Below are 55,357 nucleotides of genomic sequence, written 5' to 3' on the forward strand. Positions count from 1 at the left end.
GATCTCGTCGCGCCCGCCCGCCGCCAGCTGGCCGGACAGGTCACCCTCGCCGACGCGGCCGACGAAGGCCATGACCGTCTCGAGCGGCCGCACCACCGCGCGGCTGATCAGCCACGTGATCAGGACCGCCAGCAGCACCGCGGCGGCCAGGGTCAGGTAGATCGAGAGGCGCGAGCGCTCGTAGACCTCCTGCGCGGCGCGCTGGCCCAGCGCCATGCCGCCGTCGAGCTGCGCGCGGAGGTTCTTGATCCCCTCGAGGAAGGGTGCCTGCAGCCGCGCGATCTCCGCGTTGCGGGCCTCGACCGCCGCGACGTCCTGCTGGGCGATGGCGGCGAACTGCGCCTCGCCCTGCGCCCTGACCTCGCGGAACGAGCCCTGGACCGCGGTCGCCGCCGCGGCGATGCGGTCCCAGGCTGCGACGCGCTCGGCGGATACGACCTGCGTCCGGTACTGGGTGGCGAGCTGGATCGTCGTGGCGAGCCGGTTCTCGACCTGGGCAGCGGTCTGGCGCCAGGCCGCAAGGGTGTCGCCGGCCTGGGTCGCGCGCCCCTGGGCCTGCATCAGCATCGTGATCACGGCCGTGCGGCGCAGGAGACCGAGGTCGCGCGCGTCGTTCCCGAGATCGTCGAGCTGGCGCAGGATCGTCATGTCCCGCCGGACGATCGCGTCGGTCGTGTCGCGCACCGCGCCGATCTGCTCCAGGGCGTAGAGGCCGAGCGCCACCACCACCACCGTGATGGCGAAGAAGCCGAGGAGGATGCGTTTTCCGATCGAGAGCGACACGGGCGGGGATGGCTCCGGTTGGGGCAGGCGGCCCGGTCAGGGCAGCGCGCGGCGCAGGAGGCGGGGGAGGTCGATGACGACGAAGTCGGGACGGCCGTCGCCCGCCGCCCCGGAGGCCGGGGCATAGACCGAGGCGGCCTCGTTGCCCAAGCGATCGGGATCGGCCGCCCCGGCGCCGGCCGCGGCGACCGCACCAGGGGCCCGGGCGATGCCCAGGACCCGGTCCACCGCGAGGGCGAGGGGCTGGGAGTGGACGCCGCGCAGCACGATCATGTGGCCCGCCGCGTCGGCGTCGGACGCGGGATCCGGCCGGCCGAGGGCCCGGGCGAGGCTGAGCACGCCGACGATCCGCCCGGACAGGGCGACCAGACCGTCCAGCGCCGGCACCGCCCCGGGCATCGGCGTGGCGGGGCGCGACGGCAGGACCTGGGCGACGGCCGCCAGCGGCACGCCGTAGCGCTCGCCGCCGCAGGCGCAGACGAGGTGATCGACGCCCGAATCGGTCGCGGCCGCCGCGGCACCGCGCCGGGCGAGGGCGGCGGCGCGCTCGGCGCGCAGGTCCCGCTCCGGCCGCGGACGGCCGCCCTGTGCACTCGGGCCTGCGCCCATCAGGACCTCCTGCTGCCGGCGCCGCCGAGCGCGGCGCGGGCCGCGGCCGCGCTGGCCGCGATCTCGCCCGCGGAGGCGCCGTCGCCCTCGGGCAGCGCCGTGTCCGGCCCGAGGGCTTGACTCAAGGCGACGGCGTTGTCGAGGGCGCGGAGCGCCTCGTGCGGCCGTCGCAGCGCGATCAGCAGCAGGCCGAGGTGGTAGTGGGCCATCACGAAACCGCGGTCGAGGTAGAGCGCGGCCCGCAGCGCCCGCTCGGCCTCGGCGTCGCGTCCGAGGGTGCGGGCCAGGAGACCCTCGTAGAAGCGCAGGGCGGTGTCGGTCGGATCGCGGTCGAGGGCGCCCCGCAGCGCCCGCCAGGCCGCTCCGGTCTCGCCGGAATCGGCCAGCGCGCGGATCCGGTCGAGGTCGACGGCGTCATCCTCTTCCGGCCGGTCCCCCCGGGTCTCGGGCGCTGCGGGAGCCGGACCGGTGCCGGGTGCGGCGACCGGGTCCGGGGCGGGAACGGCCGCGGCGTCGGCCTCTGCGGCCCCGGACCGGCCCGGGCCAGGATCCGCCGGGGGCGGCTGCGTCGCCTGTCGCGCCGGAGGGACGGGCTCCGGCGCGGGCGCACCGGACAGGTCGACCGGTAACGCGACCGGCGGCGCCTCGGCGCGCGGTCGGTAGGCCACGGTCCCGGGCAGGCTGACGGCGTCGAGGAAGCTCGCGAAGGCGGGACTCGGCTCGGCGTGGCCGAGGAGCAGCCAGCCCTCCGGCCGCAACCTTCGGCCCAGCCCGCGCACCACCGCGGCGACCGTCCGGGCATCGAAGTAGATCAGCACGTTCCGGCAGAGGATCAGGTCGAAGGGCTCGCCCTGCGGCGGCCCCGGCTCGACGAGGCTCAGCAGGTTGCCGCGCTCGAACCGGACCGGACCGCGGTATTCGGGCCGGAGGGCGTAGCCGCCCTCGCGCCGGATGCCCGGCGCGGGCGGCAGCCGGGTGAAGTAGCGGAGCCGGTCCTCCGGCGGCATGGTCCGGAGCGCCCAGCGGCCGTACTCGGCGGCGCGGGCCGTGGCGAGCGCCTCGACGCTGATGTCGGTGCCGAGGATCGCCACCCGCCACTCGGGCAGGGCGTCGCCGAGCAGCTCGTGTACCAGGATCGCCACGGAATAGGCCTCGGCCCCGGTGGAGCAGCCCGCGCTCCAGATCCGGAGGACGCGCTCGGACGCCCGTGCCGCGATCAGCGCCGGCAGGATCGTCGCGCGCAGCGCGCTGAACTGCTCGGCGTAGCGGAAGAAGAACGTCTCGCCGACGGTGATCTCAGCTTCCAGCCGGGCCCATTCCGCCTCGCCTTCCGCGCCGCTCGACAGGATGGCCGCGTAGGCGGCGCAATCGGCCACGGCGGCGGCGCGGAACCGGCGGTGCAGCCGCTCGATCAGCAGCTCGTCCTTGTCGGTGTAGTAGTGGTGGCCGGTGCGCGCGATGATCCGCGCCTTGAGCGGCGCGTAGGCGGGATCGGCACTCAGGTCGGGACGGGGATTCCCCGGTCGGGCCATCGCGCGGTCAGACGGCGTGCGGCAGCGCGGCGAGACGTTCGGCGGCCGCCCGGGCCAGGGCGTCGACGCGGGCCCGTTCCTGCACGGTCAGGAGGCGCTCCGGCGCCAGAGCGTGGACGAGGCGCTCGCCGAGGACGAGCTCGGCCGCGACGCAGCCGTTGAGCGTGTCGGCCGCCTCGGCCGGCCGGATCGCGGAAGCCGGGACGGTCGCGAGGTCCGCCACGCGATCGACGAGGTACGCGACGGCCTCGCCCTGCATCAGCGCGAGATGGGCGTAGAGACCGGGCGTCGCGCCGGCCGGGCGCAGGCCGAGCAGCGCCGCGAGGTCGACGACCGGGACCGGCGTGCCGCCGAGATTGAGGAATCCGGTGAGCCAGCTGCCGGAAGCGGGCGGCGCGTGCAGATCCGGCAGCGGCAGGATCTCGGCGACCGCGCCGCGGGGCAGGGCGCAGGCCGTGCCTGCGAGATCCAGCAGGAGATAGGCCGAACCGCTGCTGGCCACCGCCACCCGCTCCCCTGTTGCTCGGTCGCGGCCGGGCCGGGACGGGTCGCGACATAGGCCGAGTTAACGCTGCCGGCAATTGTGCGCCGCACGGGCGCGATGACGCGGAACCAAGTCTCGCCTGAGCCGCTTATTTTCCGACGCAGCGGCAACGCGCCTGACGAGGCGCGGCGCTTTGCCTGCGCCGGTCTACGCCAGGGATTGACGATGAGGAAACTTCTGTTGGCCGCCGCGTCGCTGACGCTCCTCGCGGGCTCCGCCTACGCCCAGGGCAACTCGCCCTACAACGCCTCGGGCGCGCAGGCCGGCGGCCCGCGCGGCGGCCTGGAGCGCGCCGGCGAGGCGGCCGCGATGGAGCAGGGAGCCGCTCCGGCCGCGCGTCCGATGATGCGCAAGCGCATGAAGCACAAGCGGATGAAGCATCATCGCCGGATGCGCCACCACATGTGAGTGGCGAACACCGGGACGCGCCGCAGGCGTCGTCCGGGTGGCTCGGCCTGTCGCACCCGCGGCAGGCCTTTTTTATGCCCGGTCGCAGGCGAAGTGCCGGTCGTGCGGGCCTGAAGCATAATGCAGTCCGGTCGACGCGTGCCGTCCGACGGTTGCCGGCCGGCGCGGCGCGGTCCAGAGTTGTGCGAAAGCCGCGACGCCCGAACATGTTCGCAAACGAACATCGTCCGGCAATCAGTACAGCGGTGCGACGGCCTCACGAAGGCGAGGGAGTATAGATGTCACGACCGCTCGACCGGAGATCCGACGACAGGATCGAGGCGACCGGTGTCGAGGGGCGGCGCAGCGCGATCGTCGCCTCGGTCCGCCAGCGCGGCTTCGTGACGATCGAGGCCCTGGCGGCGCAGTTCGGCGTCACCGTCCAGACGATCCGGCGCGACCTCAACGAGCTGAGCGCCGAGGGGCGGCTGGAGCGCTACCGCGGCGGCGGCGGCCTGCCCTCCAGCGTCGAGAACATCGATTACGCCGACCGGCGGGTGACCCTGCTGCCGGAGAAGAGCCGGATCGGCCGCCTCGCGGCGAGCCGTATCCCGTCGCACTGCTCGGTCTTCATCAACATCGGCACGACACCGGAGGCCGTCGCCCGCGAGCTGACCCGACACGACGATCTCAGCATCATCACCAACAACCTCAACGTGGCGATCTCGCTCGCCGAGACGACCGAGTTCCGCATCGTCGTGGCGGGCGGCACCGTGCGGAACCGCGACGGTGCGGTGCTGGGTCAGCTCACCTGCGACACGCTCAGCCAGTTCCGGGTCGACGTGGCGGTGATCGGCATCAGCGGCATCGACGGCGACGGGGCGCTCCTCGACTACGATTACGAGGAGGTGCGGGCGACCCAGACCATCCTGGCCCATGCCCGGAAAACCTTCCTGGTGGCCGACCACACCAAGTTCACGCGGCGGCCCATGGTCCAGGTCGGGCGCCTGGAGCAGGTCGACACCTTCTTCACCGATCGGGCGCCACCGGCCGAGATCGTCGCGCTCATGGAGCGCCTGGGCGTCAACTTGGCGGTCGCCGACAGCGCGGACGAACCGTAACGAACATCGATTTTTCGCTTGCGAAAGCCGACCGCCGCGTCAATATAGTGCCGAAACGCCACCAAGGCGGCCCAGGAGGAATCATGGCGGCTGCACCGCGACAGCGCGAGCCGTCCGACGCCTACGATCTCCTGATCATCGGCGGCGGCATCAACGGCACGGGCATCGCCCGGGACGCGGCCGGCCGGGGTCTGTCGGTCCTGCTGGCCGAGCGCGGCGACCTGGCCGGCTTCACCTCCTCGTCGTCGACGAAGCTGATCCACGGCGGCCTGCGCTACCTCGAATACTACGAGTTCCGCCTCGTGCGTGAGGCGCTCGCCGAGCGCGAGCGGCTGCTGCGGCTCGCCCCGCACGTGATCTGGCCCCTGCGCTTCGTCCTGCCCCACGACGAGGGCCTGCGCCCGGCCTGGATGCTGCGGCTCGGCCTGTTCCTCTACGATCACCTCGCGCGGCTGCGCACGCTCCCGGGCTCGCACGGGGTCGACCTGCGCAGCTCCGCCTACGGGGCGCCGCTGCAGCGGCGCCTGACGCGCGGCTTCGTCTATTCCGACTGCTGGGTCGAGGACAGCCGCCTCGTGGTGCTCAACGCCATGGACGCCCGCGAGCGCGGCGCCACGGTGATGACCCGCACCGGCGTCGTCTCGGCCCGGCGCGAGGGTGACGGCTGGGTCGCGACGCTGCGCGACGAGCGCGGCGGCACCGAGCGGACGGTCCACGCGAAGGCCGTCGTCAACGCCGCCGGCCCGTGGGTCAGCGAGACGCTCGGCGGCACGCTCGGCATCAACAGCCGCGCGGCGGTGCGGCTGATCAAGGGCAGCCACATCGTGGTCAAGCGCCTGTTCGCGGGCGATCAGGCCTACATCCTGCAGCAGCCCGACAAGCGCATCATCTTCGCGATCCCCTACGAGCGCGACTTCACGCTCATCGGCACCACCGACGTCCCCTACGAGGGCGAGCCCGGCCCGGTCTCGATCTCCGAGAGCGAGACCGACTACCTCTGCGGCTGCATCAACCGCTCCTTCGACACGACGATCACCCCGGCCGACGTGGTCTGGAGCTACTCGGGCGTGCGCCCGCTCTACGACGACGCGGCCGAGAACGCGTCGGCCGTGACCCGCGACTACGTCCTCGACGTGGAGGACCAGGGCGGGGCGGCTGCGGTGCTGTCAGTCTTCGGCGGCAAGATCACGACCTACCGGCGGCTCGCCGAGCACGCGCTCGAGAAGCTGAAGCCCTACTTCCCGCACCTCGGGAAGTCCTGGACCGGTGACGCGGTCCTGCCGGGCGGCGCCATGAAGGACGCCGACTTCGACCAGTTCCTCGCCAAGCTGCGGGCCGAGACGCCGTTCCTGCCGGAGGAGACCGCCCGCCGCCTCGCCCGCGCCTACGGCACCCGGGCCCGGGACATCGTCGGGACGGCGCAGTCCATGGCGGATCTCGGCGAGGCCTTCGACGGCGGCCTCACGGCGGCCGAGGTCGACTACCTGCGGACCGAGGAGTGGGCGGTCACCGCCGACGACATCCTGTGGCGGCGCTCCAAGCTCGGCCTGCGCACCGGCGCGGAGAGCGCCGCGCGCCTCGCCGCCTACCTCGACCGCAGGGCCGAGGCCGCCTGACGCTTTCGAACCCGATCCGGCGACAGACCGGTCGGGCCATCTAGGGGAGGGAACGATGAGCCGTTACGTCGGGGCCATCGACCAGGGCACAACCAGCAGCCGCTTCATCGTGTTCGACCGGGAGGGCAGCGTGATCGCGCTCGCCCAGGCCGAGCACGCGCAGATCTACCCGGCTCCCGGCCACGTCGAGCACGACGCCACGGAGATCTGGACGAAGACCCAGAGCGTGATGCGCGAGGCCCTGGAGAAGGGCGGGCTCCAGCCCTCCGACCTCGCGGCAGTCGGTATCACCAACCAGCGCGAGACCACGCTGATCTGGGACCGGACGACCGGCAAGCCCCTGCACAACGCCCTGGTCTGGCAGGACACCCGCAACGACCGGCTGGTGGGCGAGTTCGCCCGCGACGGCGGCCGCGACCGGTTCCGCGACCTCACCGGCCTGCCGCTGGCGAGCTACTTCTCCGGCCTCAAGCTGCGCTGGCTGCTCGACCACGTCGAGGGCGCCCGGCAGAAGGCCGAGGCCGGGGACGTGCTGTTCGGCAACATCGACACGTGGCTCGTCTGGAACCTGACCGGCGGCACCGAGGGCGGCCTCCACGTCACCGACGTGACCAACGCCAGCCGCACGCAGCTCATGTCGCTGAAGACCCTCGACTGGGACGAGGGCATGCTGTCGACCTTCGGCATCCCGCGGGCGATGCTGCCGAAGATCGTCTCGTCGAGCGAGGTCTACGGCGAGACCAGGGCGCCGTTCGCGGGCGTTCCGATCGCCGGCATCCTGGGCGACCAGCAGGCGGCCCTGTTCGGCCAGACCTGCTTCGCGCCGGGCGAGGCCAAGAACACCTACGGCACCGGCTGCTTCGCGCTGATGAACACCGGCGAGGAGCCGGTCCCGTCGAAGGCCGGCCTCGTCACCACGCTGGCCTACCGCCTCGACGGCCAGAAGCCGGCCTACGCGCTGGAGGGCTCGATCGCCATCACGGGCGCCCTGGTGCAGTGGCTGCGCGACAACCTGCACATGATCAAGGATTCCGCCGAGGTCGAGACGCTCGCCACGACGGTCGAGGACAACGGCGGCGTCTACTTCGTGCCGGCCTTCTCGGGCCTCTACGCGCCGCACTGGAACGAGGGCGCCCGCGGCCTGATCATCGGCCTGACCCGCTACGTCAACCGCGGCCACATCGCCCGCTCGGTGCTGGAGGCGACCGCCTTCCAGACCCGCGAGGTGCTGCAGGCCATGGCCAAGGATTCCGGCATCCCCGTCAAGGAGTTGCGGGCCGACGGCGGCATGGTCGCCAACAACACCCTGATGCAGTTCCAGTCCGACCTGCTCGACGTGCCGGTGGTGCGCCCGAAGGTGGCCGAGACCACGGCGCTCGGCGCCGCCTACGCGGCGGGTCTCGCGGTCGGCTACTGGAAGGGCCTCGACGACCTCAAGCGCAACTGGGGCGTCGACAAGCGCTGGACGCCGAAGATGGATGCCGGCCAGCGCGAGAAGATCGCCGCCGCCTGGAGCCGGGCTGTGCAGCGCTCCTTCGACTGGAAGACCGACGAGGATTGAGACGGGCTCGGGGCGCACACGCCCCGCGCAGTCCCACTCGCGCCCGCATCCGGAGCCGCTGCGCGGCGGCCTCGAAGAAGGGCTCCAGATCGCCGCGGGATCCCCGGAGGCCTTCGAAGAGGCCTCCGGGGCGCTCCGGTACCGCAGGAGAGGGCGCCGGCCCGGACCTGCGTGACCATTCGGTGACCGCCACCGGCATTCACGCGCTCGCCAAAGCTTTGAACTTTCACAAAAAGCAGCGAACGGGGGAGACGAGACGATGACATCACCCTTCCTGGGCGAATTCCTGGGCACGATGACCCTGATCGTGCTCGGCGACGGCGTCGTGGCCGGCGCCCTGCTCAAGCATTCCAAGGGCGAGAATGCCGGCTGGATCGCCATCACGGCGGGCTGGGCCTTCGCGGTCCTCGCGGGCGTCTTCGTGGCCAACGCCACCGGCAGCGCCGACGCCCATATCAACCCGGCCGTCACCGTGGCGGGCGCGGTCAGTTCCGGCGATTTCAGCAAGATCCCCGTCTACATCCCGGCCCAGATGCTCGGTGCCTTCGTGGGCGCCGTGCTCGTCTGGCTCCACTACCTGCCGCACTGGGGCGCGACCCAGGATCCCGGCCTCAAGCTCGCCTGCTTCTGCACCGGCCCGGCGATCCGCGACGCGAAGGCCAACTGGATCTCCGAGATCATCGCGACCTTCTTCCTGATCCTGACGATCTCCGCCCTCGTGACCACCACCCTGGGCTCGGCCGGCGCGATCCCGCGGGCCGTCGCGCCCTACATGGTCGGCATGCTGGTCTGGGGCATCGGCCTGTCGCTCGGCGGCACCACCGGCTACGCCATCAATCCGGCCCGCGACCTCGGGCCGCGCGTCGCCCACGCGGTGCTGCCGATCGCCGGCAAGGGCAGCTCCGACTGGGGCTACGCGCTGATCCCGGTGGCCGCGCCCCTGGTCGGGGCGGTGCTGGCCGGGCTCTTCGTCCGGGCGCTGGGGATCTGACGGAACGGCCGCACCCTCAACCACCGCGGGGCGGCCCGGCGTCGCGGCGGTTTGCGGCGCGCGGCCTTGGGCCTTAAGTCAGGACGATCCCGACCGCGCCCCTGGGGCGCTTCCCCGCGGTGTGCCCCCGACCCATGGCCGTCGTCCTCGACACCCTGAAGAACGATCCGCGGCCGGTCCGCCTGCGCCACCCCGAGAAGGCGCACCGGCCCGACCAGCCCGTCCAGGCCAAGAAGCCGGACTGGATCCGCGTGAAGGCGCCCGGCTCCAGGGCCTGGTCCGAGACGCAGAAGATCGTGCGCGAGCACGGTCTGGTCACCGTCTGCGAGGAAGCGGGCTGCCCGAATATCGGCGAGTGCTGGGAGAAGCGGCACGCCACCTTCATGATCATGGGCGACACCTGCACGCGGGCCTGCGCCTTCTGCAACGTGCGCACCGGCCTGCCCGACGCCCTCGACCTGGGCGAGCCGGACAAGATCGCCGATTCGGTGGCCAAGCTCGGCCTGCACCACGTGGTCATCACCTCGGTGGACCGGGACGACCTGAAGGACGGCGGCGCCGAGCACTTCGCCCGGACCATCGCGGCGATCCGGCGGGCGAGCCCCGGCACGACCGTCGAGATCCTGACGCCCGACTTCCTGCGCAAGGACGGGGCGCTGGAGGTCGTGGTCGCCGCCAAGCCCGACGTGTTCAATCACAACCTGGAGACGGTGCCGGCCAAGTACCTCACGGTGCGGCCGGGTGCCCGCTACTTCCACTCGGTGCGCCTGCTGCAGCGGGTGAAGGAGCTCGACCCGACGATCTTCACCAAGTCCGGCATCATGGTCGGGCTCGGCGAGGAGCGGAACGAGGTGCTCCAGCTTATGGACGACCTGCGCTCGGCCGACGTCGACTTCCTCACCGTCGGACAGTACCTGCAGCCGTCGAAGAAGCACCACGAGGTCGTGCGCTTCGTCCCCCCGGACGAGTTCAAGGCCTACGAGACCACCGCCTACGCCAAGGGTTTCCTGCTGGTCTCGGCCACGCCGCTCACGCGCTCGTCGCACCATGCCGGCGAGGATTTCGCGCGTTTGCAGGCGGCGCGTCTGGCCAAACTGTCGCCCGCGCTCTCGGCCTGAGGATATCCGAAGACCATGCCGTCCTTCCGGGTCACCCGCGCGGTGAAGCACACGCCGCAGCAGATGTACGACCTCGTCGCCGACGTGGAGCGCTACCCCGAGTTCCTGCCGCTCTGCGAATCCCTGCGGGTGATCCGCCGGCAGGACATGCCTGAGGGCGGGCAGGTGCTGATCGCCGAGATGGGCGTCGGCTACAAGGCGATCCGCGAGCGCTTCACCACCCGGGTCACCCTCGATCCGGCGAGTCTCAAGATCGTCGCCGAGTACATCGACGGCCCGTTCCGGCACTTGGAGAACCGCTGGCTGTTCAAGGACGGCCCCGACGGCGGCTGCAACGTCGACTTCTTCATCACCTACGAGTTCAAGAGCCGCACCCTGGGGCTCCTCATGGGCACGATGTTCGACCGCGCCTTCCGCAAGTTCACCGACGCCTTCGAGGGGCGGGCGAACCGGATGTACGGGGCGCGGGCTTAGCCGCCGTCCTCGCGCGCACAGTGAAACGACCCGGGGAAATGGGACGCCTCCGAATGTGGCGTTGCCCTGGATTGCTTCGCTGCACTCGCGAAGACGGTGCGCAGGGATGGCGTCAGGCCCGCAGCGACACGCGCACGTGCTCGAGCCCCACATCCATCCCGATCCTCCGCGCCGGCAGGACCTGAAGCCGCGGCAGGGCGTCGAGGAGGCGCAGGGCGAGCGGCGCCCGGAGCGGCACGTCGGCCGCCAGCGACGCGGCGATCACGCGGGACTGCATGGGGGAGGGCGCGGAAGCGCTCGGTGAAGCCCGGCTCGTCCATCGGCCGGAGGGGTGGATGGTCTCGTCGCGGAAGTCGCGCAGGAAGTCCGCGTGCGTCTCCAGAACGGTGACGTCGAGGCTCGCGCGGACGAAGAGCAGGCCGGCCATCGTCCGGGCGGGGACCCCGCCGACGAGGCAGAGGCGGGTCGTCACCGTCCCCGTGGGCCGTCCTTCCCGTGCCGCGATCAGTCGCCGAGGGCGTCCTCCAACAGACCGAGCGCGTCGGCCACGGCGGCGCGGCGGATGCCCGCGCGCCCGAGATCGCCGTAGCGCCGCTCCAGGTGGCGCGTGTCGCCATCTCGCCGACTGAGGCCGAAATGCACCAGCCCCACCGGCTTCTCGGCGCTCCCGCCCCCCGGGCCGGCGATGCCGGTGATCGCCACCGCGACGGAGGCCCGCGACGCGGCCAGCGCCCCGGCGGCCATCGCCCGCGCCACGGGCTCGCTGACCGCGCCGTGCCGGCGGATCAGGTCGATGGGCACACCGATCGCCTCGGCCTTCGCGTCGTTCGAGTAGGTGACGAAGCCGCGCTCCAGGACGGCCGACGAGCCCGGCACCGCGGTGAGCAGCCCGGCCACGAGGCCGCCCGTGCAGGACTCGGCGGTGGCGACGGTGCGCCCGTCCGCCGCGTAGGCGGTCACCAGCGCCTCGGCCCGGGCGAGAAGCTCTGCGTCGTCGACCATCGCGAACGGGCTCCCCTCGGGCGCCGCCGCCCTATCTCCTGTTGTGACCCATGGCCGAGCCCGGCTCAAGGACCGGCGGCCGCCGACTGGAGACAGCCCTTCCATGATCTTCCCCGCGACCACGGCCTTCTACGCCGGGCTGCTCGCCCTCGTGTATCTCGGCCTCTCGGGATGGGTGATCGGGGCCCGCGTCTCCGGGAACGTGCTGCTCGGCGACGGCGGCGACGACACGGTCCTCAGGCGCGTGCGCTCGCACGCCAATTTCGCGGAATACGTGCCGCTGGCCCTGATCGTCGTCGGCCTGCTGGAGGCGAGCGGCGGCAGCCACGGGCTCGTCCGGGCGCTGCTGGTCGCCCTGCTGGTCGCCCGGATCCTGCACCCGATCGGGATGTTCGCGCCCCCGAACTCGCCGCGCCAGTTCGCCTGCCGGGGCGGCGGCATCCTGCTGACGATGGCGGTCCTGGGCGTCGCGGCGATCGCGCTGCTGGTGCGGGTGGCCTGAGGCGGAGTGCGACGCCCCCTCCCGTGCGAGAGAGGGGCCCGCGCCCGACCTCTGGCCGCTCAGCCCTGCCGCATCGCGGTCTCGGCCTGCGCGTCGAGGGCGGGGCCGTCCTCCTCGGGCAGCCGGACCGTCGCGGCCGCCTGGGCGGCGAGCCCCTCCGCCCGGCCGACGAAGCCGAGCTTCTCGGTGGTCGTCGCCTTGATGGAGACCGCCGAGAGCGGGACGCCCGCGATGGCGGCGATGCGCGCGCGGATCTCCTCGCGGTGCTGGCCGATGCGGGGAGCCTCGGCGAGCACGGTGATGTCGAGGTGGTCGATGCGGCCGCCGCGGGCACGGACGAGGTCGCAGGCATGGGCCAGGAACTGGTCCGAGGAAGCCCCGCGCCAGCGCTCGTCGGAGGGCGGGAAGTGGGTGCCGATATCGCCGTCCGCGATGGCCCCGAGCAGGGCGTCGGTCAGGGCGTGCAGCGCGACGTCGCCGTCCGAGTGGGCGAGCACGCCGCGGTCGGCGGGGATCTTCACCCCGCCCAGCCAGACATGGTCGCCGGTGGTGAAGGCGTGCACGTCGAAGCCGGTGCCGAGGCGGGTCACGTAGGTGGTCATGGCGCGGGCTCCCGGCGCTGGCAATGCGGTGGTCTCGGTCGCGAAGGCGCGGTCCGCCTCGATCAGGTCGGCGGGCTGGGTGATCTTGCGGTTGGCGACGTCGCCCGCGAACACCACCACCGGCAGGCCGGCCCATTCGGCGAGGGCGCCGTCGTCGGTGAAACCGTCGAGGCCCTGCGCGGCGGCGTCCCGGTGGGCACCGAGCAGCGGGCCGAACACGAAGGCCTGGGGTGTCTGGACCGCGCGCAGGTGCTCCCGCGGCGGGGTCTCGTGCACCCGGCCGATGCCGGGCGCGATGTCGACGACGCGCTTGACCGTGTCGGTGACCGGCACGCCCGGAACGGCCGCCCCGTGGTCGCGGCCGGCCGCGATCGCCCGGGCGATCAAAGCGGAATCCACGTAGGGGCGGGCGGCATCGTGGACGAGCACGATCTCGGGCGCGTCGCCGGCGGCCAGGGCCTCGAGACCGGCGCGCACGGAGAGCTGGCGCGTCGCGCCGCCCTCGACCGGCGGCGCGACCTTGGCGCGGATCGCGGGCGCGAGTTCCTCCAGGCAGTCGCGGAAGAACTCCGCCGCGTCGGCGGCGATCACAGGCTGGATCCGCGCGATCGCGTCGTCCGCCGCGAGTGCCGCCAGGGTGCGGGTGAGGACCGCCTGGCCGCCGACTCGGCGGTACTGCTTGGGGGTGCCGCCGCCGATGCGGATGCCGCGTCCGGCCGCCACCACCACCGCGGCGACGCCGGCTCCCGCGCTGGCGGGTCCGGTGGCTGGCGTGCCGGTGGCGGGCATGGGCAACGAGCTCGTGACGTCCTGAGGGGCGGAATGGCGGCCAGCGCGCGGGCCAGGCGTGCCGCCGTGACCCTGCCGCGGAGGGTGCCCGTCGTTTAAGCGGGGGAGGGCCCGAAATCAACGCGCGGTCCCGCTTGCCAGCGGACCGGCTTTGCCTCATTGTTGTGCAGAATGACGACTGACCAATATTTGAGCGCGCTGCGCCGTGCGGGAGCGACCGCGGAGGGGGCAAACGGGACCGATCCCGCCCCGCTCTGCCTGCTCGCGCCGCTCTCGGGCGTCACCGACCTGCACATGCGCCGCATCGCCCGCCGCTGCGGCGCCGACGCGGTCGTCTCCGAGATGGTGGCGGCCCGGGAACTCGCGCGCGGGTCCGGCGAGGCCGCGATGCGCGCCGAGGGCTCCGGGGTCGACCTGCACGTGGTCCAGCTCGCGGGCTGCGAGGCGGGCCCGATGGCGGAGGCCGCCCGGATCGCGGAGGCCGGGGGCGCCGACGTGATCGACGTGAACATGGGCTGCCCGGCCAAGATCGTGACGGGGATCGCCTCGGGCTCGGCCCTGATGCGCGACCTCGACCACGCCGAGCGCCTGCTCGCCGCGGTCCGGGGCGCGGTGTCGGTCCCGGTGACGGTGAAGATGCGCCTCGGCTGGGACGACGCGAGCCGCAACGCCGCGGATCTCGCCGCCCGGGCCGAGCGGCTGGGCCTGAACGCCGTGACGGTCCACGGGCGCACCCGGCAGCAATTCTACAAAGGCAGCGCCGACTGGTCGGCGATCGGGGCCGTCGTCGCGGCGGTGTCGATCCCGGTGATCGCCAACGGCGACGTGACCGACCTCGCCAGCGCCCGCGCCTGCCTGGACGCCTCCGGCGCCGCGGGCGTCATGATCGGCCGTGCGGCGACCGGCCGCCCCTGGCTGGTCGGCCAAGTCGCCGCGGCGCTCGCGGGCCGGCCGGCCGCGGAACCGTCCCGGGCCGCGCAGGCCGTCCTGGCCGCCGAGCATTACGCGGGGCTGCTGTCGCTTTACGGCCGCGACATGGGCGTGCGCCACGCCCGCAAGCACCTCGCCGCCTATGCCGAGACCGGCGGCGCGCTGGGTCCCGCGGAACGCGCGACCCTCCTCACCACCACCGACCCGGAGATCGCGCTCAACCTGCTGGCCCGGGCCTTCGCGGGTGCGGCGAACCGCGTGCAGGAGGCCGCGTGAGCGACGAGCCCCTCCCGCGCGAGCCCGGCACCCGGCGCGACACGGCCGCCGAGGCCGTCCTGAACGCGCTGCCGCTGCCGGTCCTGACCATCGGCGCCGACGAGCAGATCCTCCACTGCAACCACGCCGCGGAGGCGTTCTTCGACTACTCGGCGCGGCTGATGCAGCGCCGGCGGCTGCGCGACATCATCCCGTTCGCCTCGCCGATCATCGCCCTGGTGGCCGAGGTCCGACGGCGCCGCGCCAGCGTCAGCGAGTACCGGGTGGAGCTGACCCAGCCGCGCCTCGGCCTGGAGCGCAGCGTCGACGTGTTCGCGACGCCGCTCGGCGACGACGGCGAGGCCGTGGTGATGATGCTCCAGGAGCGCACCATCGCCGACAAGATGAACCGCCAGCTCACCCATCGCGGCGCGGCGCGCTCGATGGTGGCGCTCGGCGCGATGCTGGCCCACGAGATCAAGAACCCGCTCGCCGGCATCCGCGGCGCGGCGCAGCTCCTCGAGAGCACCGGCGCCGAGGAGGACCGGCTCCTCACCCGCCTGATCTGCGACGAGTCCGACCGGATCGTCCGCATCGTCGAGAGGATGGAGCTGTTCGGCGACGAGCGCCCCTCGGATCGCGGCGCCGTCAACGTCCACGGGGTGCTCGACCAGGTGAAGCGCTCGGCGCAGTCGGGCTTCGCGCGGCACATCCGGTTCATCGAGACCTACGACCCGTCGCTGCCGCCGGTGCTCGGCAACCGCGACCAGCTGATCCAGGTGATCCTGAACCTCGTGAAGAACGCCGCCGAGGCGATCGGCCCGGACGCGGTCGAGGGCGAGATCACCCTGTCGACCGCCTTCCGCACCGGCCTACGCCTGCAGGTTCCGGGCTCCCGCGAGCGGGTCAGCCTGCCGATCGAGGTGGCGGTGCGCGACAACGGCCCGGGCATCTCGGCCGACCTGCTGCCCGACCTGTTCGACCCGTTCGTCACCACCAAGGCGCAGGGCTCCGGCCTGGGTCTTGCTTTGGTGGCCAAGATCGTCGGCGATCACGGCGGGATCGTCGAGTGCGATCCCGCCCCGCGCCGCACGGCGTTCCGCATCCTTCTGCCGATGTCGAGTGCCCGGGACGGGCGCGAATCGGCGGTCGATCCGTGATGTCGATCCCCGAATCCGGCCCCCCGTCGGAGGTCTGAGTAGAGAGTCATGCCGAACGGCCACATCATCGTCGCCGACGACGACGCCGCCATCCGCACCGTGCTGAACCAAGCGCTGTCCCGGGCGGGCTACGAGGTCCGCTCGACGGGCAACTGCGCCACTCTCTGGCGCTGGGTCGCGCAGGGGGAGGGCGACCTCGTCATCACCGACGTGGTCATGCCCGACGAGAACGTGTTCGACCTGCTGCCGCGCATCAAGCGGGTGCGGCCGGAGCTGCCGATCATCGTGATGAGCGCGCAGAACACCTTCATGACGGCGATCCGCGCCTCGGAGCGGGGCGCCTACGAGTACCTGCCCAAGCCCTTCGACCTGAAGGAGCTGATCGCCATCGTGGGCCGGGCGCTCTCGCGCCCCCGCGGCGCGGCGCCGGCCGGGGCGCCCCCCGAGAACGAGGACATCCCGCTGGTCGGCCGCTCGCCGGCCATGCAGGAGATCTACCGGGCGCTCGCCCGGCTGATGCCGACCGACCTCACCGTGATGATCACCGGCGAGTCGGGCACCGGCAAGGAGCTGGTCGCCCGCGCGCTGCACGATTACGGCCGCCGCCGCACCGGCCCGTTCGTGCCGGTCAACATGGCGGCGATCCCGCGCGACCTGATCGAGTCCGAGTTGTTCGGCCACGAGAAGGGCGCGTTCACGGGGGCGCTCCAGCGCTCCGCCGGCCGGTTCGAGCAGGCCGAGGGCGGCACGCTGTTCCTCGACGAGATCGGCGACATGCCCATGGAGGCGCAGACCCGGCTGCTGCGCGTGCTCCAGCAGGGCGAGTACACGACGGTGGGCGGGCGCGTCCCGATCCGCACCAACGTCCGGATCATCGCGGCCACCAACAAGGACCTGCGAGTCTCGATCCAGCAGGGCATCTTCCGCGAGGACCTGTTCTTCCGCCTCAACGTCGTGCCGCTGCGGCTTCCGGCCCTGCGCGAGCGCTCCGAGGACGTGCCGGACCTCGTCCGCCACTTCTTCGTGCTGGTCGAGCGCGAGGGCCTGACCCGGAAGACCCTCGACGGCGACGCCATGGAGCGGCTGAAGCGCTACCGCTGGCCCGGCAACGTCCGCGAGCTCGAGAACCTCGTCCGGCGGCTCGCCGCCCTCTACCCGCAGGAGACGATCACCGGCCCGGTGATCGAGGCCGAGCTCGACACGCTGCCGCTGGCGACACCCGCGGCGCCGGCCGCCAACGGCGCCGCCCGCAAGGCCAACGGCGAGTCGGAGACCCTGTCCAGCGCGGTGGAGCGCCACCTCTCGGACTACTTCTCCGGCTATCGCGACACGCTGCCGCCCCCCGGGCTGTATCACCGGATCCTGCGGGAGATCGAAGGCCCGCTGATCGGCGCGGCGCTCGCCGCCACCCGCGGCAACCAGATCCGGGCCGCGGAGCTGCTCGGCGTCAACCGCAACACCCTGCGCAAGAAGGTCCGCGACCTCGACCTGCAGGTCTTCCGGACGGCGCGGTAGGGCGATCCCAGGCCGATCCCAACAAATCCCAGGTCCCGAGGTGCGCGCGGCGCGCCCCGGGATCACGCGGAGGGTGGGATGAGCGCGCTCCGGCCCGCTCTCAGCGGCCCGGCAGGATCGGGTCGCCGCGCATCAGCGCGTGCAGCCGCTCCGTGTCGAACCCGTTGGGGATGCTGGGCACGGCCGGCTTCGGCGCCGGTGCGGCCTTCGCCGGAAGCGGGATCGACCCCGTCGCCGACGGCTCGGCCTGGGCGGCACGGACCACCGGCGCCGGCGCCAGATGGGCGAGCCGGTCGGCGCTGACGAGGGCGACGGTCGCCGTCGAGACGAGGACGAGGACGGCGCCGAGGAGGGAACGCAGGATACGCAAGCGACCACCCGGGACGCGACTTGAGACGGCAACAGATTTACGGCGCGGCCGTTAACGAAGCCCCACTCCAAGTCTTCGGGAGGCGATATTGACCAACGTCCAGGCCACCGCGAGCGACAGCCCGTTCATCCAGGGCCGCAACGCGCGCCTCTACGGGAAGCCCGTGAGCGAATGCCCCTATCCGGAGGGCTCCCAGGAGCGCGCCGCGTGGATGGAGGCCTACGAGGAGGCCGTGGTCTCGGATCCGCCCGAGAAGCCGTGACGGCGGAAAACGCGGCGGCCCGACACTGCGAGCCCGCGCGTCCGGCTTGACCTCGCCGGGCGCGGCGCGCTTCGTGCGGTGCACCGCAACGCGATCTCCGAGCCTCGATGTCCCTGAAGCCCTCGCCCGACGCCACGCAGACCTTCGCGCCCGCGACGCGCCTCGTCCACGCGGGCCGCGACCCGGGCGAGCAGCACGGCTTCGTGAACACGCCGATCTACCGCGGCTCTACGGTCCTCTACCCGACCTACGACGCGATCAAGAACCGGCGCGGGCGCTACAATTACGGCACCTCGGCGACGCCCACCATGGACGCGCTGACGGGGGCCTGGACGGAACTCGCCGGCGCCGCCGGCACCGTCGTGACGCCCTCGGGCCTCGCGGCGCTCACCGTCGCGCTGATGGCCGCGGTGTCGGCGGGCGACCACCTCCTCGTCACCGATTCCGCCTACCGGCCGACCCGCCAGTTCTGCGACGGCGTGCTGGCGCGCTACGGCGTCGACGTGACTTACTACGACCCGGTCATCGGGGCCGGCATCGCGGCGCTGATGCGCCCGAACACCCGGGCCGTGCTGGTCGAGGCGCCCGGATCTCAGAGCTTCGAGATGCAGGACATCCCGGCCATCGCCGAGGTGGCGCACGCCCACGATGCCTGCGTGATCATGGACAACACCTGGGCGACGCCGCTGCTGTTCCCGCCGCACGCGCGCGGCGTCGACATCGCGGTCGAGGCCGGCACCAAGTACCTGAGCGGCGGCTCGGACCTGCTGATCGGCCTGACCTCCGCGAATGCCCGGTACTACCCGGCCGTGCGCCGCACCTTCGACCATTTCGCCATGTGCGCCGGCGCGGAGGACATCTTCCTGGCGCTGCGCGGCCTGCGGACGATGAATCTGCGGCTGCGCGAGCACGGCCGCGCCGGGCTGGAGATGGCCCAGTGGTTCCAGGCGCGGCCCGAGGTGCTGCGGGTGCTCCATCCCGGCCTGCCGGAGGATCCGGGCCACGCGATCTGGAAGCGAGACTTCGCGGGCGCCTCGGGTCTGTTCGGGGTGATCCTCAAGCCGGTGCCCGAGGCCGCGGTGGCGGCCATGCTCGACGGGCTGCAGCTCTTCGGGATGGGCTTCTCCTGGGGCGGCTTCGAGAGCCTCGTGATCCCGTTCGACTGCGCGGGCTACCGGACCGCGACCCGGTGGGCCCCCGGCGGACCGGCGCTCCGCTTCCACATCGGCCTCGAGGACACCGCCGATCTCAAGGCCGACCTCGACGCCGGCTTCGCGCGCCTCCGGGCGGCGTCGTAGGGCGGTCCCGTCCACGACAGGCGGGGACCGGCGAACCTCAGGGCCGGGACCCGCGGCGGGAGCGGCGCCACATCCGCGCATCGTGATGTGCGCGCGCGCCGTCGCGACCGGCGACGGCACCGCCGTATTTGACCTCGCGCCGTGTTCCTGATTGACCGGCCCGGCATGACCACGAGCCTCTCCGCCGGCGGCGCGCCGCGCCTTGCCCCCGTCGACCGGATCGGCCGCGGGCTCGACGCGCTGAGCCTCACCCACGGCAGGGCCGCCGCCGCTCTGCTGGCGCTGTGCCTGCTCCTGTTCCTGCCGGGCCAGATCTCGCTGCAGCCGATGGACCGGGACGAGCCCCGGTTCGCCCAGGCCTCGAAGCAGATGCTGGAGAGCGGCGACCTCGTGGATATCCGCTTCCAGGGCGAGGCGCGGCACAAGAAGCCGGTGGGGATCTACTGGGCGCAGGCCGCCGCCGTGGCGGCCGGCGAGGCGCTGGGCGTGCCCGGCGCCCGCACCCAGATCGCCCTGTACCGCATCCCGTCGCTGATCGGCGCCGTCGCCTCGGTCCTGCTCGCCTATTGGGGGGCGCTCGCCTTCCTGCCCCGACGGTCGGCGCTGCTCGCCGCCGCCCTCTACGGCGCCTGCCTGATGCTCTCGGCCGAGGCCCACCTCGCCAAGACGGACGCGCTGCTCGCCGCCTGCGCCACCGCGAGCCTCGCCGCGCTCGCCCGCACGTGGCTGGCGCCGCGGGACGGCAGGCCGGTCTCGGGGCCGACCTTCGCGGCGTTCTGGCTCGGCATGGCGGTCGGGATCCTGGTGAAGGGGCCGATGGTGCCGCTCTTCGTCGCGCTGCCGGCGCTCGGCCTGTCGCTCGTCGCGCGGTCCGGCCGCTGGCTGCTGCCCCTGCGGCCGGGGCCGGGCCTCGCCCTGACGCTCCTGCTGGTGGCTCCCTGGTTCGCGGCGATCGCCTGGAAGAGCGGCGGCGCCTTCTACGCCGAGGCGGTCGGGCACGACATGCTCGGCAAGGTCGGCGGGGTGGCCGAGCGGCACTGGGGACCGCCCGGAGCCTACGCGCTCGTGTTCTTCGCGACCTTCTGGCCCGGGGCGGCCTTCGCCGCCATGAGCCTGCCCTTCGCGTGGCGGGCGCGGCGGGAGCCCGCCGTGATCTTCCTGATCGCCGCGGTGCTGCCGGCCTGGCTGATCTTCGAGGCGGTGCCCACCAAGCTGCCCCACTACGTGCTGCCGCTGATGCCCTGGCTCGCGATCCTGACCGTGCTGGCGCTGAACCGGGGCGCGCTGGACCCGCGCCTGCGGGGCGCCCGCCTGACGGCCCTGCTGCTGCCGGCGATCCCGGTCGCCCTGACCCTCGGCCTCTGCCTCACCGGCTGGCGCCTCGACGCCCACACCATCCCGTGGCCGGCCCTCCCGCTGCTCGCCGCCGCCTGCGCGGTCGCATTCCTGGCCTGGCTCGCCTTCGCGCAGGGATCCGCCGAGCGCGCGCTCGTCCTCGGCGTGCTGGCCTCCGCCCTGCTCGGGCCCGCGGTGCTCGGCGTGGCGCAGCGCTCGCTGCCGGCCCTGAAGGTCTCGCCGCGGCTCGCGGCCCTGCGCGACCGGATGCCCTGCCCGAACCCGCTCGTGGCGAGCCTCGGCTACCGCGAGCCGAGCCTCGTCTTCCTCGTCGGCACCGGCCTCGCCCTGCCGCCCGACGGCGCCGCCGCCCGGTCCTTCCTCGAGGGCGGCGGCTGCCGCCTGCTCTTCGTAGAGTCCCGGGACCGCGACGATTTCAACGCGGCCTGGCCGGTGGGACGCGGTGCGCCCGCGCCCCTGGCGGAGGTCGAGGGCTTCAACCTCAACACCGGCCGCCGGGTCTTCGTGACGGCCTACGCGGTGGCCCCGTGAGCGGATCTCCCCATCTCAGCGTCGTCGTGCCGGTCAAGAACGAGGCCGGCAACATCGCGCCCCTGGTGGCCGAGATCGAGGCCGCCTGCGCGGGCCTCGCCTTCGAACTGATCTACGTGGACGACGGCTCCACCGACGGCACGCCGGCGGCCCTGGCGGCGGCCCGGGCGGGGCGCCCCTGGCTGCGGGTGCTGCGCCACGCGCGGAGCGGCGGCCAGTCGGCGGCGGTGCGCAGCGGCGTCCTGGCGGCCCGCGGCGGGATCGTCGCGACCCTCGACGGCGATGGCCAGAACGATCCGGCCTTCATCCCCGCGCTGCTCGAGGCCCTTGAGGCGGCGGGACCGGGGGCCGGTCTCGCCCAGGGCCAGCGGCGCGGCCGCAAGGACGGCCGCTTCAAGATGCTCCAGTCCCGGATCGCCAACGGCGTGCGCGGCCGGATCCTCAACGATTCCACCCGCGACACCGGCTGCGGCCTGAAGGTCTTTCGCCGCGCCGTGTATCTCAGGCTGCCGTACTTCGACGCCCTGCACCGGTTCATGCCGGCCCTGGTCGCCCGCGAGGGCTTCTCCGTCGTCCACCGCGACGTGGTCGACCGGCCGCGGCTGACGGGCGTGTCCAATTACGGCCTGTTCGACCGCCTCTGGGTGGGGCTTCTGGATCTCGCCGGCGTCTGGTGGCTGATCCGGCGCAAGCGCGCGGACCCGCGGCCCGAGGAGATCGCCGGCCCCGCCGGCGCGCCGGCGGAGCCGCCGGCCGGCCAACCCGCGGACCAGGACGTCGGATGCTGATCCAGCTCGCCCACGATCTGCCGGCCTATTTCTACGACGTGTTCGTCACCCGGCTCGACTTCTGGCTGGTGTTCGGAATCGTCGCCCAGGTGGTGTTCGGATCGCGCTTCATCCTGCAATGGATCGCCAGCGAGCGGGCCGGGCGGAGCGTGATGCCGCTGTCGTTCTGGTTCCTGTCGATCCTCGGCGGGATGATGACGCTGGTCTACGGGTTCATGCGCCGCGAGCCGGTGATCATCATCGGCCAGAGCCTCTCCACCGGCATCTACCTGCGCAACCTCGCGCTGATCTTCCGCGAGCGGCGGAGGAAGCGGGGCGCCGCATGACACGGACGCCGCTGCCCGCCTTCTACGACGACCTCGACGCCACCTTCGCGGAACTCTGGCGGCTGCTGGCGGACGGGGCCGCCCATGGCCGTGGCGGCTTCCACCTGCCGACCCTGGCGACGCTCGGGGCCGACGGCGGGCCGCGGCTGCGCACCGTGGTCCTGCGCGCCGCCGACCCGGCCGAGGGGACGCTCCGGTTCCACTGCGACCGCCGCTCCGACAAGGCCGCCGAGATCCTGGCCGCCCCCGCCTGCGCCCTGGCCGCCTACGACGCGGCCGCGAAGATCCAGATCCGCGTCGAGGGCCGCGCCGCGCTGCACACCGACGACGCTCTGGCCGAGGCGGCCTGGACCGGGTCCCGGGCGATGAGCCGGGTCTGCTACGGGGCCGAGCCCGGCCCCGGCACGTCGCTTCCGGCGGGGGACGCCTACAGCCTGCCGGACGAGACCGCGGCCGCGACGCTCGGCCGGCCGCACTTCGCCGCCGTTCTGGTTCGGGCCGAGCGGCTGGATTTCCTCTATCTCGACCGCCGCGGACACCGCCGGGCCGCCTGGCATCGGCTGGCCGGCGGGTGGTCCGGTGGCTGGATCGCGCCGTAGCCGGAGCGCCGTCCGCGAGCCGGGCCGCCCGGGGTCGGCTCGCCGGTCCGGATGGCAGCCCTGCACCGCCCGGCCTGTCGCGATCGGGCCGTCCGGGCTAAAGCCCGCGGACCCGGCCGCCCATCCGGGTCGACCGGGAGGACTCCGTGGGCCTCGTCTACGCGCTCGCCGCCTATCTGAGCTGGGGCCTCGTGGTCCCGGTGCATTTCCGGATGCTCGGGGCCTACACGCCGTACCACATCCTGTCGGAGCGGATCGTCTGGTCGAGCGTGTTCGCCGGCGCGCTGGCGCTGATCCTCGCGGCCCGCCACCGCCTCAACCTGCCGCTGCCGCTCCGGAAGCGCCACGCGCTGCTGGTGCTCTCGGCGGCGATGATCGGCGTGAACTGGCTGCTCTACCTCTACGCCGTCAGCGGGGGTCACCTGCTCGACGCGAGCCTCGGCTACTACATCAATCCCCTGGTGAGCGTGGCCTTCGGCCGGGTGGTGCTGGGCGAGCGCCTGCGGCCGGCGCAGGCCGTCGCGATCGGCATCGCCGCGACGGGCGTCGCCGTCGCGGTGGTGTGGGCCGGAGAACTGCCCCTGATGTCGCTGTCGCTGGCGGTGAGCTTCGCCCTCTACGGGCTTGCCCGGAAGATCGTCGGCGTCGACGCGCTGGTCGGCTTCCTGGCCGAGACCCTGCTGCTGCTGCCGGCGGCGATCGTCTGGCTCGTCCTGTCGCCCGAGCCGTTCCTGCCGGCCGCGCCGGGGGACCGTGCCCTGCTGATGCTGACGGGGCTGACCACCGCGCTGCCGCTGATCTGGTTCGCCGCGGCGGCGGTGCGCCTGCGGCTCACGACCCTGGGCCTCCTGCAGTACGTGGCGCCGACCTGCCTGCTCGTCCTGAGCGTCCTCGTCTACGGCGAGCGCGTCGAACCGCATCGGGCGCTGATGCTCGCGCTGATCTGGGTGGCGCTCGCGCTCTACACGATCGACGCCCTGCGGTTTCGCCGGCCGCCGGCCCCCGCGGCCCCGCGGTCGGATCCGGACGCGATGCGTGTATAAGGAATACTGGTTCGAGCCGCCGCGGGGCGGGTGACGGGACAGCGTCGGGTCGATGAGCGAGACTGAGAGCGGCCCAGGATCCGTCACGGAGGCCGATTACCGCAACCTCGCCGAGACGCTGCCGCAGCTCGCCTGGATCGCCGAGGCCGACGGCACCATCGTCTGGTACAATCAGCGCTGGTACGACTACACAGGCACCTCCCTCGACGAGATGCGGGGCTGGGGCTGGCGCACGGTCCACCACCCGGACCACGTCGCGTCGGTGACCGAGCGCTACCGCGCCGCGATCACGCTGGGCCGGTCCTGGGAAGACACGTTCCCGTTGCGCGGCCGCGACGGGAGCTACCGCTGGTTCCTGTCGAAGGCGCTGCCCCACCGGGACGGATCCGGGCGGATCCTGCGCTGGTACGGGACCAACACCGACATCACCGTCCGCCGCGCGGTCGAGGAGCGCCTGCGCCATTCCGAGCAGCGCTTCCGGGCGCTGGTGGACGCCTCGGCGGCGGTGATCTGGAACACGGACGCGGCCGGCGAACTGATGCCGCCGCAGGTCCGGTGGAGCACCTATACCGGCCAGACCGAGGAGGCCTACCAGGGCTGGGGCTGGCTGGACGCCGTCCATCCCGACGACCGGGGCCACGCGGCCGATGCCTGGGCGGCCTGCGTGGAGGCGCGCGCGACCTACGAGGTCGAGTACAGGCTGCGCCGGCACGACGGGGCTTGGCGCGCCATGGAGGTGCGCGGCGTGCCGGTCCTCGCCGAGGACGGCTCCCTGCGGGAATGGGTCGGTACCTGCGTCGACGTCACCGAGCGCAAGGAGGCCGAGGAGGCGGTGGAGCGCGCCCGACAGGCCGCCGAGGCGGCCAACCGGGCGAAGAGCCAGTTCATCGCCAACATGAGCCACGAGCTGCGCACCCCGCTCTCGGCGGTGATCGGCTACTCCGAGATGCTCGGCGAGGAGCTGGAGGATATCGGCCAGGCCGCCCTCCTGCCGGACCTGCGCAAGATCGAGGCGGCCGCCCGTCACCTGCTGTCGCTGATCAACGACGTCCTCGACATCTCGAAGATCGAGGCCGGCCGCATGACCGCCTCGGCCGAGACCTTCACGGTGGCCGACCTGCTCCGGGACGTCTCCGATTCCACCGGATCCCTGGTCGAGAAGAAGGGCAACCGCTTCGTCCTCGACGCCGGCGCGGCGGGCGAGGCCGGCCTGGGCTCCATGCACCAGGACCAGACCAAGATCCGCCAGTGCCTGCTGAACCTGATCGGCAACGCCGCGAAGTTCACCGAGCGGGGGACGATCACCCTGACGGTGCGGCGGCACCGGGACGCGGGGGCCGACTGGCTGTCCTTCGCGGTCGCCGACACCGGCATCGGCCTGACCGAGGCCCAGATCGACCGCCTGTTCGAGCGCTTCGTCCAGGCCGACGATTCGACCACCCGGCAGTTCGGCGGGACGGGCCTCGGGCTCGCCATCACCCGCGCGTTCTGCCGGACGATGGGCGGCGATATCGGCGTCGACAGCACCCCGGGCGCGGGCGCGACCTTCACGATCCGCCTGCCCGCGACCCTGCGCCCGGAGGACGCGCCGCCGACCGAGGCCGAGGCGCACACGCCGGTGGAGCCGCACGAGGAGCACGAGACGGTGCTGCTGGTCGACGACGACCCGGCCGCCCGGGAGCTGCTCCAGCGCTTCCTGGAACGGGAGGGCTTCCACGTCCGCAGCGCCAACGACGGCCGCGCCGGCCTGACGCTCGCCCGGGCCCTGAAGCCGCGGGCGATCCTGCTCGACGTCGAGATGCCGCGCATGGACGGCTGGGCGGTCCTGCACGCGGTCCGCAACGACCCCGACCTCGCCGGGACGCCGGTGATCATGACCTCGGTGGTGGCCGAGCAGGGGCTCGGCCAGGCGCTCGGCGCCACCGACTACTTCGTCAAGCCGATCGACTGGGACCGGCTCAAGGGCCTGATGGAGCGCTACCGGCCCGCGGCGCCGAACGAGGCGCGGGTCCTCGTGGTCGACGACGACGCGGATGCCCGGGAGCGCCTGCGCCGGTCGCTCGGCCGCGAGGGCTGGACCGTCGACGAGGCGGAGAACGGCCGGATCGCCCTGGAGCGGGTCAGCCAGGCGCGGCCGAGCCTGATCCTGCTCGACCTGATGATGCCCGAGATGGACGGGTTCGGCTTCCTGCGGGCCCTCCGGTCGCGGCCCGACGGCGACGTGCCCGTGGTGGTGCTCACCGCCAAGGAGGTCACGGCGGCCGAGAAGGAGAGCCTGAACCGGCAGGCCGACCGGGTGATCGCCAAGGGCTCCATGAGCCTCGCGGAGATCGGCCGGCAACTGCGCGTCCTCTACGCGCGTTCGGCGACCGAGCCGGTGCCGGGGCAGCTCCAGGGTTTGCTGGATCGGCTCGCCGAGAAGGACGCGGGAGAACCACGATGAGCGCGGACGGGATCGATCCGGAGAAGGCGGTGGCCATCCGGCTGCGGGCGCGGCTCGCGGTGGTGGAGCGGGCGGCGTGGTTCGGCTTCGTCCACGCGATGAAGACCCGGCCGGTCGAGACCGAGGCCTACATCGCCTCGGAGCGGGCGCGCTGCACGGACGGGTTCGGCAGCGGCGCCTGGGCCAAGGACCTCACCGACGCCGAGCGGAGGATGCTCGCCGAGGAGGTCGACAGCGGGCTGGCGCAGCTGCTGGAGGATGCCCGCGCCGAGCTGTGAGGCTCGGCCGGAGGCGCGGAGGCTGGTCCGCGCGTCCCGATGGCAACGAAAGGCGTTCTCCCGCTTTGACGGCGTGACGTCGACGGGACGACGTCGCCGAGGCGCCCATGCTGTACGAACTCGCGACCCTCTCGTGCCCGCTGCTCGCGGTGGGTCAGGTCTCGGCAGGCGTCGAGGCCTGGCTGGACGATCCCGACGCCAAGGGCGAGCTGGTCGGCTGCTGGCGCAGCGAGATCGGGACGCTGGGGCGCCTGATCGTGCTGCGCGGCTTCGCGGCGCCCGAGGACATGACCGCCGAGCGCCGGCGCGCCCTCCTCAGCGCCAACCCGTTCAACGCCGGGCACGTGATCACCGCGCTGGAGATGGACAGCTACGCCCCGTTCCCCTTCCTGCCGCCGATCCGGACGGGCGACCGGGGCGGGGTGTACGAGATCCGGACCTATCGCCAGAAGCCGGGGGGCCTGCCGCCGACCCTCGCGGCCTGGGAGGCCGCGATCGGGCCGGCACGCGCCTACACGCAGCACCTCGTCGTCAACATGTACGCCCTCGACGGCGCGCCGCGCATCACGCACATCTGGGGTTTCCGCAGCCTGGAGGAGCGGGCCGCGCTGCGAGCCCGCGCCTACGAGGCGGGAATCTGGCCGCCGAAGGGCGGCCCGGACCAGATCGCCGAGGCGACCGCGACGATCGCGCTCCCCCAGGGGCGCTCGCCCCTGCGCTGACAGCCATCCGTCGAGAGCCGCAACCCGCGCTGGCGCCACCCCAGGGGGCGGCGCCAGCGCCGTCACTCAGCGGCGGCAGACGCCCCGCGGGCCGCGATAGAGGCCGGGCGGGCAGCCGCGGGGAGCGCCGGTGATGGCGCGGCGGATCGCACCGCGCGGGCCGCGATTCAGGCGGCAGCCGCCGTAGGCCCCGCGATGGGCGCCGAACCCGCAGCCGCCGCGGACGAGGGTGACGGCGGCGTCGCCGCCGGTCAGCGGTGCCACGGGCATCGCCTGGGCTCCGCCGGCGAACAGGGCGACGGACGCGGCGACGATCAGGCCGGTCATTCTCATGAGGTTCTCTCCCGCTGGGCACTGGGCGCGGCCCCGGGCGATCCGGACCGCGTCACGGCCTCCGGCCGCGGCCGGTAACCCCGTGCCCGCGGCATCGTTCCGCGCCGGGACGGGGCGGGCCGGCGCCGTCGATCAGGCGCCGAACACGTCGCGCCAGGCCGGCGGAAGGCCCGTGCCGGCCAGGGGCGGCGACGGCGCGTGTCCGGGCAGACTCGTCGCCGAGAACACGCCGCGGGCCACCGCCCGGGCCAGGACGCGCGCGGCGACGTCGCCGAGGCGGGCGAGGTCGACCACCGGTTCGGCGAGGGGCATGGCGCCGGTCGCCGCGGCGAAGACTAGGTCGCCGTCGAGGGGCGTGTGCGCCGGCACGAGCGCGCAGGCGAGTCCGTCCTGCGCGGCCACCGCGAGGCGCCGGCACTGCGCCTTGGTCAGCGCCGCGTCGGTCGCCACCACGGCCAGCGTCGTGGCGGCGCCCGGCAGCGCCCGGGCCGGGAAGGCGAGGGCCTCCGGCGGCACCCGGACCGGCGCGCCGAGACCACCGAACTCGTCGCCCTCTTCGAAGGGCGCCGCCCAGAAATGCGGCCCGGCGCCGATCGTCGCGTTGCCGAAGGCGTTCACGGCCGCGAGCGCCCCGACGCGGAAGCCCGTTCCCGGCACCTGCGCCGAGGCGGATCCGATCCCGCCCTTCAGTCGCCCGGTGCGCGCGCCTGTCCCGGCCCCGACCGAGCCCAGGGCGAAATCCTCCGCCGCGGCCGCGGCGGCCTGAAAGCCCAGCTCGCGATAGGGCGGATAGCGGCCCCAGGCCTTGTCCCCGCCGTTGGGGAGATCGAACAGGACCGCCCCGGGGACGATCGGCACCCGCATGGCGCCGACCGGGAAGCCGCGCCCGGCCTCGGCGAGCCACGCCGCCACGCCCGCCCCCGCGTCGAGGCCGAAGGCCGAGCCCCCGGAGAGCACGAAGGCGTCGACCCGCTCCACGGTGCGCTCGGGGTCGAGCAGGTCGGTCTCGCGGGTGCCCGGCCCGCCGCCGCGCACGTCGACCGCGGCGATGGCCGGCTCATCGAACACGATCGCGGTGACGCCGCTGGCGAGCCGCAGGTCGGTGGCGTGGCCGACCCGCAGGCCGGGAATGTCGGTGATGCGATTCTGCGGCATGGACCGAGCTTGCCACGCCGCGTCATCACCGCAAATCCGGCCGGGGCCGTTGACCGTCGGCCGGGGTTTCCCAGCTTTCAGACGGCACAGCGCGTCGAGGAGCACGGCATGGACGTCGGATTCATCGGAATGGGGCGGATGGGTCGCGCCATGGCGGCCAATCTCGCGCGGGCCGGCCACGCGGTCCGCGCCTGGAACCGCTCGCCGGAGGCCGCGCGCGGCATCGACGGCGTCACCCCGGTGGCGAGCGCCGCCGAGGCCTTCGCCGGGGACGCCGTGATCACCATGCTGGCCGACGACGCGGCCCTCGAGGCCGTGATCGTGGCCGGCAGCCTCCTCGACCGGCCGGAGCGCCCCGGCCTGCATATCGGGATGAGCACGGTCTCGGTGGCCCTGGCGAAGCAGCTCGCCGCCGTCCACGCGCGGGCGGGCGTCCCCTACGTCTCGGCCCCGGTCTTCGGGCGGCCGGACGTGGCGGAGGCCGGGAAGCTCAACATCGTTGCGGCGGGAGAGGGAGCCCTCATCGACCGCGCCGGCCCGCTCCTCGACGCGATGGGCGCCAGGACCTGGCGCTTCGGCGACGACCCGACGCGGGCGAACGCCGTCAAGCTCGCCGGCAACTTCATGCTGATCTCGGCGATCGAGGCCATGGCCGAGGCCTGCGCCCTGACGGAGGGCCACGGGGTCCCGGGGGCCGAGTTCCTCGACCTGATGACCAACACGCTGTTCGCCTCACCGGTCTACAAGGGCTACGGCGCCTCGATCGCGCAGAACCGCTACGAGCCGCCGGGCTTCATCCTCAAGCTCGGGGCCAAGGACGTGCGGCTCGCCCTCCAGGCGGCCGAGGGCGCCGGGGTGCCGATGCCCTTCGCGAGCGTGCTGCGGGACGGTCTCATCGAGGCGATCAGCCACGGCGACGGCGAGAAGGATCTCGCGGCACTCGCCCGCGTCTCCGCCCGGCGCGCAGGGCAGGGTTGAGATCGACGACGATGTCTCGCTTTTCTGGCGAGCCTTAACGCGTCATTTCAACCTCACGACAGAGTGTCCGGCCAGCTATAGGCACGGATACCAATAAATGCGCACACATTCCTATTCGCTGCGCAAGATGACTCTGTCTACGAAAGTCATCCTGCTGGCGATGCTCGCCGTGACACTCACCGCCGGCGCCATCTGGATCACGGTCTCGCGGCAGACCTGGTCGCAGATGGAGGCGCGTCAGCGCACCAACGGCGAGCGCAACCTGAGAACTCTGGCGCTCGTGCTGGCGGCGCGGGTCGAGGGCGCGGCGGCGGATCTCGACGGCGCGCGCGTCGCCCGGGTGTCGACGCCGAGCCTGTCGGGCTTCGCCGATGCCCGCGTCGTGGACGACGCCGTCGCCTACTCGGGCGGCCTGGCGACGGTGTTCAGCTACGAGCCCGCCTCCGACAGCTTCGTGCGGCGCCAGACCACGGTGCGCCGGGAGGACGGGACCCGCGCGGTCGGCACGGCGCTCGCCGCCGACAGCCCTGCCCAGGCCGCGATCCGCGCCGGGCGGACCTACGAGGGGCCGGCGACCCTGTTCGGGCGGCGCTACCACACGGTCTACCAGCCGACGGTCGACGCCGCCGGCAAGGTGAACGGCATCCTGTTCGTCGGCCTGCCGATCGAGATGTACTTCGACGCCCACGCCCAGACGATGACGAGCCTCAGCGTCGCCGCCCTGATCATCGCGGTGCTGGCCTGCGCCCTCGTGGGGCTGGCCGCGGCGCGGCTGTTCCGGCCCTTCTCGGCGATCGCCGCGCGGATCGAGGCCCTCGCGGCCGGCGACCTGGACTCGGCGATCCCCCACGCGGCGCGCGGCGACGAGATCGGCACGGTGGCGCGCGCCCTCGAGGTGCTGCGCGTCTCCGGCCTGCGGACCCGGGAACTCGAGAGCCTGCAGAGCGCGGGCGCGGCCGACGAGACGCGGCGGCGGGCCGCGCTCGACCGCGCCATCGAGGCGTTCCGGGGCCAGATCGTCCGCCTGAAGGACGCGCTGACCGCCAGCACCGGCGCGATGCGCGCCCGGGCCGGCGAGATGGCGGCCAGCTCCGCCGAGGCGGAGGCCGCCGTCGCCGAGACCGAGCGCGGCTCGCACGAGACCTCCGCCAGCGTCCAGACCGTCGCGAGCGCCGCCGAGGAGCTCTCCGCCTCCATCGCGGAGATCGGAACCCAGCTCGACCAGGCCGAGGCCCTGGTGGCCACGGCCGCCGCGGAGTCGGACGCCATGAACGCCGAGATCGGCGAGCTCGCCGAGGCCGCAGGGCGCATCGGCGCGGTGGTCGGGCTGATCCGCCAGATCGCCGAGCAGACCAACCTGCTGGCGCTCAACGCCACGATCGAGTCCGCCCGGGCCGGCGCCGCCGGCAAGGGCTTCGCCGTGGTGGCCGCGGAGGTGAAGGCGCTGGCGTCGCAGACCGCGCGGGCGACCGAGGAGATCGGCAGCCAGATCGCCGGCGTGCAGGCCTCGACGACGGCGGCCGTGGCGGCCATCGGCCGGATGGGCGAGCGGATGCGGGCGGTCAGCGCCACCACGGGTGGGATCGCGTCGGCGGTCTCGGCCCAGGGCGCGGCCACCGCCGAGATCTCCCGCAACGTCGCCGACACGGCCGGCGCCACCGAGGCCATCGCGGGCGGCCTGACCACGGTCGCCGGCGCCGCGCGGCGCTCGGCCCGCATGGCCGCCACGGTCACCGAGGCGGCTCAGACCGTCGACGCGGTCGCGGCCGACCTCGAGGGCGAGATCGAGCGCTTCCTCGGTCAGGTCGCGGCCTGAGCCCTCAGAGCCCGTAGCGGGCGAAGGCCGCGCGCTCCGCGAACGCGGCCATCGCCCCCTCGGCCAGGTCGATCCCGCCCGGCGCGCCGCCCCGGCGCAGGATGCGGGAGAGCAGGCCGCCGCGCGCCTCGGCGACGAGGCGCAGGTCGACCTTCTCGCCGAAGCGCGCGCGCATCGCGGTGCGCACGTCGCCCAGGGCGTCGACGAGGCCGAGGGGCAGCGCCTGCCGCCCGGTCCAGACCGCGCCGGTGAACAGGTTCTCGGACGTCGACAGGCCCGGGCGCCGGGCCGTGACGAGGCCGGTGAACAGGTCCTGCACGTCGGCCTGGATGCGCTTCAGGCGCTCCACGTCGGCGGGATCCTCCGGGCGGAACGGGTCGAGCATCGACTTCGCCTCGCCCTGCGTGTGCACCCGGCGCTCGACGCCGAGCTTCTCCAGGAGGCCGTGGAAGCCGAAGCCGGCGGAAACCACGCCGATCGAGCCGACGATCGAGGTCGGGTCGGCGACGATCTCGTCGGCCGCGCAGGCGATCATGTAGCCGCCGGAGGCCGCGACATCCTCCACGAAGGCGATCACCGGGACGCCCTTCTCCTCGGCCAGCGCCCGGATGCGGCGGTGGATCAGGTGCGACTGCGCCGGCGAGCCGCCGGGCGAGTTGATCACCAGCGCCACCGCCTTCACCCCCGGCATCCCGAAGGCGCGCTCCAGGCTGCCCGCGACGCCCCCGATCGAGAGCCCCGGCCGGATCGGCGAGACCGCCCCGATCGTGCCCGACAGCCGGACCACCGCGACCCGCGGGCGTCGGTCCCGGAAGCGGCGCGGGAGGAGGGCGCGGAATGTGTCGGGGAACGCGAACGCCATGGGAGTCTTACGCGGCTCATCGGGAAACCGGGCGGGGGACGGCCCGGAAGCGCCTCTTGCGGAAACTGGGCGCTTTCCGGCCCCGCGCAAGGGTGGTGCGCGAGGGTGGTGCGCGAGGGTGGTGCGCGAGGGTGGTGCGCGAGGGCGGCGCGTCTGCGCAGTCAGAACGGATCGAACCGTTTGCCGACCTTGGCCGTTTCAGGCGACGGCGCGAGCCTCGTGCCGGCCCGGATCCGCTGGACTCGGACGGGCGCTCACACGGGAGAGAAACGATGCGACCCTGGCCGATCCTGGTCCTCCTCGCCGCGCTGCTCGGCGGGCTGGCGAGTGCGCCCGCGCGCGCGGCGCCCCTGCCGGTCCCCGCGAGCGCCGAGGCCGCCGCGCCCGCCCCCGCGGTGCAGCAGGCCCACTGGCGCCACCGCCGCCACTGGCACCGCCGCCACCACTGGCGCCGCCACTGGCACCACCGCCGCCACCACTGGCACCGTCGCCATCACTGGCACCGGCACCACCATTTCCGCCGGCACTGGCACCGCCACCACGTCTGGCATGGCCGCCCGTACGCCCGTCCGTACGGCCACCGGCACGTCACGTTCTACTGAGCGCAGCCCTGCGCGTCCCGGCCCGATCCGGCCGGGACGCATCCCTGCCGGGACGCGCGCCGGCAGCCGCGCTGCGACCTTGCGGGCAGCCTCGGAAAACCTTATTTAACCGTCTGATATCACTGCTCTTCCGAGAGGCCGTTCCGGCGCATCGCGCGCCACCCGGGAACGGCCGTGAGCACCGCCCGTCCGGGCTTCAGAACGGATACCGACTTGGCCGAGAACGATCCGACTGGCGCCGCCCCGCCCGCCAGCGACATCCGCCCCGTCTCCATCACCGACGAGATGCGCCGCTCCTACCTCGATTACGCGATGAGCGTGATCGTGAGCCGGGCGCTTCCCGACGCCCGCGACGGTCTCAAGCCGGTGCACCGGCGCATCCTCTACTCCGCCTTCGAATCCGGGCACCTGCCCGAGCGGAAATACGTCAAGTCGGCCCGCATCGTCGGCGACGTGATCGGTCTGTACCACCCGCACGGCGACCAATCGATCTACGACGCCCTCGTGCGGATGGCGCAGGACTTCTCCATGCGCCTCATGCTCATCGACGGGCAGGGCAATTTCGGCTCGGTGGACGGCGATCCGCCGGCCGCCATGCGCTACACCGAATCGCGGCTGGCCAAGCCCGCGACCGCGCTGCTCACCGATATCGACAAGAACACCGTCGATTTCGGACCGAACTACGACGAGTCGCGCGAGGAGCCGACCGTCCTGCCGGCCCGCTTCCCGAACCTGCTGGTCAACGGCGCGGGCGGCATCGCGGTCGGCATGGCGACCAACATCCCGCCGCACAATCTCGGCGAGCTGATCGACGCCTGCGTGGCGCTGATCGACGATCCGGGCCTGACCATCGAGCAGCTCACCGAGATCGTGCCCGGCCCGGACTTCCCGACCGGCGGCATGATCCTCGGCCGGGCCGGCACGCGGCAGGCCTACGCGACGGGTCGCGGCTCGGTGATCATGCGCGCGAAGTCGCATGTCGAGGAGCTGCGCAAGGAGCGCGAGGCGCTGATCTTCACCGAGATCCCCTATCAGGTGAACAAGGCGACGCTGGTCGAGAAGATCGCCGAGCTGGTGAAGGAGAAGCGCGTCGAGGGCATCTCGGACCTGCGCGACGAGTCCGACCGGACGGGCATGCGCATCGTCGTCGAGATCAAGCGCGACGCCATGGCCGACGTGGTGCTGAACCAGCTCTACCGGTTCACGCCGCTGCAGAGCTCCTTCGGCTGCAACATGGTGGCGCTGAACGGCGGCCGCCCCGAGCTGATGAACCTGAAGGACCTGCTCCAGGCCTTCGTGGATTTCCGCGAGGAGGTCGTCTCCCGCCGGACCAAGTTCCTCCTCGGCAAGGCCCGCGAGCGCGCCCACGTCCTGTGCGGCCTCGCGATCGCGGTCGCCAACATCGACGAGGTGATCCGCCTGATCCGGACCTCGCCGGACCCGAACACGGCCCGCGAGGCCCTGATGGCCCGCGACTGGCCGGCCCACGACATCGCGCCGCTGATCGCGCTCGTGGACGACCCGCGCCACCGCGTCGCCGAGGACGGGACCTACCGCCTGTCCGAGACCCAGGCCCGCGCCATCCTCGACCTGCGCCTGCAGCGCCTCACGGCGCTCGGCCGCGACGAGGTCGGCGACGAGCTGAAGACCCTGGCCGACGAGATCGCCGACTACCTCGACATCCTGCGCTCGCGCGCCCGCATCCAGGGGATCGTCAAGGGCGAGCTCGCCGAGGTCCGCGAGCAGTTCGCCACCCCGCGCCGGACCGAGATCGTCGACTTCGACGGCAGCGTCGAGGACGAGGACCTGATCGCCCGCGAGGACATGGTGGTGACCGTGTCGCACGCCGGCTACGTGAAGCGCGTGCCGCTCTCGACCTACCGGGCCCAGCGCCGCGGCGGCAAGGGCCGCTCCGGCATGGCGACCCGCGACGAGGATTTCGTCACCCGCCTGTTCGTGGCCAACACCCACACGCCGGTGCTGTTCTTCTCCAGCCAGGGCCAGGCCTACAAGGAGAAGGTCTGGCGGCTGCCGATGGCCGCCCCGAACGCCCGCGGCAAGGCGCTGGTGAATATCCTGCAGTTGCAGGACACCTCCGAGCGCATCACCACGATCATGCCGCTGCCCGAGGACGAGGCGTCGTGGGAAACGCTCGACGTCATGTTCGCGACCGCGCGCGGCAACGTCCGGCGCAACAAGCTGTCGGACTTCACCACGGTGAACCGCAACGGCAAGATCGCCATGAAGCTCGACCCGGGCGACCACATCGTCCACGTCGAGATCTGCCGTCCGGACCAGAACGTCCTGCTGACCACGGCGCTCGGCCAGTGCATCCGCTTCCCCGTCGAGGACGTGCGCGTCTTCAAGGGCCGCGACTCGACCGGCGTGCGCGGCATCCTGCTCGGGAAGGACGACAAGGTCATCTCGATGACCATCCTGAACGCCTTCGACGCCACCGCGGAGGAGCGGGCCGGCTACCTGAAGATGCGCCGCGCCGTGACCGGCGAGGCCGAGGAGAACGGCGACGCGGAGCCCGAGGACGGCGCCGAGGCGGCGGCGATCTCGCTCGACCGCTACAACGAGATGGGCGCGGCCGAGCAGTACGTGCTGACCCTGTCGGAGCGGGGCTTCGGCAAGCGCTCCTCGTCGTTCGAGTACCGGACCTCGGGACGCGGCGGGAAGGGCATCACGGCGATGCGGGTCAATGCCCGCAACGGCAGCCTCGTGGCGTCCTTCCCGGTCGAGGCCTCGGACCAGATCATGCTGGTCACCGACGGCGGCCAGCTGATCCGCGTGCCGGTGGACGACATCCGCATCGTCGGCCGCGCCTCGCAGGGCGTGACGGTGTTCAACACCGCCAAGGACGAGAAGGTCGTCTCGGTGGAGCACATCGAGGGCGAGGACGAGGGCGCCGAGGCCGGTCCCGAGGGCGGCGAGGAGGCCTGAGGCGCCGCCCGGTTCCGTCCGGCGCGAAAATGCTCTAGGTCGGGTCGCGATGACCCGCACTGCCCTCTACGCCGGCTCGTTCGATCCGGTCACGAACGGCCATCTCGACGTGGTCCGCCAAGCCTGCCGGCTGGTGGACCGCCTCGTGATCGCCATCGGCGTCCACCCCGGCAAGGCGCCGCTGTTCTCCGCCGAGGAGCGGGCGGCGCTACTCAGTGAGACCTGCGGGCCGGTGGCCCAGGCCGAGGGTGCGGCGCTGGAGATCGTCACTTTCAACGATCTCGCCGTCTCGGCCGCCCGGCGCTGCGGCGCCGCGATCTTCATCCGCGGCCTGCGCGACGGCACGGATCTCGACTACGAGATGCAGCTCGCCGGCATGAACGGCGCCATGGCGCCCGAGGTGCAGACCGTGTTCCTGCCCGCCTCGACGCAGGCCCGCCCGATCACCGCGACGCTGGTGCGCCAGATCGCCGGCATGGGGGGCGACGTCTCGCCCTTCGTGCCCGCTCCCGTCGCCGCGCGCCTCCGGCAGCGCTTCGCCGCCCATTCCTGACACCGGCCCGACCCTGGAAGGACTTCGATGAACCGACGCCACGCCCTCCTCGCGCTCGCCCTGACGCTCGGCACCGCTCAGGCGGCCCGGGCCGCCGACGCCAACACGGTCTATCTCCAGACCAAGGACGGGCGGATCACCATCGAGCTGCGGCCCGACATCGCGCCCAAGCACGTCAAGCAGATCAAGACCCTCGTCTCGCAGGGCTTCTACAACGGCCTCAAGTTCCACCGCGTCATCGACGGGTTCATGGCCCAGACCGGCGACCCGAAGGGCAACGGCACCGGCGGCTCCAGCCTGCCGAACATCCCGGCCGAGTTCACGCAATCGGCCCAGTTCCGCCGCGGCACCGTGGGCATGGCCCGCTCGCAGGATCCGAACTCGGCGAACTCGCAGTTCTTCATCTGCCTCGGCGACGCGCCGTTCCTGAACGGCCAGTACACGATCGTCGGCAACGTCACGGACGGGCTCGACGTCCTCGACAAGATCAAGAAGGCCGCCCCGGGCGCGCCGGGCGGGGCCGTCCAGGATCCCGACAAGATCGTCAGCATGACGCTCGCCGAGAAGGCCAAGTAGCGGCCGCATGCCGGGCCGGCGCGCCGCCTCGATCCTCCTGCTGAGCTTGATCCCGGCGGCCGCCGCGGCCTATGACGGCGCGCCGTTCTACGGCTACGCCGACGAGCCGGGGGGCGGCTACCCGCTGAGCCTGCCCCAGACCCTGCGCGCCACGGTCCCGGTCCCGGTCGCCCGGATGGCGACCAAGCCCGCCGACACCCTTGCCGAGCTCTACCCGGCGCTCGCCGCCTGCTGGCAGGCACCGGGCGGCCTCGGCCGCCCGAGCGGCGGGTCCGACGACATCGAGATCACCCTGCGGCTCGCGCTGCGGCGCGACGGCAGCCTGATCGGGCCGCCCCGCGTCACCTACGCGGCGGGGGTCGCGGGCGATCGGCGGAATACCCTGGTGCGCGGGACCCTCGACGCCCTCGCGCGCTGCACCCCGGTCCACATCACGCCGGGTCTGGGCCGGGCGATCGCGGGGCGGCCGGTGGCGCTCCGCTTCGTCTACCGCCCGCCGGCCTGAGCGCCGGCGAGACCGACACGGGCGCTGGCCGGATCCGGCACGCGCCGATACAGTTCCCCCAACCGGAAGGAAAGACTATGGCCGACAACGAGACCATCGTGCTGGAGACCACCAAGGGCCGCGTCGTGATCGCGCTGCGCCCCGACCTCGCCCCGGGCCACGTCGAGCGCATCAAGACGCTCGCCGCCCAGGGCTTCTACGACGGCGTGCCGTTCCACCGGGTGATCGACGGGTTCATGGCCCAGACCGGCGACCCGACCGGCACCGGCTCGGGCGGCTCCGACCTGCCGGACCTGAAGGCCGAGTTCAACGCCGAGCCGCACGTGCGCGGCACCTGCTCGATGGCGCGGACGAACTTCCCGCACTCGGCGAACTCGCAGTTCTTCATCTGCTTCGACGACGCCCGCTTCCTCGACAAGCAGTACACGGTGTGGGGCAAGGTCGTGGAAGGCATGGACGTGGTCGACACGATCAACAAGGGCGAGCCGCCGCGCTCGCCGGACAAGATCGTGAAGGCGGCCGTCGCGGCGGCCTGAGCTCGGATCAAGCCTCACAGCCGAAGGCATCTCCCGATGGCTTCGGCTGTACCGTCTTTGCGAGCGGAGCGAAGCGAGCCAGGGTCGCGCCACATCTCCAAGATGTCGTGCTGCCCTGTGTCACTTCGCTTCGCTCGCGATGACGGCGGGCCGCATCACCCGTGGTCCAGGGCTTCCGCCGCCGCCAGATCCGCCGGCGAATTGATGTTGAGGAACGGGTCCACCGGCTCGACCGGCCAGGTCGCGACCGCGGCCCCGTGGCGCGCGATGAAGGCGCCCACGCGCCGCTCGCCGCGTTCGAGATAGTCCCGAAGCGCGTTGCTCAGAGCCGTCGGCCAGAGCGCGATCGTGTAGTGCTGCCGCTCCCCTGAGGCCGCGAGCGCGATGCCGGTCTCCGGTCCGGCCGCGCCGAGGCGCGCTACCAGATCCTCCGGCAGGAACGGCGCGTCGCCCGACACGCTCACCACCCGCGCGATACCCCGCGCGCCGGCGTGCTCCAGCCCGGCGAGGATGCCGGCGAGCGGGCCCGGCTGATCCGGCACGGGGTCCGGCAGGACCGGACCGGGAAAGCCGGAGAACCGCGCCGGGTCGCCGTTGGCGCTGAGCGCCAGTCCCGCCCCGCATTGCGGCCCGAGCCGCTCGACCACCCGCTCCAGCAGGGTCCGCCCACCGAGCCGCAGCAGCGGCTTGTCGCCCCCGCCCATCCGCCGCGCCCGCCCGCCGGCGAGGATCAGGCCCAGGACCGGCGGCGGAAGAGGCGGGGAGGGCACAGGATCACTCGAAGACGATCTTCGGCGCCGTCCGCCCGGCCGGAGCGCCGGACAGGTTCGCCCAGAGCTGGGCGGCGATGTCCCGGTAGACCTTGGCGTGCGGCCCCTCCGGATCGGTCGCCACCACCGGCCGACCGGCATCCGAGGTCTCGCGGATCGTCATGTTCAGCGGCACCTCGCCGAGGAACGGCACGCCGAGCCGCTGCGCCTCGTTCCGCGCGCCGCCGTGCCCGAAGATGTGCGAGGCGTGGCCGCAATTCGGGCAGACGAAGGTCGCCATGTTCTCGATCACGCCGAGGATCGGCACCGCGACCTTCTTGAACATGGTCACGCCGCGCCGCGCGTCGATCAGCGCGAGATCCTGCGGGGTGGAGACGATCACGGCGCCGGACAGCGGCGTCGCCTGCGCCATGGTGAGCTGCGCGTCGCCGGTGCCGGGCGGCATGTCGACGAGCAGCACGTCGAGCTCGCCCCAGAGCACGTCGCGCAGCATCTGGGTGATGGCCGACTGCACCATCGGGCCGCGCCAGATCATCGCCGTCTCGGGCTCGATCAGGAAGCCGATCGACATGACCTTGAGGCCGTAGCCGACCATCGGCTCCATGGCCTTGTTGTCGACGACGTTGGGCTTGCCCGAGAGCCCGAACAGCTTCGGCACGGAGGGGCCGTAGATGTCGGCGTCCAGGAGGCCGACCTTCAGTCCCTGGGCCTGGAGCGCCAGGGCGAGGTTGCAGGCGGTGGTCGACTTGCCGACGCCGCCCTTGCCGGAGGCGACCGCCACGATGTGGCGCACGCCCGCGATCTGCGGGCCCTGGTTAGGCGGCGCGCCGGGCCGCGGCGGCGCGACCGGCGGCGGCGTCACGGGCCGGGGAGCGGCGCCGCTCTGGGCCGGGTGGCTCTGGTTCCGCTCGGAGGTGAGGCTCGCGAACACGCCCGAGACGCCCGGCATCTTCAGGACGCGCCCCTCGGCCTGGCGCCGCACCGGCTCGAACCGCTCGGCCTCGCTGGGATCGACGAGGATCGAGAACATCACGCGGCTGTTCGGATCGACCACGACCTGGGACAGCCGTCCCGAGCCGGGCAGGGTGGTGCCGGCGGCATCGACGGTGACGTCGGCGAGCGCCTTCAGCACGTCGTCGCGGGTGATCGCCAAAATCGTTCTCCACCGGGGCAAGCAGGTATGCCAGTGCATGTAACCGAGCGGGCCCAGAACACCAGACCCCGGGCCCGAGATCGGCGCGCGCCGGTGGCCCGCGTCCCCGCGGCCATCGCGCGCCGGAGCGGGGCGCCGCCCGGACCGGGCCGGCGTCAGTGCGGCCGGGCGATGAGGTTGCACGCCTCCATGGGACCGCGCACCACGGTCCCGTCGCCGCGCCGGTAGAGGCCGTGGCGCAGGCGACGGCAGCCGAGGGGGCCGCGCAGGCGCTTCACGCGCTCGATGTGGACGCTGCCGTAGCGGCGGTTCGAGAAATCGTGGCCGCCGATGCGCACGCCCGGGCCGAAGCGCACCTCGGCGCCGGCCGGCCGAGCGCCGAGACAGAGCGCGCCCAGCGCCAGCGCCGCGGCCGTGCATCCCAATCTCCGAACACCTCGCATCCGAACCTCCTCACCGCACGGGCAAGCTGAACCAACCGGAGACTGATCCGTTGTCGGGGCAGCCTTCGGGCGGGGCACCCTTCGGAGACCCCGCCGGGACCGAAACGACGCGTAGGAGACCACTTTCATGCATCAGGGCAACCACCGCGACCACGAGGGCGCGAAGAAGCTGTTCGAGCTCATCAAGGACGTGAAGATCGCCATGATGACCACCGTCGACTCCGACGGCACGCTCAACAGCCGCCCGATGTGGAACAACGACGCCGACGAGAACGGCGACCTGTGGTTCTTCACCAAGCTGCACTCGCCCAAGACGGCCGAGATCAGCAAGGACAACCAGATCAACCTCGCCTATTCCGACCCGTCGAGCCAGAACTACGTCTCGGTGGCCGGCAAGGCGGAGATCGTCCGCGACCAGTCGATCATCGACGCGAAGTGGAATGAGAGCCTGAAGACCTGGTTCCCGAACGGCAAGGACGATCCAGAGGTCGCTCTGATCCGCGTCCACCCGGAGAAGGGCGAGTACTGGGACAGCCCGAACAGCACGATGCTGCACCTCTACGGCTACGTGAAGGCCTCGCTCACCGGGGAGAGCCCGAAGACTGAGACCAAGAAGGTCGACCTCGCCTGAGGATCGGCTGTCAGGATCGGCGGTTTCGCGGGCGGTCTCCGGGCGGAGGCCGCCCGTCTTCTTGACGTGTGCGGTCCCGGCATGCGCTCTGCGCGTTCCAAGCGCGGCAGAGTGCCTGACGAATGCTCGATCTGGCGAAACGGGTCTACGATCACAGTTTCCGCATCGACCCGATCGTGCGGTCGCTCCTCGACACCGATTTCTACAAGCTCCTGATGGCGCAGACGATCCTGCGCCGGCACCCCGACATCCAGACCACCTTCGGCATCACCAACCGCACCCGCCGGATCCGGATCGCCGACGAGGTCGATGCCGGGCTGCTGCGGGAACAGCTCGACCACGCCCGGACGCTGCGCCTCAGCAAGGGCGAGATCACGTGGCTGCGGGGCAACGTGTTCCGCGGCCAGGGACGCATCCTCGGCCCCGAATTCGTCTCCTGGTTCGAGACCTTCCAGCTCCCCGAATACGAGCTCGCCGTCCATGACGGCCAGTACGAGCTGACTTTCCACGGCCCCTGGGTCGAGACCACCATGTGGGAGGTCCCGGCGCTCGCGATCCTGAACGAGCTGCGGGCGCGGGCCGTGCTGCGGGGCCTCGGCAAGCTCGACCTGCAGGTGCTCTACGCCCGCGCCATGACCCGGGTCTGGGAGAAGATCGAGCGGCTGCAGAGGCTTCCGGACCTGTCGGTGGCGGATTTCGGCACGCGTCGGCGCCACGGATTCCTGTGGCAGGACTGGTGCGTTCAGGCCATGGCGGAGGGCCTGGACGGCGCGTTCCTCGGCACCTCCAACTGCCTGATCGCGGCCCGGCAGGAGGTCGAGCCGGTGGGGACGAACGCCCACGAATTGCCGATGGTCTACGCGGCGCTCGCCGAGGACGACGCGGCGCTCGCCGCCGCGCCCTACGCGGTGCTCGCCGACTGGCAGGAGGATTACGGCGGCAACCTGCTGGTGATCCTGCCCGATACCTACGGAACCACCGGATTCCTGGCGAACGCCCCCGACTGGGTCAGCGACTGGACCGGCATCCGCATCGACTCGAAGGACCCGATCGAGGGCGGCGAGGAGGTCATCCGCTTCTGGCAGGATCGCGGGCACGACCCGCGGGAGAAGCTCGCGATCTTCTCGGACGGCCTCGACATCGACGAGATCGAGCGCATCCACGCCCGGTTCCACGGGCGCATGCGCATCGGCTACGGCTGGGGCACGCTGCTCACCAACGATTTCCGCGGGCTGCTGCCGGACGGCAAGCTCGACCCGGTCTCCATCGTCTGCAAGGTCACGCAGGCCGACGGCCGGCCGACCGTGAAGCTCTCCGACAATCCCACCAAGGCGCAGGGCCCGGCCGACGAGGTCGCCCGGTACCGGCGCGTCTTCGGCGTGGGCGCGCAGGAGGCCCTCCCGGTAGTGGTGTGAAGGGGGTTCGTACCGTTTCCGGTTGATCAGATCGGTTCCGCCGTCCTTGCGAGCGGAGCGAAGCAATCCAGATAGCGCCACGCTCCCTGCTGTCCCGCAGCCCTGGGTTGCTTCGCTGCGCTCGCAAAGACGGAGCGGGCCGCACCGACCGAAGCGTTCAACCGGAAACGGTATCAGACCCGCTGCGGTGAAACACGGAGGCCGCCGCCCCAGGGATGAATTCATTATCATGTCCGGCAATCGGGGCGCCTCGGGCGGCCCTGTCCGGGAGAACGCCATGTCGATGAATCGCCGCTCGCTCATCGGGGCCGCGGGCCTCGCCCTGACGGCGCCCGCCCTACAGGGCGCGCAGGCGGCCGAGGCCGCGAAGCCGGCCGCGAAGGCAGCGCCGCCGCACGTCACGAAGATCCTCGCGCAGTGGATCCTGGGATCCTCCTACGACACCCTGCCGGAGCCCGTCCGCCGCGAGGGCGTGCGCAGCTTCCTCAACTGGGTCGGGGTGGCCATCGGCGGCTCGCACCACGAGACCGTCGACGTGGCGGTCTCGGCGCTGCAGCCCTTCTCCGGGCCGCCGCAGGCCGGGCTGTTCGGACGGACCGAGCGGTTCGACATCATGAACGCCGCCTTCCTCAACGGCGTGTCGAGCCACATTTTCGACTTCGACGACACCCACCTGAAGACGATCATCCACCCGGCCGGCCCGGTCGCCTCGGCGATCCTGGCCTACGCGGCGATGAAACCGGTCTCCGGCAAGGACTTCCTCGAAGCCCTGGTGGTCGGGATCGAGGCCGAATGCCGGATCGGCAACGCGGTCTACCCGAACCACTACGATGCCGGGTGGCACATCACCGGCACCGCGGGCGTGTTCGGATCGGCCGCCGCCGCGGGCAAGCTGATGGGGCTCACCGAGCAGCAGATGGTCTACGCCCTCGGGCTCGCCGCCTCGCAGCCGGTGGGCCTGCGCGAGTCGTTCGGCTCGATGAACAAGAGCTTCAACCCGGGCCGGGCCGCGTCCAACGGCCTGTTCGCCGCGATCCTGGCGGCCAAGGGCTTCACCTCGTCGGACGGCATGATCGAGGCCAAGCGCGGCTGGGCCAACACGATCTCCACCAAGCAGGACTGGTCGCAGATCACCGACGGCCTCGGCACCCGCTACGAGGCGCAGCTCAACACCTACAAGCCCTTCGCCTGCGGGATCGTCATGCACCCGACGATCGACGCGGCGATCCAGATCCGCGACCAGGACCACGTCAAGCCGGAGGACATCCAGCGCGTCGACCTGAAGGTCCACCCGCTCGTCCTGGAGCTAACCGGCAAGACCGCGCCGAAGACCGGCCTGGAGGGCAAGTTCAGCATCTACCACGCCGCCGCGGTGGCCTTCGTGGAGGGCGCGGGCGGCGAGAAGCAGTTCAGCGACCGGGCGGTGAACGATCCGCGGGTGGTGGCCCTGCGCCAGAAGGTGGTCCCGGTGATCACCCCCGGCGTCGATCCCGCGCAGGTCGACATGACCGTGACGCTGAACGACGGGCGGACCTTCCACCGGCATATCGAGCACGCGATCGGCAGCGTCGAGAAGCCGATGTCGGACGCGCAGCTGGAGGCGAAATTCACCGACCTCGCCGCCGGCATCCTGCCGGACGCGCAGGCCAGGAAGGTGATGCAGCTGTGCTGGTCTCTGCCCGAGCTGAAGGATGCGGGCGAGGTGGCGCGGGCCGGCGTCGCGGGGGCCTAACCTGAACGCGAAACCCTCGGGATCGATTTCGCGTCCTGTGCCGTTCCCCGTCCGCGAGGCTTCCGCCGCTCCCGGCGGCCGCCCGCGCGTGGCGTTCGGGACGTGGATCACGGTATGGGCACGAGAACCCCGGTCGGGGTCGAACCGGCAGCGCGGCACGGGACTCCGCTGATCACACCGCGGCCGACCCGCGTCGCCGCCGCCGAGATGCCGCGGGCCGCCATGGCGTCGCCCGTCGTGGTCGGCGCCACCATCATCGCCGCCCTGTATTTCGGCCGCGAGATCTTCATCCCGATCGCGATCGCGCTGCTGCTGTCGTTCGTGCTGACGCCGCTGGTGAACCGCCTGCGGCGGCTGCGGCTGCCGCGGCTGGTGGCGGTGGGCGTCAGCGTGCTCCTGACCGTGGGCATCGTGGCCTCCCTGGCGACCCTGATCGGCATCCAGGCGGCCGATCTCGCGGGGGACGTCCCGCGTTACCGAGCCACGATCGAGCGCAAGATCAACGGCCTGCGCGACTCGCCTGTGGGCCACGTCACGGAATACGTCGCCAATATCGGCCGGGCGCTGCACGGCGGCGCCAAGGAGGCCGGGAGCCCGGAGGCGCAGCCGGCCGCGCCACCGCCGTCAACGTCGCCGGCATCGCCGCCGTCGACGCCCTCGGCGGCTCCCGAGCCGGCCCAGGCCGCGCCCAAGCCCGTCCTCGTCGAGGTCGCCACGACCCCGCCGGGCTCCCTGGAGATGCTCTCGACCGTGCTCACGCCGGTGATGCATCCCCTGGCCACGGTCGGCATCGTCTTCGTGGTGCTGCTGTTCGTGCTGATGCAGCGCGAGGACCTGCGCGACCGCATGATCCGGCTGGCCGGATCGAGCGACCTGCACCGGACCACCGTGGCCATCGACGACGCGGCCAAGCGCCTGAGCCGCTACTTCGTGGTCCAGCTCGCCCTCAACGCCGCCTTCGGCGTGGTCATCGGCATCGGCCTCTACCTCATCGGCGTGCCGAACCCGGTGCTCTGGGCGATCTTCGCGGCCCTGATGCGCTTCGTGCCGTATCTCGGGGCGGTCCTGTCGGCGATCCTCCCGATGGCGCTCGCCGCGGCGGTCGATCCCGGCTGGAACATGATGATCGCCGTGGCGATCCTGTTCGTCGTCCTGGAGCCGCTGACCGGCCAGGTCTTCGAGCCGATCTTCTACGGGCAATCCACCGGGCTCTCGCCCTTCGCGGTCCTGGTCTCGGCCCTGTTCTGGACGTGGCTGTGGGGGCCGGTCGGCCTGCTGCTCTCGACGCCCCTGACCGTCTGCCTCGTGGTGCTCGGACGCTACGTCGAGCACCTGGAGTTCCTAGACGTGCTGTTCGGCGACCGGCCGGCGCTGACGCCCGTCCAGAACTTCTACCAGCGCATCCTGGCGGGCGATTCCGAGGAGGTGCTGGGCCATGCCGAGCTGATCCTGCAGCAATGCTCGCTCTCGTCCTACTACGACGACGTCGTGCTCAAGGCGCTGGAACTCGCCGCCCGCGACGCGGCCCGCGGGGTGCTGACCGCGCAGCAGAAGGGCGCGATGCGCGCCGCGCTCACCGAGCTGATCGCCGACCTCTCCGACCGCAGCGACGCCGTCGCGGGGGCGACGGGCGACGGCGAGGAGAGCGCCTGCAGCCCGCTCCCGATGGGGCCGCCCGCGGAGGCGCTGCCCGCCGCCTGGACGCGCGAGGGCGCGGTGCTGTGCGTGGCGGGGCGCGGCTTCCTGGACGAGGCCGCGGCCGCGATCCTCGCGCAGATCCTGGAGAAGCGCGGCCTCGGCGTCCGCACGGTCCCGTTCGCCGAGACGGCCTCCGTGCGGATCGGCCGGTTCGAGGCCGGGCCCGCGCGGATCGCCTGCGTGGTCTCCCTGGCGCTCGACGGAGAGCCGACGCACCTGCGCCGCCTGATCCGCCGGCTGCGCGGCCGGGTCCCGGGCGTTCCGGTCCTGCTCGGCCTGTGGCTCGCCCAGGACAGCGGGGCGAACCGCCTCGCCGGCGGGCCGGGGGGCGCCGAGGCCGACGCGCAGGTCGGATCGCTGCGCGAGGCCGTCGAGGCTATCCTGGCGGCCGCGCAGGAGGACGCGACCTGCGCGACCGCGACGAACGCATCGACGGACGCATCGGAGGGCACGTCGGACGCCCGCGGCCAGGCGGCGCGTCTGCCCGCGCCGGCCGGGGCGTGAGTCGCGGATGCGCGGGGGCGGGGGCTTGACGGGCAGGGGCGCGCGCCGGTTTCGTCGGGACGGGCCGTTTGGCCGGGCGGCCTTCGGGCGCAACAGGGGACGGAACGGATGAGCGTCGTCGAACTCGGCCGGTTCATGGATGACCTCGCGGACGCGTCCGGGAAGGCGATCCTGCCGTTCTTCCGCGCCCAGTTCGGCCTGGACGACAAGGCCCGCGGCGGGGCGCCGTTCGATCCGGTTACCGAGGCCGACCGGGCTGCCGAGGTCGTCCTCCGGGCGATGATCGGCCAGACCTTCCCGGGCCACGGCATCCTCGGCGAGGAATTCGGCGCGGAGCGCACCGACGCCGAGTGCGTCTGGGTCCTCGACCCGATCGACGGCACCCGCGCCTTCATCGGCGGCCTGCCGACCTGGGGAACCCTGATCGGGCTGACCCGAAACGGCGTGCCGGTGCGGGGGATGATGCACCAGCCCTATCTCGCGGAGCGGTTCACCGGGGACGGGCGCAGCGCCAAGCTCCGCGCGCCGGCGGGCGAGCGGACCCTGCGCACCCGCCGCTGCGGTGACCTCGCCCAGGCGATCCTGGCGACCACGGATCCCCGGCTGTTCGCGGCCGGCGACGAGGCCGAGCGATTCCGGGCGCTGGAAGGCCAGGTGCGGATGTCCCGCTACGGCGCGGATTGCTACGCCTACTGCATGCTGGCGGCCGGCCAGATCGACCTCGTGGTCGAGGCCGGGCTCAAGCCCTACGACATCGTCGCGCTGATCCCGATCGTCGAGGGGGCGGGGGGGCGGGTCACCGCCTGGGACGGCGGCTCGGCCGCCGGCGGCGGCCGCGTGATCGCGGCCGGCGACCCGCGGCTGCACGAGGCCGCGCTCAAGGTTCTGAACCCGTGACGCGCGTCCGCATCGAGCCCGTCCGCCGCCGCGAAGGCCCGACCGCGTGCTGCTGAACGCGCTGATCCTGATCACGACCCTGGTGCCGCACGCCGAGGCCGGCGCGGACGCCCTCGCGCGCGCCCTTCCGCCCCCGGCGACCGTTTCCGCTCCGGCCGACAGCCCACCCCCGCGCTTCGACCCCGCGACCCGCTCCGTGTCCAACTGGCACGGCCAGACCGGCGCGCAGCTGACGCCGCGGGCGCTGGCGATCACCGCCTCGCTGGCCGACGATCCGCCCTACGTCGCCCGCTGCGTGCGGCTCAACAACGGCTGGTGCATCAAGTCCGCCCGCTGGTCCGGCGAGATCGGCGCCGACGGGGAGGGCCACACCGCCTTCGCCACCCTCGACGACGGCGCCGACGCCGCCGCGAGCCTGCTGCGGCGCTACTACCGCGACTACGGCCGTCGCACGGCGCTGGCCATCGTGCGCCGCTGGGCGCCGGCCGAGTGCCGCGTCGGTGCCGCGCCCGCGCGGCCGGGCCGGGCGGCGGCGGCGCCGGTCGTCTCGGCGGCCCTCGCGCCCCGCGGCCTCGGGCGGACCCTGCGGGCGCGCTACCTCGCCGCGCACCGCCCCGGCGGCGCGCCGCGGGGCCGGGCGGCCCTGCGGGTTCAGCCCTGGTCGCTGCTCGCCCGGATGGCCGGCCGCCCGACCCGACGCCCGGTCGCCATCCCGCGGGTGGCGATGCTCCAGCCGGTTCCCGACATCGCCGCGGGCATTTCGGCCTCCACCGGCCGCCCGGCCGGGAGCGTCGCCGACCCGTCGGCGCTGCTCGACCGGAAGCCAAGTCGCGTCCCGAGTGCCGACCGGATGGTCGCCGAATCCGCGCTGCTGCCGGCGATCGCGGCCGGCCTGCCGGTCCTCGACCTGCGCCTGCCGGCTCCGCTCTGCACCGGCGACGAGGTCCGGATCCAGGCCTACGCCAACCGCATCAGCGCCAGCGTCGGCCTGAAGCCCGGCGACGACCTCGACCTGTTCGGGCCGGACGGCGCGCCGCGCGCCAATCTGGCGCCCGTGATGCTGGCGATGTCGGCGGTGGAGCTCGGCACGCTGCGCGCCGGCCCGGACCTCGTCGCCGGGGCGATCGCCCGGCTGAGGCCGCCCACGCCGGCCGCCAACACCGCGCCGCCCTAGGGGCGGCTTCCCGGGCGGCAAGCCTTGCGGTTCCGGCCCGCCCGCGCCACCTCTGCCCGGCCCGTTCCCCTCACCACGAGCCCGCCCGTGCCCCTGATCGACCTTGCCGCGCGCGCCGGCTCGGCCGTCAAAGCCTTCGCCGAAGCCTCGCACGACCTGCTGGTCCAGCCGACCCTGCGGCTGGGCGTGACCGGGCTCGCGCGCTCGGGCAAGACCGTGTTCACCACGGCGCTGATCCACCACCTCGTGGAGACCCACGCGCTGCCGGCCTTCGCGCCCGCCCAGGAGGGTCGCCTGCGCCGCGCCAAGCTGGTGCCCCAGCCCGACGACGACGTGCCGCGCTTCCCCTTCGAGGAGCATTTCGCGACGCTCACCGAGGCGCGGCGCTGGCCGCGCTCCACCGACCGGATCAGCCAGTTCCGCCTGGAGATCGCCTACGAGCGCGCCGCCGGCTGGCGCTCCGGCCCCGCGACCCTGATGCTCGACGTGGTCGACTACCCGGGCGAATGGCTCCTCGACCTCGCGCTGATCGAGACCAGCTACACGGCGTGGTCCCGGGCCACGATCGGCGGTACCCGCCGGCCCGGCCGCGCCGCCGTGGCGGCGCCCTGGCTGGAGGCGCTCAAGGGCTTCGACCCGAACGGCCCCCTCGACGAGGTCGCGGCCGAGCGGGCGAGCGACGCCTTCAAGACCTACCTCGCGGGCCTGCGCGCCGGCCCCGAAGCCGTGGCGACGACGCCCCCGGGCCGGTTCCTGATGCCGGGCGACCTCGCGGGTTCCCCGGCGCTCACCTTCGCGCCCCTCGATCGGCTCACCGAGACGATCGCCCCCGACAGCCTCGCCGGGCTGATGGAGCGGCGCTTCGAGGCCTACAAGTCCAAGGTCGTGACGCCGTTCTTCCGCGACCATTTCCAGCGGGTCGACCGGCAGATCGTGCTGGTGGACGTCCTGTCGGCGGTCGATGCCGGGCCGACCGCCCTGGCGGAGCTGGAGGAGGCGCTGGACGCGGTGCTGCTCAGCCTCAACATCGGCCGCAACACGGTGCTGTCGCGGCTGTTCGCGCCACGGGCCGACCGCGTGCTGTTCGCCGCCACCAAGGCCGACCATCTCCACCAGACGAGCCACGACCGGCTCGACGCGCTGCTGCGGCTGCTCGTGTCGCGGGCCATGCGGCGGACCGAGGCCGCGGGCGCCCGGGTCGGTACGGTGGCGCTCGCCTCGGTGCGCGCCACCCGCGAGTCCACCGTCCACGACGGGTCGGAGACGCTGCGGGCGGTGGCCGGCACGCCGGAAGCCGGCGAGGTGGTGGGCGACGAGGTCTTCGACGGCAACAGCGAGGCCGCGATCTTCCCGGGCGAGCTGCCGGCCCGCGCGGAGGCGGTGCTGGAGGGCGCGGTCGAGCCGGGCTCGCTGCGCTTCCCGCGCTTCCGGCCGCCGCTGGTGCGCCCGGACGGGCTCGGCCGCGCGGGGCACCTGCCGCAGATCCGGCTCGACCGGGCGATGCAGTTCCTGATCGGCGACCGGCTGGCGTGACGATGTGTGCGATGCGGAGCCCGCGACCATGACCTCCGGCCAGAAACCCCGCGCCTTCCGGATCAGCCCCGAACCGGTCGGCGAGCCGAGCGTGACCACGACGCCGCTCGGACCGCGGCCGCCGCAGGCCCGGATCGTCGAGGAACCCTTCGAGATCCTCGACGCCGCCGACGGCGTCGCCGTGCCGGTGGCGCCGCGCTCGCGCTCGCCCTGGGGCGCCCTGTTCTTCTCGGCGGTGGGCGGCCTCGTCTCCCTGGGCGTGGGACTGTCGGTCGAGCGGATGATCAGCGACCTGTTCCAGGCCGCCCCCTGGCTCGGCTGGGTGGCCCTGGCGCTGCTGGGCCTCGCCGCACTGGCGCTGCTGGCGATCGTGGTGCGGGAACTCGCCGGCCTTCGGCGCGAGCGCAAGATCGAGCGGCTGCGCCAGTCGGCGCTGGACGCCCTCGCCACCCGCGACCACACCGGCGCGCAGGCGGTGGTGCAGGCGCTCTCGACCTTCTACGCGGACCGCGACGCCCTGTCGGCGGGCCGCGCCCGGATCGACGCCGCCGCCGACGCGATCCTCGACGTCGACGACCGGATCGGACTGGCCGAGCACGAACTGCTCGCCGGCCTCGACCGGCAGGCGCGGAACGCCATCGCGACGACGGCCAAGCAGGTCTCGGCGGTGACGGCGCTGAGCCCGCGGGCGATCGTCGACGTGGCGTTCGTCGTCTTCGCAGCGGTGCGGCTTCTGCGCCGGATCGCGGCGATCTACGGCGGGCGGCCGGGCTTCCTCGGCTTCCTGCGGCTGGGGCGCGCGGCGCTCGCGCATCTCACGGTCACCGGCGGCATGGCGGTGGGCGAGAGCGTGATGCAGCAGGTTCTGGGGCTCGGGATCGCCGCCCGGGTCTCCGCCAAGCTGGGGGAGGGCGTGCTCAACGGGCTGATGACCGCCCGGTTCGGGCTCGCGGCGCTCAACGTCTGCCGGCCGCTGCCGTTCGTGCGGGAGGCCCCGCCGCGGCTCGCCGACGTCGCCGGCGAGCTGCTGCGCTCGGCCGAGGCCGAGCCGAAATAGGGGCGGGGCTACTTGGCGCCCGCGGCGGCGCGGCGGTTGGCGATGCGCGAGAACATGTTGCCGGTGTAGTCGGCGGTCTTCGGCTTCTCGGGCTCGCCGAGCTTGGCCTCGAAGGCCTCGATCCGCTTGAGCAGCGTCACGTCGTTGAACAGCGAGCTGTTGAAGTTGCTCTGGGCCCGGGGGCCGAGGGCGGTCTGCACCGCTTCGAGTCGTTCCAGAAGCTCTTTGCGCGTCACGGTGCTCTCCAGGGGCGGCTTCGGGACGAAGGACCGCCCGTGCCGCCACTGAAGAGGGCGGTGGTAAACAGCGCGTTAATGCGACCCGCGCCGGTCCCATCCCGCCGAGCCACGGGGACGCCGATCGTCCGCGCGCGCCGCAGGGCTCGCAGGCTCAGAGCCCCTTCAGGAACCCGGCGAGCCGCATCAGCCCCTCGGGCCAGGGGCCGTGCCCGCTCGCCACGTTGAGGTGGCCGGATTCGCCCGCGTCGACCGTGAGCGCCCCCCAGGCATGGGCGAAGTCGTCCGCCCGCTCGTAGCGGCAGTACGGGTCGGTACGGCTGGCGACCAGCAGGGACGGGAAGGGCAGGGGATCGCGCGGCACCGGCGCGAAGGCCCGGACCGCGTCGGGCAGGCCCGGCGCTTCCTCGACGTCCGGGAGCGCCACCAGGAGGGCGCCGCGCACCACCCCCGCGGGGAAGCGCGGCACCGCCTCGACGCAGGCCACCACGCCGAGGCTGTGGGCGATCAGGATGACCGGCCGCGTCGCCGCCGCGACCGCCTCGGCGATGCGGCCGCACCACGCCTCCGGGGTCGGTTCGTGCCACTGGTCCTGCTCGACCACGCGCGCGGTAGCGAGGCGGCCCGCCCAGCGGGCCTGCCAATGGTCCTCCTCGGAGCCCCCGAGCCCCGGGACGATGAGGATGTCGCAGTCGGCGGTCTTCATACCGGGATGCCTAGTGCGGACCGACGGACGCGTCGAGACCGTCCCGTCATTCGGCCGCGATCGGCGCCGCTCCCTCGAGGGCCAGGATGTGTCGGGCGATCTGCACGGAGGCGCGGTTCTTCGCCTTGGCCTCGATCTCGAAATCCGCCCAGGCGAGGTGCCGGGCGACGAGGTCGTTCACCGCCCGGTTCCACATCATGTCGGAATGGGCCGCGAGGTCCCGGACCGCGTGGCCGGCCGCGCGCAGGGCCGGGAAGTCGGGCAGGGCGTCCGGATCGCAGGCGGCGGAGACCGCCTCGCGCGACACGCTGATATGGGCCACGGGCCGGACGCCGCGCCAGGATTCCTGCACCCGGGCGATCCGGGCATCGTCCGGCTCGAGATACTCCCCGCCGCTCTCGACCCAGTGGTGGTGCAGGTCGAGCACCACGGGCACGAGGTCGGCGAGCCGCAGCACCGCGTCGAGGCCGAACACGTTCTCGTCGTTCTCGACCGTCACGAGGTCGCGCGCCACCCGGCTCGCCCGGGGCAGGGTCTCGCGGAAGCCCTCGACCCCCGGGTCGCCCGCGCCGACATGGATGTTGATATGGGCGCCGTGCGGATGCCAGCCGCCGCCGTAGCCCATCCGGTCGAAGATCTCGGCGTGGTAGTCGAGCTCGGACAGGCCGTTGGCGATCGCCGCCGGGTTGCGGCTCGCCAGCAGGCAGAACGGTCCCGGGTGGAAGCTCAGGCGCACCCCGAGCCGGCGGGCCAGCGCGCCGGCCTCGGCGAGGCCGCGCTCGACCAGCGCCGCCATCTCGGGCTCGGCGTAGAGCGGCTGCGCGATCGGGTGGGTGTAGCCCGGAAGGACGTTGCTCGCCATGCGCAGGAGACGCTCCAGCGGCGGCCGGGCCCCGACCCAGGCGATCTGGCGGGCGAGGGCGTCGAGGTTGTGGGCGACGAGCCCGGTGAGCTTCACCCGCCGGGCGGCCGGCTCCAGCTTCGTGAGATGGGCCATGGTCACGCTGGTGAGGTTCATGTGCAGCGTGGCCTCCCGCTCCGCCTTGAGGGTGGCATGGGTGCCGGGCGGCTCGTCCAGGACGAACTTGCAGCAGAATCCGAGTCGGGGCTGATCGCGCATAACGAGCACAACGCGCGGAGGGCCGCGGCGTCCCCGCGCGACGCGCGGAACGGCCGCGGCACGACGACGTTGGGAGTCCCGAGCGCGGCAGTTCCGCGCACTGGCCCCGATCCATGCCCCCGTCACCGTCGCGTTCGACCGGCCCCTCGGAGGGCGGCTCGATCCTCTGGATCCTGATGCTCGGTTCGGCGCTGGTCGCCCTCGCGGCGGCGCCGGCGCGGCGCCGCGTGCCGGCGGCTCTCCCCGCCGACGCGCCGCCGCTCGACCGCGATCCGTCCTGCGACGATCGGGGCCTGCGGAAGGGCGTCGCCGCGGGGGCGCGCTCGATCTCGGGGCGCGCCGCGCAGCTCACCGCCGCGACCCAGCCGGAGCGCGGCCGCGCCGCCGACAGCCCCGTCGAGATGACGCGGTCCGGCTGGAAGGACATCGTCGTCCGGGTCTACCTGGAGTTCAACAAGGACCGGGTCCTGGCGGTCGCCGCCGGGGTGACCTTCTACACGCTGCTGTCGCTGTTCCCCGCCATCGCCGCGCTGGTCTCCTGCTACGGCCTCTTCGCCGACGTGACCGTCATCAACGATCACCTCGCCCAGCTGCACGCGGTCCTGCCGTCCGGCGCGGTCGAGCTCATCGGCGACCAGGTCAAGCGCATCGCCGCCAAGGGCAGCGGCTCCCTCAGCATCACGTTCTTCTCCAGCCTGCTCCTGTCGATCTGGAGCGCCAACGCGGCCATGAAGGCGATGTTCGACGCGCTGAACGTCGTCTACGAGGAGGAGGAGAAGCGGAACTTCTTCTGGCTCAACCTCCGCTCGCTCACTTTCACGGTCGGCGCCCTGCTGTTCATCATCGTCGCGCTCAACGTGATCGTCGTCGTGCCGGTGATGCTGAACTTCCTGGGCCTCGGCTCGACCGCGTGGCTGCTCGCGGCCCTGCGCTGGCCAGCGATCCTGATCGTCCTGCTCGGCGGCCTGTCGGTGCTCTACCGATTCGGGCCGAGCCGGGAGCACGCCCGCTGGCGCTGGGTCGGGTTCGGCAGCGTCGTCGCGGGCCTGCTCTGGCTCGCCGCGTCGCTCCTGTTCTCCTGGTACGTCGCCAATTTCGGCACCTACAACGAGACCTACGGGTCGCTCGGCGCCGTGATCGGCTTCATGACGTGGATCTGGATCTCCTCGACGATCGTGCTGCTCGGGGGCGAGATCAACGCGGAGCTGGAGCACCAGACCGCCCGCGACACCACCACGGGCGCGCCGCTGCCGATGGGCGCGCGCCGGGCGCGGATGGCAGACACCGTCGGCGCCGCCGCCTGAACGCCGCGTCTCCGATCCCGGAGACGCCCTGCGGCATCCTCCGGGACTGCCGGACAGGGCGCGCGATCCCTATATAGCGTGGCGAGAAGGGAGATCGTCATGGCCGACACGCCGACCACCAGCCCGGAGACCCGCAGTGACGCCGAGTGGCGCTCGGCGCTGACACCGGAGCAGTACCGGGTCCTGCGCGAGCACGGCACGGAGCGGGCCGGCACGAGCTGTCTGCTCGCCGAGAAGCGGGCCGGGACCTTCACCTGCGCCGGCTGCGGTCATCCGCTGTTCGAGCAGGGCACCAAGTTCGAGTCCGGAACGGGCTGGCCGAGCTTCTTCGAGCCCCTCGACGGCGCCGTCGAGACCACGGTGGACCGCAGCCACTGGATGGTCCGCACCGAAGTGCACTGCGCCCGCTGCAAGGGCCATCTGGGCCACGTCTTCGACGACGGCCCGGCGCCGACCGGCCTGCGCTACTGCATGAACGGCGCGGCGATGAATTTCGAGCCGGCTGAATGAATCGCGGGGGCCGCTAACCTGGGTTCGGAAACGCGGCGCGAAAGCCGGGATATCGGGGACAGGGACCGCCGGGGCCGGATCCTAGAGCCGATCCGGTCTTGATTT

55 protein-coding genes and 1 pseudogene are annotated in these 55,357 nt (G+C 72.8%); 39 read left to right on the forward strand and 17 right to left on the reverse strand.

Features of this window, described 5'->3' with window-relative positions; translation table 11 throughout:
• The 4 genes and pseudogenes from ACLBYG_RS07360 to ACLBYG_RS07375 form a co-directional block, all read right to left on the reverse strand.
• Positions 1-783 (reverse strand): annotated as a pseudogene (locus ACLBYG_RS07360) (methyl-accepting chemotaxis protein); the annotation flags it as partial.
• 36 nt (positions 784-819) lie between these two features.
• Positions 820-1,392, reverse strand: coding sequence for a chemotaxis protein CheW (locus tag ACLBYG_RS07365; protein WP_447681036.1), 573 nt, complete (start codon positions 1,390-1,392; stop codon positions 820-822).
• Positions 1,392-2,924: a CheR family methyltransferase gene (locus tag ACLBYG_RS07370; protein ID WP_447681037.1), complete on the reverse strand. Its 1,533-nt coding sequence runs from the start codon at positions 2,922-2,924 to the stop codon at positions 1,392-1,394. The genes ACLBYG_RS07365 and ACLBYG_RS07370 overlap by 1 nt, the downstream gene beginning before the upstream one ends.
• 7 nt (positions 2,925-2,931) lie before the next feature.
• Positions 2,932-3,426 carry a chemotaxis protein CheW gene (locus tag ACLBYG_RS07375; RefSeq protein WP_447681038.1) on the reverse strand — a complete coding sequence of 165 codons (495 nt, stop codon included), beginning with the start codon at positions 3,424-3,426 and terminating at the stop codon, positions 2,932-2,934.
• Positions 3,427-3,633: 207 nt separating this feature from the next.
• Between ACLBYG_RS07375 and ACLBYG_RS07380 the strand changes: the two genes are divergently transcribed.
• From ACLBYG_RS07380 to ACLBYG_RS07410, 7 genes are all read left to right on the forward strand, one after another.
• A complete protein-coding gene (locus ACLBYG_RS07380; RefSeq protein ID WP_026605287.1) occupies positions 3,634-3,876 on the forward strand; it encodes a hypothetical protein in 243 nt (80 codons plus the stop codon).
• Positions 3,877-4,154: 278 nt separating this feature from the next.
• Complete coding sequence (locus tag ACLBYG_RS07385) at positions 4,155-4,976, forward strand: DeoR/GlpR family DNA-binding transcription regulator (RefSeq protein WP_020095420.1); 822 nt, start codon at positions 4,155-4,157, stop codon at positions 4,974-4,976.
• Between the two features lie 83 nt (positions 4,977-5,059).
• Positions 5,060-6,592, forward strand: a complete 1,533-nt coding sequence (gene glpD, locus ACLBYG_RS07390; protein WP_447681039.1) for a glycerol-3-phosphate dehydrogenase — start codon at positions 5,060-5,062, stop codon at positions 6,590-6,592.
• Between the two features lie 55 nt (positions 6,593-6,647).
• Positions 6,648-8,153, forward strand: coding sequence for a glycerol kinase GlpK (glpK, locus tag ACLBYG_RS07395; protein WP_100252358.1), 1,506 nt, complete (start codon positions 6,648-6,650; stop codon positions 8,151-8,153).
• A 259-nt stretch (positions 8,154-8,412) separates the two neighbouring features.
• A complete protein-coding gene (locus ACLBYG_RS07400; RefSeq protein WP_020095417.1) occupies positions 8,413-9,144 on the forward strand; it encodes an MIP/aquaporin family protein in 732 nt (243 codons plus the stop codon).
• A gap of 134 nt (positions 9,145-9,278) precedes the next feature.
• A complete protein-coding gene (lipA, locus tag ACLBYG_RS07405) occupies positions 9,279-10,262 on the forward strand; it encodes a lipoyl synthase (RefSeq protein ID WP_447681040.1) in 984 nt (327 codons plus the stop codon).
• A 15-nt stretch (positions 10,263-10,277) separates the two neighbouring features.
• The gene (locus tag ACLBYG_RS07410; RefSeq protein WP_020095415.1) at positions 10,278-10,736 is read left to right on the forward strand and encodes a type II toxin-antitoxin system RatA family toxin; all 459 of its coding nucleotides are present in this window, start codon (positions 10,278-10,280) and stop codon (positions 10,734-10,736) included.
• A 112-nt stretch (positions 10,737-10,848) separates the two neighbouring features.
• Here ACLBYG_RS07410 and ACLBYG_RS07415 read toward each other — a convergent pair whose 3' ends face one another.
• Both ACLBYG_RS07415 and ACLBYG_RS07420 read right to left on the reverse strand, forming a co-directional pair.
• Positions 10,849-11,208 (reverse strand): hypothetical protein, encoded by a 360-nt coding sequence (locus tag ACLBYG_RS07415; RefSeq protein WP_447681041.1) that lies wholly within the window; start codon positions 11,206-11,208, stop codon positions 10,849-10,851.
• A 32-nt stretch (positions 11,209-11,240) separates the two neighbouring features.
• Positions 11,241-11,738, reverse strand: a complete 498-nt coding sequence (locus tag ACLBYG_RS07420) for a CinA family protein (protein WP_447681042.1) — start codon at positions 11,736-11,738, stop codon at positions 11,241-11,243.
• A gap of 103 nt (positions 11,739-11,841) precedes the next feature.
• Here ACLBYG_RS07420 and ACLBYG_RS07425 point away from each other — a divergent pair, with 103 nt between their 5' ends.
• Positions 11,842-12,240 carry an MAPEG family protein gene (locus ACLBYG_RS07425; RefSeq protein ID WP_091680423.1) on the forward strand — a complete coding sequence of 133 codons (399 nt, stop codon included), beginning with the start codon at positions 11,842-11,844 and terminating at the stop codon, positions 12,238-12,240.
• A gap of 59 nt (positions 12,241-12,299) precedes the next feature.
• Here ACLBYG_RS07425 and ACLBYG_RS07430 read toward each other — a convergent pair whose 3' ends face one another.
• Complete coding sequence (locus tag ACLBYG_RS07430) at positions 12,300-13,631, reverse strand: bifunctional 2-C-methyl-D-erythritol 4-phosphate cytidylyltransferase/2-C-methyl-D-erythritol 2,4-cyclodiphosphate synthase (protein WP_447681043.1); 1,332 nt, start codon at positions 13,629-13,631, stop codon at positions 12,300-12,302.
• Positions 13,632-13,802: 171 nt separating this feature from the next.
• Between ACLBYG_RS07430 and dusB the strand changes: the two genes are divergently transcribed.
• From dusB to ntrC, 3 genes are read left to right on the forward strand one after another with little or no spacing between them, the layout of a single operon-like run.
• Positions 13,803-14,837 (forward strand): tRNA dihydrouridine synthase DusB, encoded by a 1,035-nt coding sequence (gene dusB / locus ACLBYG_RS07435; RefSeq protein ID WP_447681044.1) that lies wholly within the window; start codon positions 13,803-13,805, stop codon positions 14,835-14,837.
• Entirely contained in the window at positions 14,834-15,976 is a 1,143-nt protein-coding gene (locus tag ACLBYG_RS07440) for a two-component system sensor histidine kinase NtrB (protein ID WP_020095410.1), read from the forward strand. Before dusB ends, ACLBYG_RS07440 begins: the two co-directional genes overlap by 4 nt.
• Before the next feature lie 48 nt (positions 15,977-16,024).
• Positions 16,025-17,491, forward strand: coding sequence for a nitrogen regulation protein NR(I) (gene ntrC / locus ACLBYG_RS07445; protein ID WP_012319142.1), 1,467 nt, complete (start codon positions 16,025-16,027; stop codon positions 17,489-17,491).
• A gap of 100 nt (positions 17,492-17,591) precedes the next feature.
• Here ntrC and ACLBYG_RS07450 read toward each other — a convergent pair whose 3' ends face one another.
• Positions 17,592-17,861 (reverse strand): hypothetical protein, encoded by a 270-nt coding sequence (locus ACLBYG_RS07450; RefSeq protein WP_056532366.1) that lies wholly within the window; start codon positions 17,859-17,861, stop codon positions 17,592-17,594.
• An 88-nt stretch (positions 17,862-17,949) separates the two neighbouring features.
• On the opposite strand from ACLBYG_RS07450, the gene ACLBYG_RS07455 reads away from it, so the two are divergent.
• The 10 genes from ACLBYG_RS07455 to ACLBYG_RS07500 all read left to right on the forward strand — a co-directional run bounded on the left by ACLBYG_RS07455 (position 17,950) and on the right by ACLBYG_RS07500 (position 27,507).
• Entirely contained in the window at positions 17,950-18,123 is a 174-nt protein-coding gene (locus ACLBYG_RS07455) for a ribosome modulation factor (RefSeq protein ID WP_012319140.1), read from the forward strand.
• A 107-nt stretch (positions 18,124-18,230) separates the two neighbouring features.
• Positions 18,231-19,421, forward strand: a complete 1,191-nt coding sequence (metC, locus tag ACLBYG_RS07460; RefSeq protein WP_091977351.1) for a cystathionine beta-lyase — start codon at positions 18,231-18,233, stop codon at positions 19,419-19,421.
• A gap of 165 nt (positions 19,422-19,586) precedes the next feature.
• Positions 19,587-21,308, forward strand: coding sequence for an ArnT family glycosyltransferase (locus tag ACLBYG_RS07465; RefSeq protein WP_447681263.1), 1,722 nt, complete (start codon positions 19,587-19,589; stop codon positions 21,306-21,308).
• On the forward strand, positions 21,305-22,096 hold the full coding sequence (locus ACLBYG_RS07470) for a glycosyltransferase (RefSeq protein WP_020095405.1): 792 nt from the start codon (positions 21,305-21,307) through the stop codon (positions 22,094-22,096). Before ACLBYG_RS07465 ends, ACLBYG_RS07470 begins: the two co-directional genes overlap by 4 nt.
• On the forward strand, positions 22,090-22,422 hold the full coding sequence (locus ACLBYG_RS07475; protein WP_447681045.1) for a lipid-A-disaccharide synthase N-terminal domain-containing protein: 333 nt from the start codon (positions 22,090-22,092) through the stop codon (positions 22,420-22,422). The genes ACLBYG_RS07470 and ACLBYG_RS07475 overlap by 7 nt, the downstream gene beginning before the upstream one ends.
• The gene (locus ACLBYG_RS07480; RefSeq protein ID WP_447681046.1) at positions 22,419-23,021 is read left to right on the forward strand and encodes a pyridoxamine 5'-phosphate oxidase family protein; all 603 of its coding nucleotides are present in this window, start codon (positions 22,419-22,421) and stop codon (positions 23,019-23,021) included. The genes ACLBYG_RS07475 and ACLBYG_RS07480 overlap by 4 nt, the downstream gene beginning before the upstream one ends.
• Before the next feature lie 146 nt (positions 23,022-23,167).
• Complete coding sequence (gene rarD, locus ACLBYG_RS07485; protein WP_020095402.1) at positions 23,168-24,064, forward strand: EamA family transporter RarD; 897 nt, start codon at positions 23,168-23,170, stop codon at positions 24,062-24,064.
• A 52-nt stretch (positions 24,065-24,116) separates the two neighbouring features.
• Entirely contained in the window at positions 24,117-26,507 is a 2,391-nt protein-coding gene (locus ACLBYG_RS07490) for a response regulator (RefSeq protein WP_447681047.1), read from the forward strand.
• On the forward strand, positions 26,504-26,785 hold the full coding sequence (locus ACLBYG_RS07495) for a hypothetical protein (RefSeq protein ID WP_447681048.1): 282 nt from the start codon (positions 26,504-26,506) through the stop codon (positions 26,783-26,785). Before ACLBYG_RS07490 ends, ACLBYG_RS07495 begins: the two co-directional genes overlap by 4 nt.
• Positions 26,786-26,892: 107 nt before the next feature.
• Positions 26,893-27,507: an NIPSNAP family protein gene (locus ACLBYG_RS07500; protein ID WP_447681049.1), complete on the forward strand. Its 615-nt coding sequence runs from the start codon at positions 26,893-26,895 to the stop codon at positions 27,505-27,507.
• 66 nt (positions 27,508-27,573) lie between these two features.
• On the opposite strand, the gene ACLBYG_RS07505 is transcribed toward ACLBYG_RS07500, so the two are convergent.
• Together ACLBYG_RS07505 and ACLBYG_RS07510 are read right to left on the reverse strand one after the other, a co-directional pair.
• Positions 27,574-27,840 carry a GCG_CRPN prefix-to-repeats domain-containing protein gene (locus ACLBYG_RS07505; protein ID WP_165923109.1) on the reverse strand — a complete coding sequence of 89 codons (267 nt, stop codon included), beginning with the start codon at positions 27,838-27,840 and terminating at the stop codon, positions 27,574-27,576.
• A 132-nt stretch (positions 27,841-27,972) separates the two neighbouring features.
• Positions 27,973-28,995 carry a P1 family peptidase gene (locus tag ACLBYG_RS07510; protein ID WP_447681050.1) on the reverse strand — a complete coding sequence of 341 codons (1,023 nt, stop codon included), beginning with the start codon at positions 28,993-28,995 and terminating at the stop codon, positions 27,973-27,975.
• Positions 28,996-29,103: 108 nt separating this feature from the next.
• Between ACLBYG_RS07510 and ACLBYG_RS07515 the strand changes: the two genes are divergently transcribed.
• Together ACLBYG_RS07515 and ACLBYG_RS07520 are read left to right on the forward strand one after the other, a co-directional pair.
• Positions 29,104-29,973 carry an NAD(P)-dependent oxidoreductase gene (locus tag ACLBYG_RS07515; RefSeq protein WP_447681051.1) on the forward strand — a complete coding sequence of 290 codons (870 nt, stop codon included), beginning with the start codon at positions 29,104-29,106 and terminating at the stop codon, positions 29,971-29,973.
• Positions 29,974-30,070: 97 nt separating this feature from the next.
• The gene (locus ACLBYG_RS07520) at positions 30,071-31,789 is read left to right on the forward strand and encodes a methyl-accepting chemotaxis protein (RefSeq protein ID WP_447681052.1); all 1,719 of its coding nucleotides are present in this window, start codon (positions 30,071-30,073) and stop codon (positions 31,787-31,789) included.
• A gap of 4 nt (positions 31,790-31,793) precedes the next feature.
• Here the strand turns inward: ACLBYG_RS07520 and ACLBYG_RS07525 are convergent, their stop codons facing one another.
• Complete coding sequence (locus ACLBYG_RS07525) at positions 31,794-32,651, reverse strand: S49 family peptidase (RefSeq protein WP_447681053.1); 858 nt, start codon at positions 32,649-32,651, stop codon at positions 31,794-31,796.
• 272 nt (positions 32,652-32,923) lie between these two features.
• Here ACLBYG_RS07525 and ACLBYG_RS07530 point away from each other — a divergent pair, with 272 nt between their 5' ends.
• The 6 genes from ACLBYG_RS07530 to ACLBYG_RS07555 all read left to right on the forward strand — a co-directional run bounded on the left by ACLBYG_RS07530 (position 32,924) and on the right by ACLBYG_RS07555 (position 38,369).
• Complete coding sequence (locus ACLBYG_RS07530; RefSeq protein WP_056532391.1) at positions 32,924-33,253, forward strand: hypothetical protein; 330 nt, start codon at positions 32,924-32,926, stop codon at positions 33,251-33,253.
• A gap of 213 nt (positions 33,254-33,466) precedes the next feature.
• Positions 33,467-36,199, forward strand: coding sequence for a DNA gyrase subunit A (gene gyrA, locus ACLBYG_RS07535; RefSeq protein ID WP_447681054.1), 2,733 nt, complete (start codon positions 33,467-33,469; stop codon positions 36,197-36,199).
• Positions 36,200-36,248: 49 nt separating this feature from the next.
• Entirely contained in the window at positions 36,249-36,752 is a 504-nt protein-coding gene (coaD, locus tag ACLBYG_RS07540) for a pantetheine-phosphate adenylyltransferase (RefSeq protein WP_100252343.1), read from the forward strand.
• A 27-nt stretch (positions 36,753-36,779) separates the two neighbouring features.
• Complete coding sequence (locus ACLBYG_RS07545; RefSeq protein ID WP_020095390.1) at positions 36,780-37,328, forward strand: peptidylprolyl isomerase; 549 nt, start codon at positions 36,780-36,782, stop codon at positions 37,326-37,328.
• A gap of 7 nt (positions 37,329-37,335) precedes the next feature.
• Positions 37,336-37,833 carry a hypothetical protein gene (locus ACLBYG_RS07550; RefSeq protein WP_447681055.1) on the forward strand — a complete coding sequence of 166 codons (498 nt, stop codon included), beginning with the start codon at positions 37,336-37,338 and terminating at the stop codon, positions 37,831-37,833.
• A gap of 77 nt (positions 37,834-37,910) precedes the next feature.
• Positions 37,911-38,369, forward strand: a complete 459-nt coding sequence (locus ACLBYG_RS07555) for a peptidylprolyl isomerase (RefSeq protein ID WP_447681056.1) — start codon at positions 37,911-37,913, stop codon at positions 38,367-38,369.
• A gap of 155 nt (positions 38,370-38,524) precedes the next feature.
• Here the strand turns inward: ACLBYG_RS07555 and mobA are convergent, their stop codons facing one another.
• The 3 genes from mobA to ACLBYG_RS07570 all read right to left on the reverse strand — a co-directional run bounded on the left by mobA (position 38,525) and on the right by ACLBYG_RS07570 (position 40,735).
• Positions 38,525-39,073, reverse strand: coding sequence for a molybdenum cofactor guanylyltransferase MobA (gene mobA / locus ACLBYG_RS07560; protein WP_447681264.1), 549 nt, complete (start codon positions 39,071-39,073; stop codon positions 38,525-38,527).
• A gap of 70 nt (positions 39,074-39,143) precedes the next feature.
• A complete protein-coding gene (gene apbC / locus ACLBYG_RS07565; RefSeq protein ID WP_020095387.1) occupies positions 39,144-40,292 on the reverse strand; it encodes an iron-sulfur cluster carrier protein ApbC in 1,149 nt (382 codons plus the stop codon).
• 155 nt (positions 40,293-40,447) lie between these two features.
• Positions 40,448-40,735 carry a hypothetical protein gene (locus ACLBYG_RS07570; protein ID WP_447681057.1) on the reverse strand — a complete coding sequence of 96 codons (288 nt, stop codon included), beginning with the start codon at positions 40,733-40,735 and terminating at the stop codon, positions 40,448-40,450.
• 127 nt (positions 40,736-40,862) lie between these two features.
• On the opposite strand from ACLBYG_RS07570, the gene ACLBYG_RS07575 reads away from it, so the two are divergent.
• The 8 genes from ACLBYG_RS07575 (at position 40,863) to ACLBYG_RS07610 (ending at position 51,376) form a co-directional block, all read left to right on the forward strand.
• Positions 40,863-41,366 (forward strand): pyridoxamine 5'-phosphate oxidase family protein, encoded by a 504-nt coding sequence (locus tag ACLBYG_RS07575; RefSeq protein WP_024830124.1) that lies wholly within the window; start codon positions 40,863-40,865, stop codon positions 41,364-41,366.
• 122 nt (positions 41,367-41,488) lie between these two features.
• Positions 41,489-42,781 (forward strand): nicotinate phosphoribosyltransferase, encoded by a 1,293-nt coding sequence (gene pncB, locus ACLBYG_RS07580; RefSeq protein WP_091680394.1) that lies wholly within the window; start codon positions 41,489-41,491, stop codon positions 42,779-42,781.
• A gap of 277 nt (positions 42,782-43,058) precedes the next feature.
• On the forward strand, positions 43,059-44,513 hold the full coding sequence (locus ACLBYG_RS07585; RefSeq protein WP_331297475.1) for an MmgE/PrpD family protein: 1,455 nt from the start codon (positions 43,059-43,061) through the stop codon (positions 44,511-44,513).
• A gap of 114 nt (positions 44,514-44,627) precedes the next feature.
• A complete protein-coding gene (locus ACLBYG_RS07590) occupies positions 44,628-46,715 on the forward strand; it encodes an AI-2E family transporter (RefSeq protein ID WP_447681058.1) in 2,088 nt (695 codons plus the stop codon).
• Between the two features lie 108 nt (positions 46,716-46,823).
• A complete protein-coding gene (gene hisN, locus ACLBYG_RS07595) occupies positions 46,824-47,612 on the forward strand; it encodes a histidinol-phosphatase (protein WP_012319114.1) in 789 nt (262 codons plus the stop codon).
• A gap of 46 nt (positions 47,613-47,658) precedes the next feature.
• On the forward strand, positions 47,659-48,786 hold the full coding sequence (locus tag ACLBYG_RS07600) for a hypothetical protein (protein WP_447681059.1): 1,128 nt from the start codon (positions 47,659-47,661) through the stop codon (positions 48,784-48,786).
• Between the two features lie 87 nt (positions 48,787-48,873).
• Positions 48,874-50,319 carry a YcjX family protein gene (locus tag ACLBYG_RS07605; protein WP_447681060.1) on the forward strand — a complete coding sequence of 482 codons (1,446 nt, stop codon included), beginning with the start codon at positions 48,874-48,876 and terminating at the stop codon, positions 50,317-50,319.
• A gap of 28 nt (positions 50,320-50,347) precedes the next feature.
• Positions 50,348-51,376, forward strand: a complete 1,029-nt coding sequence (locus ACLBYG_RS07610) for a YcjF family protein (RefSeq protein ID WP_100252337.1) — start codon at positions 50,348-50,350, stop codon at positions 51,374-51,376.
• An 8-nt stretch (positions 51,377-51,384) separates the two neighbouring features.
• Here the strand turns inward: ACLBYG_RS07610 and ACLBYG_RS07615 are convergent, their stop codons facing one another.
• The 3 genes from ACLBYG_RS07615 to ACLBYG_RS07625 all read right to left on the reverse strand — a co-directional run bounded on the left by ACLBYG_RS07615 (position 51,385) and on the right by ACLBYG_RS07625 (position 53,438).
• Positions 51,385-51,612, reverse strand: coding sequence for a hypothetical protein (locus ACLBYG_RS07615; RefSeq protein ID WP_012319110.1), 228 nt, complete (start codon positions 51,610-51,612; stop codon positions 51,385-51,387).
• A gap of 154 nt (positions 51,613-51,766) precedes the next feature.
• On the reverse strand, positions 51,767-52,318 hold the full coding sequence (locus tag ACLBYG_RS07620; protein WP_091927532.1) for an RBBP9/YdeN family alpha/beta hydrolase: 552 nt from the start codon (positions 52,316-52,318) through the stop codon (positions 51,767-51,769).
• Positions 52,319-52,364: 46 nt separating this feature from the next.
• Positions 52,365-53,438 (reverse strand): UV damage repair endonuclease, encoded by a 1,074-nt coding sequence (locus tag ACLBYG_RS07625; protein ID WP_020095377.1) that lies wholly within the window; start codon positions 53,436-53,438, stop codon positions 52,365-52,367.
• Between the two features lie 113 nt (positions 53,439-53,551).
• Here ACLBYG_RS07625 and ACLBYG_RS07630 point away from each other — a divergent pair, with 113 nt between their 5' ends.
• Both ACLBYG_RS07630 and msrB read left to right on the forward strand, forming a co-directional pair.
• Complete coding sequence (locus tag ACLBYG_RS07630; RefSeq protein WP_020095376.1) at positions 53,552-54,742, forward strand: YihY/virulence factor BrkB family protein; 1,191 nt, start codon at positions 53,552-53,554, stop codon at positions 54,740-54,742.
• 99 nt (positions 54,743-54,841) lie between these two features.
• Positions 54,842-55,252 carry a peptide-methionine (R)-S-oxide reductase MsrB gene (gene msrB, locus ACLBYG_RS07635; protein ID WP_447681061.1) on the forward strand — a complete coding sequence of 137 codons (411 nt, stop codon included), beginning with the start codon at positions 54,842-54,844 and terminating at the stop codon, positions 55,250-55,252.
• Positions 55,253-55,357 lie beyond the last annotated feature (105 nt).

The organism is Methylobacterium sp. D53M (assembly GCF_053345625.1).

Bases quoted from the DNA above. Each gene is read 5' to 3' on its own strand.
- ACLBYG_RS07365 (WP_447681036.1), bottom strand. From the start codon at position 1,392: ATGGGCGCAGGCCCGAGTGCACAGGGCGGCCGTCCGCGGCCGGAGCGG.
- ACLBYG_RS07370 (WP_447681037.1), bottom strand. From the start codon at position 2,924: ATGGCCCGACCGGGGAATCCCCGTCCCGACCTGAGTGCCGATCCCGCC.
- ACLBYG_RS07380 (WP_026605287.1), top strand. From the start codon at position 3,634: ATGAGGAAACTTCTGTTGGCCGCCGCGTCGCTGACGCTCCTCGCGGGC.
- ACLBYG_RS07385 (WP_020095420.1), top strand. From the start codon at position 4,155: ATGTCACGACCGCTCGACCGGAGATCCGACGACAGGATCGAGGCGACC.
- glpD (WP_447681039.1), top strand. From the start codon at position 5,060: ATGGCGGCTGCACCGCGACAGCGCGAGCCGTCCGACGCCTACGATCTC.
- glpK (WP_100252358.1), top strand. From the start codon at position 6,648: ATGAGCCGTTACGTCGGGGCCATCGACCAGGGCACAACCAGCAGCCGC.
- ACLBYG_RS07400 (WP_020095417.1), top strand. From the start codon at position 8,413: ATGACATCACCCTTCCTGGGCGAATTCCTGGGCACGATGACCCTGATC.
- lipA (WP_447681040.1), top strand. From the start codon at position 9,279: ATGGCCGTCGTCCTCGACACCCTGAAGAACGATCCGCGGCCGGTCCGC.
- ACLBYG_RS07410 (WP_020095415.1), top strand. From the start codon at position 10,278: ATGCCGTCCTTCCGGGTCACCCGCGCGGTGAAGCACACGCCGCAGCAG.
- ACLBYG_RS07420 (WP_447681042.1), bottom strand. From the start codon at position 11,738: ATGGTCGACGACGCAGAGCTTCTCGCCCGGGCCGAGGCGCTGGTGACC.
- ACLBYG_RS07425 (WP_091680423.1), top strand. From the start codon at position 11,842: ATGATCTTCCCCGCGACCACGGCCTTCTACGCCGGGCTGCTCGCCCTC.
- ACLBYG_RS07430 (WP_447681043.1), bottom strand. From the start codon at position 13,631: ATGCCCGCCACCGGCACGCCAGCCACCGGACCCGCCAGCGCGGGAGCC.
- dusB (WP_447681044.1), top strand. From the start codon at position 13,803: ATGACGACTGACCAATATTTGAGCGCGCTGCGCCGTGCGGGAGCGACC.
- ntrC (WP_012319142.1), top strand. From the start codon at position 16,025: ATGCCGAACGGCCACATCATCGTCGCCGACGACGACGCCGCCATCCGC.
- metC (WP_091977351.1), top strand. From the start codon at position 18,231: ATGTCCCTGAAGCCCTCGCCCGACGCCACGCAGACCTTCGCGCCCGCG.
- ACLBYG_RS07465 (WP_447681263.1), top strand. From the start codon at position 19,587: ATGACCACGAGCCTCTCCGCCGGCGGCGCGCCGCGCCTTGCCCCCGTC.
- ACLBYG_RS07475 (WP_447681045.1), top strand. From the start codon at position 22,090: ATGCTGATCCAGCTCGCCCACGATCTGCCGGCCTATTTCTACGACGTG.
- ACLBYG_RS07480 (WP_447681046.1), top strand. From the start codon at position 22,419: ATGACACGGACGCCGCTGCCCGCCTTCTACGACGACCTCGACGCCACC.
- ACLBYG_RS07490 (WP_447681047.1), top strand. From the start codon at position 24,117: ATGAGCGAGACTGAGAGCGGCCCAGGATCCGTCACGGAGGCCGATTAC.
- ACLBYG_RS07495 (WP_447681048.1), top strand. From the start codon at position 26,504: ATGAGCGCGGACGGGATCGATCCGGAGAAGGCGGTGGCCATCCGGCTG.
- ACLBYG_RS07500 (WP_447681049.1), top strand. From the start codon at position 26,893: ATGCTGTACGAACTCGCGACCCTCTCGTGCCCGCTGCTCGCGGTGGGT.
- ACLBYG_RS07505 (WP_165923109.1), bottom strand. From the start codon at position 27,840: ATGAGAATGACCGGCCTGATCGTCGCCGCGTCCGTCGCCCTGTTCGCC.
- ACLBYG_RS07510 (WP_447681050.1), bottom strand. From the start codon at position 28,995: ATGCCGCAGAATCGCATCACCGACATTCCCGGCCTGCGGGTCGGCCAC.
- ACLBYG_RS07515 (WP_447681051.1), top strand. From the start codon at position 29,104: ATGGACGTCGGATTCATCGGAATGGGGCGGATGGGTCGCGCCATGGCG.
- ACLBYG_RS07520 (WP_447681052.1), top strand. From the start codon at position 30,071: ATGCGCACACATTCCTATTCGCTGCGCAAGATGACTCTGTCTACGAAA.
- ACLBYG_RS07525 (WP_447681053.1), bottom strand. From the start codon at position 32,651: ATGGCGTTCGCGTTCCCCGACACATTCCGCGCCCTCCTCCCGCGCCGC.
- ACLBYG_RS07530 (WP_056532391.1), top strand. From the start codon at position 32,924: ATGCGACCCTGGCCGATCCTGGTCCTCCTCGCCGCGCTGCTCGGCGGG.
- coaD (WP_100252343.1), top strand. From the start codon at position 36,249: ATGACCCGCACTGCCCTCTACGCCGGCTCGTTCGATCCGGTCACGAAC.
- ACLBYG_RS07545 (WP_020095390.1), top strand. From the start codon at position 36,780: ATGAACCGACGCCACGCCCTCCTCGCGCTCGCCCTGACGCTCGGCACC.
- ACLBYG_RS07550 (WP_447681055.1), top strand. From the start codon at position 37,336: ATGCCGGGCCGGCGCGCCGCCTCGATCCTCCTGCTGAGCTTGATCCCG.
- ACLBYG_RS07555 (WP_447681056.1), top strand. From the start codon at position 37,911: ATGGCCGACAACGAGACCATCGTGCTGGAGACCACCAAGGGCCGCGTC.
- mobA (WP_447681264.1), bottom strand. From the start codon at position 39,073: ATGGGCGGGGGCGACAAGCCGCTGCTGCGGCTCGGTGGGCGGACCCTG.
- ACLBYG_RS07570 (WP_447681057.1), bottom strand. From the start codon at position 40,735: ATGCGAGGTGTTCGGAGATTGGGATGCACGGCCGCGGCGCTGGCGCTG.
- ACLBYG_RS07575 (WP_024830124.1), top strand. From the start codon at position 40,863: ATGCATCAGGGCAACCACCGCGACCACGAGGGCGCGAAGAAGCTGTTC.
- pncB (WP_091680394.1), top strand. From the start codon at position 41,489: ATGCTCGATCTGGCGAAACGGGTCTACGATCACAGTTTCCGCATCGAC.
- ACLBYG_RS07585 (WP_331297475.1), top strand. From the start codon at position 43,059: ATGTCGATGAATCGCCGCTCGCTCATCGGGGCCGCGGGCCTCGCCCTG.
- ACLBYG_RS07590 (WP_447681058.1), top strand. From the start codon at position 44,628: ATGGGCACGAGAACCCCGGTCGGGGTCGAACCGGCAGCGCGGCACGGG.
- hisN (WP_012319114.1), top strand. From the start codon at position 46,824: ATGAGCGTCGTCGAACTCGGCCGGTTCATGGATGACCTCGCGGACGCG.
- ACLBYG_RS07610 (WP_100252337.1), top strand. From the start codon at position 50,348: ATGACCTCCGGCCAGAAACCCCGCGCCTTCCGGATCAGCCCCGAACCG.
- ACLBYG_RS07620 (WP_091927532.1), bottom strand. From the start codon at position 52,318: ATGAAGACCGCCGACTGCGACATCCTCATCGTCCCGGGGCTCGGGGGC.
- ACLBYG_RS07625 (WP_020095377.1), bottom strand. From the start codon at position 53,438: ATGCGCGATCAGCCCCGACTCGGATTCTGCTGCAAGTTCGTCCTGGAC.
- ACLBYG_RS07630 (WP_020095376.1), top strand. From the start codon at position 53,552: ATGCCCCCGTCACCGTCGCGTTCGACCGGCCCCTCGGAGGGCGGCTCG.
- msrB (WP_447681061.1), top strand. From the start codon at position 54,842: ATGGCCGACACGCCGACCACCAGCCCGGAGACCCGCAGTGACGCCGAG.